Source organism: Alteromonas marina (genome assembly GCF_000808575.1).
GTDB lineage: Bacteria > Pseudomonadota > Gammaproteobacteria > Enterobacterales > Alteromonadaceae > Alteromonas > Alteromonas marina_A.
On record NZ_JWLW01000015.1, the window covers coordinates 57,672 to 115,342 of the forward strand.

Genomic DNA, 57,671 nt, shown 5'->3' on the forward strand with positions numbered 1-57,671 from the left:
AGTGTGTTTGCCTTTGATTGCTTGATAATACCAAGCCCTATCATGTTAACGCCATCGCCACGAAACTCGGTTTCGTCATCTTCGGCGGTTAACTCAACATTAGCAATTTCACCAAGTCGCACAAGATAACCGTTGTCTCCTACGGCAACCGTTAGCGCCGCGAAGTCGTCAGGTGTTAGAAAGGTGCGTGCTACGCGAACTTCGAAGTTGCGGTCCGTACTTTCTACTTCACCTGCTGGTAATTCTACATTTTCAGCACGTATAACTTGCTCTACATCACTTACGGTTATGCCTCTAGCCGCCATAGCATTGCGGTCTAAGAACACTTTCATGGCATACCGTCTTCCACCGCCAATTTGTATACGGGCCACGCCATCTACAATCGAAAGCCTATCCACTAATACCCGCTCAGCGTAATCTGTCAGCTCCATGGTATTAAGGTTCGTGCTTCTAAGGTTGTACCACACCACGGCACTTTCATCTGAGTTCGCTTTCGATACTTCTGGTGGGTCGGCTTGGTCTGGCAGGTTATTGAGTGCGCGACTTACTCGCTCGCGCACGTCATTCGCGGCAGCATCAATATCACGAGAGAGCTTAAATTCAATGGTAATGTCTGAACGACCATTACGAGACGTAGATGTAACGTTTTTAATCCCCTCAATACCTGAAATTCTGTCTTCTAATAGCTGGGTAATTCGGGTTTCCACTATGTTCGCGGAGGCGCCCGTGTAGGTTGTACTTACCGATACAATAGGCGGGTCAATGTCTGGGTATTCGCGCAAACTCAGCATGGAAAAAGCGACAATACCAAAAATAATCAGCAGTAGATTGATTACGGTTGCAAAAACCGGGCGCTTCACAGAAACGTCTGACAATAACATGACTGCGTGCCTCCTAGCGGTTTAACACATTAACTGGAGACTGATCGCGCACGCGAAGTGTACCTTCGGTTATCACTTCGTCTCCTTCGTTCAACCCGTTAACAATTTGTACTAGCCCTGGGCGGCGTTCGCCTATTTTCACTTCTGTTTGATGGGCAACATCATCTTTAACCACATAAACGTATTGCTTATCTTGTACTGGAACTAATGCTTTTTCCGGTAGGACTAAGGCGTTAAGCACACGTTTTTCTACCACCACTGTAAGCAACATTCCCGGGCGAAGGCGCCCGTCTTGATTGTCAATGGTTGCGCGCACGCGAATGGAGCGACTAATGGGATCAAGGCGTGTATCGATATTGGTGATTTTCCCCGTAAATGCTTCCCCAGGATAAGCCACTGAGGATGCACTAACCGACTGTCCTTTCGCCACGCTTGCAAGGTGATTTTCAGCAATACTGAAGTCAACTTTAATGAGACTAATGTCATCTAAACTAGTAATGGTGTCTCCGGGCTGTACTAGTGAACCAATGCTGATTTCACGGTTGCCTAAAAACCCACTAAATGGCGCGCGAACTTGAAGGTCATTAAGCTGAGCCAAGGCAATGTCTAACTGGGCTTGTAGCGCTTTCACTCGGGCTTGTTGTTCATCGAGAAGTTGTTCAGACGTTGCATTTGACTGACGCAGGTCAGCGATACGGGTAAACTGACGTTTAGCTTCATCAATATTTGCTTTTAGCTCTTCTACTCTAGCCCGCTCTTCGGTGTTATTAAGCTGCACCAGAAGCTCGCCTTCTACTACTTTATCGCCATCATTAAAGTTTATTGCCTTTACCGTATCGGTAACTTGTGCAGTGACATTTACTGACTCGTTTGCGGTAGCCGTACCCAGTGACTCTATGGTGATAGGAAAGGCTTGAGACGAAACAACGCCCGTTTTAACTGGCGTAGCTCTTGCGCCGGCGTTTTGTTTACTTTCTTCCTGAGGCATATTCAAATACACCACAACGCCAGCAAGTAGCACCACGCCTAGTAACAAGGGTGATAACGATAATCGTAAAGACATAACCTTTCCTATTGGTAAAATAGTATTCCTTTGAGCAAGAATTTTTTAAGCGCTCAACGGACACTCAAGTACACAAATTCGCTTAACGTTAAACGTGAGCGTTCCCAAACATTGTTTCGTGTACCGCGTTATTATTGTTTGTTGTGTTATTTTTATTTTTGCGTAGAGTCTGTGTGGTAAAAATGATTACTTTTAAAACAATTACAAACAGACACTAGAGTATTTTACCCAAATCAATGGTCATCTTATTTCGCTTATCAGCTATATTTGCTGTTTTAACGCTTTTCGCATGTTCAAAATCTTCACCTAGCTCTCCAATGTGCCGCGTTTCAGAAGCGCTTTTATCTGAAAGTGTGCACATTGGTAGTAGTATGGCCGAATCTCCTGTTGGCGCTGCCTGTTTAATAAAAACCGGGAACAAGGTACTGATGGTAGAACATCGGCTGTCTGGTAAATTAGACTTTCCAGGCGGAACTTCGGATAAGAATGAATCGCTTGCCTGTACCGCTCACCGGGAAACATGGGAAGAAACTGGCTTCAATGTAGAAGTTAGCGCGTATCTCTTTACGACCTCTAACGGCTTAGTCATATTTGGTTGTGATGTAGACGCCGGCATTGAACGCCTTCCTGACACCTTCGATGCTCCATCATGGGCAAAACTAGAGGTAGTAAGATTGGTTAAAGTAGACCCGTTTATGCTAGACCACGATGCATTGAGATTTGCTGACGATCTTATTCCCTTGCGCGATGGCTACACCCAATTCGATATAACGCAGCACTGACAAAGCATTGTTCATTGTTGCGGGTATTGGTAAATTGTCGCTATAAAACAAACAGGAGAAGTGGCTTGTTTTCACTCCCAACCTTAAGCCTAAAAGGCAAAGTCTCTGATCAAGAATGGCAAACTCGTGTCGATTTAGCCGCGTGCTATCGATTGGTTGCAGATATGCGATGGGGCGACCTTATTTACACGCATATTTCAGCCAAGGTACCGGGCACTGATTACTACTTGGTTAACGCCTTTGGCCTGACATTTGACGAGGTTACTGCCTCTAACCTGGTTAAAGTCGATTTAGAAGGCAACATCCTTGACGATACGCCTTACGGTATTAACCCTGCTGGCTTTACCATTCACAGTGCTATCCACGAAGTGCGCCACGATGCCCAGTGTGTTATTCATCTGCATACACTAGCCACAATATCAGTCGCATCGATTAAAGGCGGACTTAAGCCGTGGAGCCAGTATTCAATGTTTTCACTACCGTCACTGTCTTATCACAGCTACGAAGGTTTAGCCGTTGATGATAGTGAAAAGAAACGTTTGCAGGACGACCTTGGCGACACTAACCATATGCTTTTGCCTAATCACGGCGGTCTAACCCTTGGCCCCACCGTTGGCGACGCCTTTATGCGCTTTTACGATTTGCAACGTGCGTGCGAAATTCAGCTTGCCCTGATGCAATCTAATGAAGAGGTTATCGAGATACCGCAAAGCATTATTGATGGCATATACGCACAGGCCAATGTGGTGCACAGCGGCGAAACAGGCGGCCAAAAAGCATGGCCTGCCATGCTTCGCAAAGCTTACAAACTAGACCCGGGCTTTTGCGAATAATTTAGCTTAGCCAGCTAAACGCCAACTTATTTCAAACAGGAATTGTTTATACATTATGAAAGTCACCAAAGTAGAAATTTTTGATATCGAATGCCCTAAGCGCCCTCAGTGGAACCCGGTTTTCGTACGCGTTTACACCGACGAAGGTATTACCGGTGTGGGCGAAGCAGGACTGGCTTATGATTGGGGTCACAGCGCCGCTGCACACATGATTAAAGAAATTGCCGAAGCCATGCTGATTGGCTTTAATCCTTTTCACACTGAACTGCTGTGGTCGAGAATGCTGCGCGAAGGCTTTTGGGGATTAGGCGGCGGCCCGGTTATTTATGCTGCGATGAGCGCTATTGATACTGCACTTTGGGACATTAAAGGCAAAGCGCTTGGCTTACCGGTTTACGAATTACTGGGTGGCAAAACTAATGGCAAGCTTCGTAGCTACGCCAGCCAGCTTCAGTTTGATTGGGACAAAGAAGTGGCCAAGCTTAACGACCCTGCTGACTATGCTCGCGCCACTGAAAAAGCACTTAAAGATGGTTACGATGCGGTTAAAGTTGACCCCATCGTTTACGATAAAGACGGCAACACCCACTTCGACAGAACCAAGCTTTTCACTAAGCCCGAGCTTAAACTTTTCAAATCCCGCCTTCAGGCGATTAGAGACACAATGGGCGAAGATGGCGACATCATCTTTGAATGTCACAGCTTATTAGGTGCATCAACGGCTATCCAGCTGGGTGACATCGTTGAAGAAATTGGCTGTCTATATTACGAAGAGCCAGTGAATTACCTTAACTCAAAGCTTCACGACAAAGTAGCGAAGAACGTGAACGTGCCTATTGCGGGCGGTGAGCGCCTGTACCATCGCTGGGATGTACGCCCTTACCTTGAAGACCAATCTATTGATGTACTTCAACCTGACGTTGGCCTTTGTGGCGGTTTCACCGAAGCGAAAAAGGTGTGTGACTATGCCGACATTTACGATGTACGTATTCAGGCTCACGTTTGCGGTGGCCCTGTTGCAACAGCGGCAAGCCTACATCTAGAAACGGCCATTCCAAACTTCTTAATTCACGAGCACCATACCTACGCTATCAAAGACTGGAACCGTGAACTTTGCATTCAAGATCCTCAGCCAGTAAACGGCTTTATTGAAGCGCCTGACACACCGGGAATTGGTATCGATCTAAACGATGAGGTGGTTTATCGCTCGCCGCACATGACGGTGACTGCGCTTAAATAAAGCTGAAACCCAACGGGTTTATTGAAGGCAATAAACCCTAGGCTAGTTCAGCAGCTTAAGTAAGCTAGCTTTATGCGATGTCGTACCATCGCTTCGCATTTTCGTACAGCAGCGCCGCTTTTTGAGTTACAGAAAGCGGCGTTGTCATATCAATGAATCCATGCCAAAGCGCGGCATACGGCATTCGCCACTGACACAGCGGGAAGTTGCTGGCAAACATCATGTGATCTGTGCCAACGGTGTCCAGCAAGGTTTCAAAAATATAAGACGCACGTTGCCACAACCAACGGCGCTCTTGCATTTCTAATCCTGAGAACTTAAACACAACTTGCTGCGTTTCATTCAAGTCGCGAATATTCTGCCCCCATGTTTTAAACGCAAAGCTATTTACCTCAATCGGCGCTATTGCAGCATGGTTTATAGCTACGTTTAATGCAGGCGTTTGCTCTATAACCTTAAGCAATGCGCGCACAGTATTGCTATCTGCAAGGTTTAACTGCGCTTCAAAAGACAAGCCTTGCGACGCCATATGATGAAGCCCCCATTTAACTTTAGGGGTGCGTAAAAGTACTTCAGCATCGTCATCTAATATATGACGAAGCCCACGTATTGAGCGGTACTGCTTTAGCTTATCGATATGACTGCCGACATTATTTCCTGTTAAATCGATACACCCAACTGAGCGGAATGGCAGCGTACAATGACGCTCCAAGAACGCAATTTCACGCCAGGGTCTTTCGTTATCGTAACCCGCTTCAATGTGAACAAAACCGCCTAACAGCCCTAACGACGCGCGATAGAGCATGTGCTCTGTAGTATGTTTTGCAATCGCTTTTTTATCTGGCCAAAAAGGGGCATTGGCTGGTTTCAGCCAATCATAGTGCCCTTCGTTTAAGGCAAAGAAGTGAATATGAGGGTCTATCCAAGTGATTGAAGGCTTGCTCATCGTTGTTCATAAAACCTTGGTTTATGCTATTGCTGATAAGGCATTTCGCGTTGCTTTTCTGTTCAGCTCTTTCTATTGTGCTGTGTAGCCCCCATCCACCGCATACAAGCTACCCGTGATGAACGACGCTTTGCTACTGCATAGGAAATAAGTCAATTCAGCTACGTCTTCGGGCTGGCCCAAACGTCCAATAGGTTGTGCAGCGGCTTCTTCAGCTACCACTTCATTTTTATCTGCCCCAGAACGTGCCACATAATTATCAATGGCGTTATGAAATAGCGGTGTTTCGATGGTACCCGGGCATACCGCGTTAACGCGGATATTATAGGGTGCGTAGTCAAGCGCGGTGGTTTTCGCCATAGACGCCAACGCACCTTTGCTGACACCGTAGGCGAACGAATTGCGCTTTCCGATAAAGGACTGATCTGAGCCCATCACCACAATCGCGCCGCTGCCCTGCTCTTTCATGGTTGGCAGGCAAGACTTAATCGCGCCATACGCCCCTTTTACGTTCAAGTTTAGTACCTTATCAAGCAGCGCTTCATCAGTGTCTTCAATAGTTGCTGAAACATGTATACCGGCATTACAAACCAATGCGTCTATGCGTTGATAAGAACTAATAACCTCATTCACCGCGGCTTCAATATTACGCACAACACTTACATCACACGGCTTCCAGATAGCATTAGGTAACGCTTGCTCAAAGTCTCTGATATCTAAATTAATGACTTGATAACCGTTTTGACTAAACAGCTTGCATACCGCAAAACCGATACCCAAGCTTCCCCCCGTTACAATGCAAACCGGGATCTGCGCATCATCACTGCTATGTTTAAGGTTTTTCTTCGCGCTTTCTGGATTCATGTTTTTATGTACCGTGTTGCTTGTGCGTATGTGAACGGGTTATTTCAATGTAGGCTAAGCATGCCAGTGAGAATTTGAATTGCAAGCGAGCTTACCACTTGAGTTCACTTTTCTATATTAACATCAATGCGTCAGTCATCATCATCAGAGCCTGTGTGACCTTTGCTGCACATTTAAAGTCCACGAGTCTTGGAAAACCTATGTGTTTCTCTCATATCAGTCCGCATAGATCATTACCCACATCATCCAAATTTATTATTAACTTTCCTTTAACGGACTATTCGGACTACGCTTTTTGTGACTATAATAGACAAAATTAAAACACTTGTTTGAAAAAGGAGTCATCCATGCCTCTGTACCACGCCCCTACGACTGATTTTCAGTTCTTGTTAAAAGACTGGCTTGGACTTGATGCTCACTACGAAAAGCTCGGTATCAGCGACTTTGATAGCGAACTTGCCAACGAAATTATTGCACAGGGTGCAAAGTTTGCTTTGGATGTGGTTGCCCCTCTTAACCGTGAAGGCGATGAAGAAGGCTGTACGCTAAAAGACGGCAGCATTACCACGCCTAAAGGCTTCGCTGATGCCTATCAGGAATATATTGCTAACGGCTGGAATGCAATGCTAGGTACTGCCGAGTACGACGGGCAAGACTTACCGTACACCATGGCTGTGCCTGTTCACGAAATGCTAAACGCGGCGAACTTAAGCTGGCGTTTAACCACCATGCTTACTGAAAGCGCAACACTTGCGGTTACTAAGCACGCCAGTAAAGAATTAAAAGATATCTACCTTGCTAAGCTAATCAGCGGTGAGTGGACAGGTACCATGAACCTGACCGAACCTCACGCAGGAACAGATTTGAGCTTGCTTAGTACCAAAGCTGAGCCACAAGGCGACGGCAGCTATAAAGTCACCGGTAATAAGATCTTCATTACTGCAGGTGATCACGATTGGAGTTCGAACGTTATTCACCTTGTTCTGGCTCGTCTACCCGACGCCCCTAAAGGCGTTAAGGGTATCAGCTTATTCTTAGTGCCCAAGTTCCTTCCAGATGCCAGCAATGAGCCTGGCGAGGCGAACAGCTTGTCAGTGGGAAGCATCGAACACAAAATGGGGATCAAAGCGAGCCCGACTTGTGTGATGAATTTTGACGGTGCAACGGGTTACCTTGTTGGTGAAGAAAACCAAGGCCTAGCATGTATGTTCACCATGATGAACGATGCACGCTTCCAAGTAGGTCTGCAAGGTTTAGGGGCGGCAGAAGCCTCTTACCAAGGCGCGCTGACCTATGCCCGCGAACGCGTTCAGTCTCGCGCACCTCAGGGAATTCAAAATCCAGAAGGCAAAGCAGACCCAATCGTCTTTCAACCTGACGTAGCGCGTATGTTACTAACGCAGAAATCACTGATTGAAGGTTGCCGTGCACTTTCACTTTTCTACGCAAAATTCATGGACGTAGAGAAGCTTGGTGAAGGCCAAGAAAAAGAAGATGCCGATAAGATACTTCAGTTTCTAACTCCAATCTGTAAAGCCTTTATGACGGATATGGGTCTTGAAACCACTAGTCTAGGTGTACAGGTATTTGGTGGTCACGGCTTTATTCGTGAATGGGGTATGGAACAACTTATGCGCGACGTGCGCATTGCTATGTTATATGAAGGTACCAACGGTATTCAGGCGTTAGACCTTATTGGCCGTAAGCTTACCCGAGATGGCGGCCAGATGATGGAAGCGACCTATAATGCGTTTAACGCTTTGGTTAGCGACATTCAAGACAGTGAGGCGAAGGGTCTGGCTCAAGGTATTCTTGATGACTGGCGTGCATCTTCAGCCGATTGCTTAGGTATGGATGCCACCACTGCTGCTGCAGCTGCTTGTGATTACCTAGCATACAGCGCCTATTCATTAATTGGTGTACTGTGGTACAGCATGGCCGACAAAGCGCAAGCTTCAGGTAACGCGGTACTTGCAGCGTCTAAGGTGAAGACACGTGACTTCTATATGGAACGTATCTTTGTGCGTCGCGATGCGCACAAAGCCGCTTATAAAGCTGGTCCTGAAAGTACCCTTGCAATATCAGGTAATGAGTTTGATTATCTGTAAGCAGCTTGTATTTCTATAGCCCATGAAATATGGGTTCTGAACACAAAAAAGGTCACTATATGTGACCTTTTTTACTATGATTTGAACGACTCTATTAGTCGTTCGCTGCTACTTGTGTTGAAAACGTATCTGAAAACCAATCGTTAAGCATCGCTTTTTCATAAGAAAGCGATTCAGTGCGATTGCGGCGAATATTCGATTCCATAAAATCCATATCTTTAAGTTTCACATCTTCACCACTTAAGATGACCTGACCGTCAGCATTAGCCAACGAGTAGCTAAACGTCATTCTAGGAATATCAACGCGCTTGATTATTCGCACGTCGCTGCCAGCGCCGTTACCAAATCCCACAAATTGACTCGGCCACACTTGCCCGGCTAAATCAAGGTTCGTTACCGTCATAGACAATACCTGCGATTCGGGTAAATCGCTGGCCAAATCTACAATGTGTTCTTCAAGCTCTTGTAGCGTTCGTTCGCGGAACCGTTTACGAGATTCATTGGTTGGTCTTACATCGCTATAAGACTCAGGTTCTTCCCACGTTATTTTCACCTCAGCGGCTTGAGTGGGAGCAAAAACGGTAAGGAGTCCCACCGCTGTGGCGCAGCTTAAACAAGAAAAAGTACGTAATTTATTCACTTTTATGCTCCTAAATTCAGTCGTTTAAACTATGAGTTAGCAAGACATTTAGAGAAAGCTTAGCATGCAGCAATTGTCGGCTTTTATATCAGCTTTATATTTAACCAACCTTGTTAAAATTGGCTAGTCTCGCTTTGCTACTTGCATAACTGACGACTGTTTAATGATTAGGCATAGTTGAACGCGTTTAGTTCCCGTAAAGTTTGGGTTTATATCGTCATTTTCACAATAGGTGTGGTGGAAACGTTTCACGCTAGCGCTATCAGCTGTGATTTGTTTGACATAATTCTGCTGATAAGGCTTTAAAGGGCTTAGCTGTATATTTATTCTATCTTGTAAACTCTGCAGTTCTTTTCGCTCTGGAAGAGTAGCAACAGACACCAGCCATTCTGAAAGAGAGTTTTGAATATCTTCAAAGAGATACTGAACAAAAGGAGATCGCAGCACAATTACTAAAACAATAATTTCAGCAGCGATAATAAAGAACCTAAACATGACTTCTCAGCTAACTTCGACGGATGTTCACAACAAATAGCCCCCAAATGGGGCGGATTGAGACACAATAAGCGCCACAACTTTTTGTCAATTTACATTATAACAACGTCCACTGTACATGATTTGGGCGCTAATTAACCATACTATTGGCAATAATAGTTCGATAACTGATTATGAATAAATACAGTAATCTATACGCAGGTATATGTAGGGAGTGCTGAGCTTTGATTTACAAACTTTAATCGCTTTCAATACATGTTGAACGACCGATTACCTGCAACCTAAATTGCCGCGAATTTGAAATTTATAGCTAACATTTTGTATGTGAGCTCGTATAAGCTGCTTGTAAAAGTTTACATCAAAGCTCTATATCACCTCATTAAGCAAAATGAGTAGAAAACTTTCTGAAGTTTCAGTATTGACTGAAACTTTAAAAAGATAGACCATACGTCGCATTATTGATCTATATTAAATATGACGTGTTAAACGCAGTTATACTGCACAGGCAGTTTGTTACGTCACATAAGGTTAAGTTATGAATGAACAAATACCGGTAAAGACCGTCACGCCGGTAAAAGTACATAAACCCAAAGGGGGTCCTGAAGGTAAACGCCACGACTCTCGTAGCCGTATTTATGTGCGTGCTGTACAAGGCCCTTTAGAGACCTTTAGACGCATGTTTGGCCTTTTCTTTTTGGGCCTTTTTGCCATCATTCCATGGATTCAGTACAACGGCCATCAAGCCGTGCTGCTTGATATTGGCGAGCAGCGATTTACTATTTTCTCACTAACCTTATGGCCTCAAGACCTCACTTTACTGGCCTATATATTTATAGTTTCCGCCTTTGCGTTGTTCTTTGTCACCACTTTCGCTGGCCGCGTGTGGTGTGGATTTATGTGTCCTCAAACAACATGGGTATACATTTACACGTGGTTTGAAGAGAAGTTCGAAGGCCCGCGTAACAAGCGTATAGCGCTAGATGCTCGCAAAATGGATGCAGATAAATTTTTGCGAAAGACGGCAAAGCATACCGCATGGGTTCTGGTAGCACTATTAACTGCGCTAACCTTCGTCGGCTACTTCACCCCTATTGATGCCCTGTTTGTTGACTTCGTCACATTTAACACCAGCTTCTGGGCAGGTTTATCGGTTATTTTCTTTGCCGTATGTACGTACGGAAACGCTGGCTACATGCGCGAAATCATGTGCACGCACATCTGCCCGTATGCGCGTTTTCAGTCTGCCATGTTCGACAAAGATACCTTTACTGTATCGTACGATGCAAAGCGTGGAGAGCAACGCGGCCCGCGACCACGCAAACTTAGTCACGAGCAAGTAAAGGAAAAAGGTTTAGGCGACTGTATAGACTGCAACCTGTGTGTTCAGGTATGCCCAACCGGTATCGATATTCGAAATGGCTTACAATACGAATGCATCAACTGCGGTGCCTGCGTTGATGCCTGTAACGGTGTTATGGACAAGATGGGCTATCCTAAAGGCCTGATAAGCTTTACCTCGGAAGAAGAACTTGCAGGCGGTAATACTCATATATTGCGCCCTAAACTAATTGGGTATTTTGTCGTACTTGTTGTTATGACCGGTTTACTATTCGCTAATATTTGGATGCGTAGCCCCACCGAAGTCGACATTATCCGCGATAGAAACTCGCTATATCGCGAAACGAATGAAGGGCTAATTGAGAACGTTTATACAATAAAAGTACTTAACAAAACTCAGCAAACCCAAACCTACTCTATTACTGTAAAAGGTTTGCCTGACTACAAGTACATTGGTGAGCAAACTGTAACAGTTGAAGGCGGTGCGGTGTATAGCACGCCAATTTCGGTTGCAACTGACGCCTATAATCTGGAAGATACGGTTACCGATATTTTTATCAGTGTAACCACCACTATTGATGGGGAAACGGTTACTGTTGATGAGCCAACCAAGTTCCTTTATCGATGACAGATTTTTCATTCTCTGGGCTTAGCCCAGACACCATATTAGATGCCCTGGAAAGTCAGGGCATTTTTCTTCAAAGCGGTTTGCTAGCACTAAATAGTTATGAAAACCGCGTCTATCAGTTTTTGGCTGAAGACGGTCAGCGCTATGTAGCAAAATTCTATCGCCCAGGTCGATGGACAGACGCTCAAATTCTTGAAGAACACGCGTTTGCTGCAGAGCTAATCGATAACGAAATTCCATTGGCTGCGCCCATTTCTCTCAATGGCAGCACGCTGCATCATCACACCGTGGCCGAAACTGACTATCGATTTGCGTTATTTCCTTCGGTAGGCGGCAGGCAATTCGAGAATGACAATCTTGATCAACTCGAATGGATGGGGCGTTTCATTGGCCGTATTCACCGCGTGGCCCATGCTAAAGGGTTTGCACATCGCCCCTCCATTGATATTGAAAGTTACCTCGATGAACCGAAGCAGGTGCTTACGCAAAGCACACTGCTGCCAGAGCATCTAAAGACAGCATTTTTTGCCATACTTAACCCCGTTATTGACGCCACGAAAAATGCGTATAAGCCAACATCTAGTATTCGGCTCCACGGTGACTGCCACCCAGGCAATATACTATGGCGCGATGGCCCTACTTTTGTTGATCTTGATGATTGCCGCATGGGCCCTGCTATCCAAGATTTGTGGATGATGCTAAGCGGCGACCGCCAACAACAGCTTTTACAGCTTGATACTTTGGTGGAAGCATACGAGGAGTTTCACCCGTTTGACACTGCACAGTTGCCACTTATTGAGCCCCTTCGCGCTATGCGAATGGTGCATTACATGGCATGGCTTTCACGACGCTGGGAAGACCCTGCTTTTCCGCGGGCATTTCCTTGGTTTGCTGAAGATAAATACTGGGAAGGTCAAATACTTGCTTTGAAAGAACAGCTATCGGCCCTTCAAGAGCCTCCACTGAAATTAGGATACTGAGCCAGCCCCTTTTTTGCTGAAAAAACGCTTTTTCGATGACCGTTGTCGTTAATCTTATGGTGGTTACGAAAAAGCGTAAGGTATAAGAAACCGTATTCGCTATCACTTTTTAACTTCGATATAATCGATGGAGTGTAGGTGCTCTTGTCTAACGCCATATTAACTACGGTGACAAGGGTTAAACGGGAAATCAGTGAAAAACTGATGCTGCCCCCGCAACGGTAAACTCAACGCGTTGTCGTTTTCTTTTCATACGCCACTGTCTTTTATGCGTTACATATTAAACGCCATTAGATGGGAAGGCAAAAGAGCTATTACATTTTTAGTAATGGTGAGTAAGCCCGGATACCGGCCTGTACTTCATGGTGTCGTTTGCTTGCTCACATCAGTAATTAAGCAAAAACGTGCACTTTCCCTAATCATGTGCTCGGGTGGAGCGCATCAAAGACAACATAAGAACCATGCGTACACATTTTACTAAAGCAGCCCTTAGCGCTGCAGTTATTTCGTGCTTAAGCACACCTGCCTTTGCTCAAACTTCTGACCAAGATATTGAAACCTTAACAGTAACAGGCACGCGTTTGCCTATTTCGTTAACCAAGCTTCCTGGTTCAGTATCGGTGCTAACTGAAAGCGACATTAAAGCTTCGGGCGCACTTCAACTTACCGATCTAATTCGCGGCCTACCTGGCGTTAGCTTGTCTCAGTCAGGCAGTCCTGGTGGCTTAACAGAGCTGCGCGTGCGCGGCGGTGAAACTAACCATCTACTTGTTTTAATTGATGGCGTTGTTGCCAACGACGTAGGCCAAGGAAGCCTAGTTGACCTTGCTCACTTAACTAGCGCAAACGTGGTGCGCATAGAACTTCTTCGAGGCCCGCAGAGCGCAAGATGGGGCAGCGGGGCTATCGGTGGTGTATTGAGCATTACTACGAAATCAGGCCAGTTTGCCGATAATGCGTCACACGTAGACTTCTCTGCTGGCGTTGGCACACAAGGTACGTTGCAGGGCAGCATGAACGCGCGTTCGCAAAGCGATAACGTAGGTATTTCTGCATACGCCAGCTACATACGTACCGACGGTGACAACGTATCTCGTGTTGGTAACGAAGATGATGGCTACGACAACCTGACCGCTGGCATTAATATTAATTATGCCGCAACGTCGGAGCATACGTTAATTGCTAACCTTCGCACGGTTCAGTACGAGAACGATTACGACGGCACTGATTTTGTGACGACAGGCCTTCCTGCTGACTCAGATAACGTGACGGATGGTTCACAAATTAGCGCGAAATTAAGATGGGAATTTGCTCCGGAAAATACAGGTTATCGCTCAGCGCTAAGTGCGCATTATCGCAAAGACGATAACGATAACACTGAGTCAGGTGCAGACACTGGCGGTACCACTGGTGAGCGCATAGAGTTAAACTGGACAGGCTTCTATACCATGGATAACTGGGAGTTTGCTGGCGGCGTTGAATACCTACAGCGCCTTTTTACCCAGCGCGGCCCAATTGCATTTGGCGATCCGAACCAGAAGCAGCACGACAATACTTATAGCGTATTTGCCGAGACAAATGGCCAGCTAACCGAGTCGCTAACCGCAACACTAAGCGCACGATTCGACAACAACAGTGAGTTCGACAATGCCGTAAGTTATCGCGGTGGACTTACATGGCAGCTTAACGATTACTATGCTGTTTTTACCAGCTATGGTAGAGCTGTTAAAACTCCTACTTTTACCGAGCGTTTTGGTTACTTCCCAGCGAGTTTTATAGGTAACCCTAACCTTGAGCCCGAAACCAGTGAAGAATGGGAAGTGGGTGTTAAAGCGAGCTGGACATCATTGTCTGCGCAAATCAGCGCATACACTACCGATCTTGAAGATGAAATAAACGGTTTTGTGTTTGTATCTGACTTGGGGGCGTTCAGCGCAGATAATATTGACGGTGACAGTTCACGAGAAGGAATTGATGTAGAGCTTAACTGGGGCAGTGGCTATGGTGACCTTACTGCCGCCTATAGCTATCTAGATGCTGAACAAACTGACGGTGGTATCTCAAGCACTGAGCTGCGTCGTGCGCGTCATCAAGGCTCGTTAACTTACACCACTAACTTTGGGACAGAAAAGTTCAGCTTTTACACTAAGCTGGCCTACACAGGAAGTCGTTACGATACTTTCTTCCCACCATTCCCTGAACCTTCTCAAACGTTAGCGCTTTCAGCTTATACCCTTGCTACAGTTAACTTGAGCTACCAGATAGACAAACAGTGGCAGGTATCTCTGAAAGTAGATAATGCGTTTGATACCGACTATGAGGATATTGTGGGTTATGCGGGTCAGGAGCGACGAGCGCTGTTTTCTGTTAACTACGCTATGTAGTTAATTTAGGCTTAGCCTAGCAATTTAATCGGCTACATCTTGGTGTAGCCGTTTTTCGTTCAATAATTTGACGTCTATTGTATTACTGTAGCTTTTACTTCTAATTATTGTCATCTCTTTTACCGCCAACTTAGGCTTCAGATCGTTCCCTTTCTCACGTTTTATGGTCTACCCTTCGCAATTAATGTTATTCATATTCTATTCATAGTGAGAGGTTTATCCTGCGACAATCGCTTATCCTATCGCAGACAATGTTAACCTTGTCGCGTACTAAGACCTTGTTGCGAAACAGGTCCTAGTTAAGCGAATAAGGCTGTGATAATCTCAACTTTGATAATCGTTTTTTAATACAGGATCATAATCCATGAAAAAGTTTGCAGTAATGTTTGTCATGGCAATGCTTTTGCCATTAACAGCTTGCGCTCAAGAGCCGGCATCTAAATGGAAAGAAGGTACGCACTATAAAGTGCTTGATAAAGAAGCCACAGATAAACCAGTCATTACTGAGTACTTCTCATTTTGGTGCCCACACTGCTTCCAATTTGAGCCAATCGTTGCACAAATTAAAGAAAAGAAAAGCGACGGTACTAAGTTCAACAAAGTACACGTAAACTTTATGCGCTTTACCGGCCCAGAAGTTCAGGACGATGCTACCAAAGCCATGCTTATTGCACGTGCAATGAAACAAGAAGACGCAATGAACGGTGCTATTTTTAACTATATCCACAAGCAACGTGCATCTATTACAGGCTTGAAAGACCTTCGCAATATCTTTGTTGTGAACGGCGTAGACGGTGAAGAGTTTGATAAAATGGCCAAAAGCTTTGGCGTGAACAGCATGGTGCGCAAGAATCAACAGCAAATTGATGAGTATCGTGAGCACCTAACTGGTGTGCCAAGCTTTATTATCAATGGTAAATATCAGCCTACGTTCACTGCTGACATGACCTTCGACGACATCGCTGACCTAATCGTGTGGCTATCTGAGCAAAAATAATTTGGTTAATATCCAATTTACTCATTAGACCTTGAATAATTAAATGGGCGCTCTGGCGCCCATTTTTTCGCCTTGGAGCATCCCAATGTATGCAGTAAGTGACTTTGCTGACTTTATCTGTGAGCTTGACCAACTAAAAGCAGTTAAGCGCCAGATCACCCTCCCCTGTGACAACTATCGACGGGAAAACTCCGCAGAGCACAGCTGGCATGTTGCATTAATGGCAAATATGCTAAGCGAATATGCGGCTAAACCTATAGATGTGACCCGCGTTATTCGCATGATCCTTATTCACGATATTGTGGAAATTGATGCTGGCGACATGTTTGCTTTCAATCATCAAACAGATCACGACGCACAAGCCGAGAAAGAGCTTGCTGCAGCCAAGCGCATTTTTGGGTTGTTACCAAGTCCACTTGATAATGAAATGCTTGAGTTATGGCTTGAGTTTGAAGCAGCCGAAACCGCAGATGCAGAATTTGCTAAAGCAATGGACCGAGTGCTACCTGTTTTCCAAAACATGAAAGACAACGGAGGAAGCTGGAAGCGTCACGGTATTGCAAGAGAGAAAATTGAGAAGCGTAATGCTCACCTTAAATCATGCGCACCGGCTTTATGGGACTACGTTATGCAGCAGCTTGATGTGGCCGTAGAAAAAGGCTGGCTAAGTCAGTAACGACTCAGCCAGATCTGTAGTATTAATTACAACATAACGTTGTAATAGTGTATTGCAATTAGAAGCGTGTACCAATCCACATCCAGAAGCGATTGGTATCCACCTTTATATCTCCCGCATCGTAAGTACCATACTTAATGCCAAAATTGTACTTACCTGCAAACTTCTTCGTATACTGCACATTAATTTCGCTGCCTAAGTCGTCAGCACCGTTACTGCTGTCGTCAGCGCTGAAATCGTGGTAAGCCAAAAGCCATTTACCACCGGCTAGCCCACCCGATAGAGATAACTTAAGATCTTTTAAGCCCTGTGCTGGCGTGCCCAAGAACTGATCAGTCCAACCGTTGAATTTGTGCAGCGTAGCTAGCGGCGTTGCAAACCCGTACAACCCATCGTCAGAACCTAGTATTTCGTAATCGACCTTAGCCGTCACGCCAGAAAACGTGGCTGCGACATACGCATTTAAATAAGAGGCGTCAAAGTCGGTGGCCGTTTCGCCCGCGCCAGCTTCGCTTGATTGCGTGGCAAACTCACCACCGTAAGCCCAACTCACGCTCTCACCTTTCATCTTTCCATCGTAGCTCACGCCATACGTGTCCAACGCGTTATCCGTGTCGTTGTCCACTTCTAAAAGGTAAGCGTAGGCCACAAACTTGCCAATTTTAGATTTATAAGTAGCATGAAGAATATGATCTTTAGAATCTAAATCTGCCGCCTCAGCAAAAATGCGGTTGCGTTTGTAAAGATAGCTATAGAATAGTTCTAGATTGTCTGTTGCCGCATATTTAGCGCTTACGGCATCAAAGGTCTGGCGGTCTTGTCGCCACCCAACGTGGCCAACAAATCGATGGTCATCCAACGTAATCACTTGTCGCCCTACTCTGGCGGTAAAGTTATCCGCCTTATACTGAATAAAAGCTTGATCAACTTCGGTGGTTTCAGGGTCGGCAATGACCGAATACTCACCTACGTTAAAGCCAGTAGGCCCCACAGTAAACTCATCTTGCCCAAGTACAATACGACTGTCTTCAACCTCAGCGGTAAATGAGAAACCATTAACGCTACCCGAACTAAACCCTAAACGCGTACGCAAAGTCAGTGCACTTGCGTCTTCTAACGCATTGTCTTGATCAACAGCTTCGTAGCGTAAATTCAGATCAGCCCATGCCTTTGAATCGCTTAATGCGCTGTGAATGTCAGCGGCCATTACGCTTCCACCCAATACTGTCATAACAGATGCTGTTAGCATCTTAATGCCAAAGTTTTTTAACGTGTTCATGTGTATTCCCTATCGGTATCAATTTTTATTAGTCAACACTTACCCAGCCAGCATTAGAATGCCGGTTGAAAAGTACTGGTTTTGGTTAGTTGGCGGAAAAGGCTTCCGCCCTAGTCAGGTGCCGATAAAGCTAGGCGGCATCTGACTTCTTAGCGTCTTTTTTTCCAGATGACACCCCGCTGGGTTTTGCTAGCTGTTGTGAATGTTTGTTAGTTGTAGGCGCTTGGTTGGCGCGTGACGAAACGGTTTCAACCTTCTTTTGTTTGTCGTAAAGGAAAGTTAAGACTTCATGTCTGTAGTGGTTGTACTGCTTGTTATCTGCAAGTGCTAATCTATCTCGCGGACGCGGCAACTCAATATCTAGAATTTCGCCAATGGTGGCTGCAGGGCCGTTATTCATCATAACAATACGGTCTGATAGCAATACCGCTTCATCCACATCATGAGTAATCATGATAACCGTGTTACCCAAATCAGCATGAATTTCCATTAGCGAGTCTTGAAGATGAGCGCGAGTTAGGGCGTCTAGCGCACCGAACGGTTCATCCATTAGCAGCACTTTTGGCTCCATTGCCAACGCTCGTGCAATGCCCACTCGCTGTTTCATACCACCTGATATTTCACTGGGTAATTTATCAAGGGCGTGGGTCATGTGCACAAGCTCTAGGTTGTGCATGATCCAGTCACGCATCTCGTTTTTACTCTTGCCTCGCATGGTCGATTTTACGGCCAGCTCAACATTCTTGTATACCGTAAGCCAAGGTAATAAAGAATGGTTTTGAAAGACTACTGCGCGTTCAGGTCCAGGCTGCTTCACTTCTGCGCCATCTAAAATTACGCCGCCGGTAGTAGCTTGGTGCAAACCTGCGACGATATTCAACACCGTTGATTTACCGCAGCCCGAATGGCCAATTAATGAAACAAATTCACCTTTGCTGATTTTAAGATTTACATCTTGAAGCGCAGTAAATGGCCCCTTCGGTGTGGGGAAGTCGATACCCACCTGCTCTAACTCTAAGTGTTTAGTGTGCATAAAATTCTCCTCAAAATTAGCGTAGTACGCTCGACTTGTCCCAGCTTACAGCGCGCTGAATCGATAACATTAGGCGGTCTAGTACAAAGCCAATAGCGCCAATGGTGAGCACTGCTACCATGATTCTCGCTAGCGACTCCGAACTTCCGTTTTGGAATTCATCCCACACAAACTTTCCTAGACCTGGGTTTTGGGCAAGCATTTCTGCCGCAATCAGTACCATCCAGCCAATACCAAGCGACAATCTAAGTCCTGTAAAAATCATGGGTATAGAAGATGGAAGTACTATTTTGGTGAGATGAGAAAACGGCGTAAGGCGCAATACCTTGCTTACGTTGATTAGGTCCTTATCAATATTTGATACACCTACTGCGGTGTTAATAAGGGTTGGCCATAAACAACAAAGCGAAACCGTAAAGGCAGAGGTCACGAATGATTTAGAAAAGGCCGGATCATCGCTGACATAAAGGGCACTTACCACCATAGTCACCAGCGGCAGCCATGCCAATGGAGACACTGGCTTAAATAACTGGATAAGTGGATTTATTGCGGTGTAAGCAGATTTACTTAGACCACATAGTATACCCACGGGAACCGCCACGACTGATGCAATTAAGAATCCAACCATGACGGTGTAAAGGCTTGTCCATATCTGATCAAAGAAGGTTGGCGCACCGGTGAATTCTCTAATTTTTGGCTGATAAGTAGGGTCCTGCGCTACACGCGCTGCATTTCTTGCTTCTTGACGTTGATAGAAAGCGTCTGCTTTTTCGCGCTGTGCAATATGCTCGTCAATTAACGCACCGGCTTGCTCAAAAACTTGTGCAGGCCCTGGGAACTGCCCCAGCGACGTGTCAATACTTTTTGCTACACCATTCCAAATGGCCAAAAACATCAGCAAGCCAATAACAGGCAGCAGCAACGCAGGCGTGGATTGATATAAACGGCTCAACAAAGAGTTGGCGTTTGACGGCGACGATGGAAGGCGAAGAATGGTTGTCATCTTGCTCATTGCTTGCTCCTGACACTTGATGTGCGCTTTTGCGCTGTTTATGCCCCGCCCTAGTTAGAACTGAAGGCAGGGCCATTAAATCAGACACTTACAGTACAGTGTCGCCCTTCAGACCAATCTTAAATTGCTCTAAGTAAGCGTTAGGCTTGCTTCCGTCAAACGTCACGCCATCAATGAATTCGCTCTGAGGCGGCTTGTAGCCCGTTTCCGTCCCAAACTCTGGAAAGTCAGACGCCTTAGCTTTACCTTCGGCAATCAGTGCTTTAGCAGCCTGAGCATAAACTTCTGGTTTATAAACTTTTTTGGCTGTCTCTTTATACCAATCGTCAGACTTAGCCTCTGAAATTTGACCCCAGCGGCGCATTTGTGTGAGGTACCAAATAGCATCACTGTAGTATGGGTAAGTGGCGTTGTAGCGGAAGAACACATTAAAATCAGGCACGTCGCGCTTGTCACCTTTCTCGTATTCGAAAGTGCCCGTCATGCTGTTAGCCAGTACGTCTTCATCTGCACCTACGTAGTTACTTTTAGCAAGAATCTTTACCGCTTCAGGACGGTTAGCATTGTCGTTTTCATCCAGCCACATTGCCGCTCGAATTAGGGCTTTAACCACGCGAATGTGCGTATTTGGGTATTTGTCAGCCCAGCCTTGGCTTACGCCGAACACTTTTTCAGGGTTATTTTTCCAAATTTCGTAGTCGGTGATCACAGGTACACCAATACCTTTAAACACAGCCTGTTGATTCCATGGCTCGCCTACGCAGTAGCCATAGATGGTGCCGGCTTCCATCGTCGCTGGCATTTGCGGTGGGGGGGTGACTGACAGCAGTGCCTGAGCGTCTATTTGGCCCGCAGTATCACCTTTATGCGGCGCATAATATCCAGGGTGAATTCCACCTGCTGCAAGCCAATAGCGTAACTCGTAGTTGTGTGTAGAAACTGGAAATACCATTCCCATGTTGAACGGCTTTCCAGCATTGCGGTATTCATCAACCACTGGCTTTAAATAATCAGCTTTAATAGGATGAACTGGCTTGCCATTTTCCTGTGGAATATGGGCCTTCATTTTGTCCCAAATTTCATTAGAAACGGTAATTCCATTACCATTGAGATCCATACTGAACGCTGTTACCACATGCGATTCCGTGCCGAAGCCAATGGTTGCACCAAGGGGCTGGCCAGCCAGCATATGAGCGCCATCTAATTGGCCGTCGATTACGCGATCAAGCAGCACTTTCCAGTTAGCTTGCGCTTCCAATGTAACGTAGAGGCCCTCATCTTCAAAAAAGCCTTTTTCGTACGCCACAGCAAGCGGTGCCATATCAGTGAGCTTGATAAAACCAAACTTAAGTTCTTCCTTCTCAGGCCAGCCTACCGCTGGCGCTTGTGCTGCCACACTCGCAGAAAAACTTGCTACAGAGACGGCAAGTGCTGCACATACTCCAGCACTCGCCGTTCGAAAGCGTTTTAGCAGTGATGTTGTCTTTAACCCAGTCATACGTGTTCCTCGTAGCCAAAAAAAAACCCACCAGCGTACGACGTTTAACCGTCGAGCATGGTGGGCTTCGTTGCCGTGTTTGTAATATCGGAGTTCTTACAAACGCATCAAGTTGTTAATGGTAAGTCAGGAATTCCCGCTCACACACCTCATCTTTAAGGGAGGTTTATTAAAAGCTTTAGCTTATAAAACCATCTTTATTTTTTATTATTATGCACTTGCCATAAATGCCGGAGATGATGATGCTTCCTTACCGTTCTCCGCTGAATCCTATTTTTTTACCCTATGGTAAGTGTTGTGCACTCCACTCTGCCATCGCATTTGTGTTTGCACCCGTTGCTTTGTACAGCAACGTTGCTGTTGCACGGATTAATTAGCACCCATCGTGCCAGAAATGTAAGCCATTAAAATTTATGAACATTTACACTATTGAGGTAAGAGAAAAGTGAGAATGAATTCGTTTTGGTGCACCACAACAGGGGGGGTGTTCAACCTTGGTGCGCGAAAGCAGATACCAAGGATGAACAAATATGGCCAATGACTAAAGCCGTCTGATTGTGTCGCTAATTTTCTAGAGGCGTTTAGTAAATTGCCCGATAGCGTTTACCACTTCATTGGCACCGCTTTGTATTTCGCTCATTGCTTTGCCTGACTGCGTTGAATACTCTAAGGCTTCGCGCGCTTTTTCCTGACCCGCTTCAATTAACTGAACTGCATTTTCTGTTAACTTTCTGTTTTCTACGACGACGTTTACGATTTCTTCAGTTGCGCTACTGGTTCGCGACGCTAGCTGCCTGACTTCATCGGCAACCACCGCGAAACCACGCCCTTGATCGCCTGCACGTGCAGCTTCAATAGCAGCGTTAAGCGCCAATAAATTAGTTTGATCGGCAATTCCGCTAATACTTTTAACCAAGTCCGCAACTTTTTGGGATTGCTCATCTAGGTCCTTAATACCTTCACTCGCATTGCCCATCTGTTTCGTTAATTCGTTCATCGCCTTAACCGTAGAATCGAGCACTTGATTTCCCTTACGAGCTTGCTCTCCAGTTTCTTGCGAAATGTTGAATGCAACGTTGGCGGCTTCGGAAATGGCGAACTCCCGCTTCATTTGCTCTGTAATTACCGTTGCGAATTTTACTACTTTATAAAGCTGACCATCTTCGTTTCTGATGGGGTTATATGACGCTTCTAGCCACACTTCATTCCCTCGGCTATCAATGCGTTTGAAGCGTCCAGATTCTAACTGTCCTTGCGCTAGCCCACGCCAAAACTGTTTGTATTCTTCCGAGTTCGTCTCTTGCTCTGTGCAAAAGATCCTATGATGCTTTCCAACTATTTGCTCCAACTTGTAGCCCATTGCTTTCAAAAAGTTTTCATTGGCTTTAATTATGCTCCCATCTAGATTGAACTCTATGACTGCGGAAGAGCGATTAAGTCCGGCAAGCATGTCTCTAAGTTCGTTGCTATAGGAAATATTGCGGGTTTGCTCAGCCATATAGAAAGCAATGCATTTTACGTTTCCATAAGCGTCGTCGATGGGCTGTACGATGCCTCTTACCCAAATCTCATGGCCTTTTGCATTATTGAAGCTAACTGCGCCATGCCAATGACGATGATTTTTAACAGCGCCTAGCATATCTTGAACGTCCGATTTCTTAAGCGATTTCGGGTCCATTAGGCTTTCAAGGGACTTCCCTTCTAGCTCTGAAATCTTAAATCCTGTTGCTTGAGTACATAGATCATTAATTGCATGTATACGTCCGTCTGCATTCAACTCAATGTACAACATTTCTTCACGAAGCTCTTCCTTAACCGTTTGATATGCCGCCAGTTCCTTTTCCAAACGTTGGTTTTCGGCTATCAACTCTTTATTTTTGAAAAACATCCTGCGCTCCTAATTAACTTCGTTTCACGCATTATTTATCAGCCGACTTAGCTCATAACGAAGCCCCCCTGACAAAATAGGCACTGGCGTATCACACTGAAATACGGTTAGTTGTCTGAAACGATAAGCTAGTTTTTATTGGTTTTGATTAAAGATAGCAGAGGAAATGAAGTTTATTGATGTTTCACACAAATAAAACTGAAGTTTTTTTGTTCAATAAAGATTAAAGATAGCCCAGTTTGGGGATTGGCATAAACGCGCTTCTTTTTGCTATACAAAAATACTCAAGGCAGCGATGAAAACACGCAGCGATTCCGGCCGCCCGTTTTGGCGCCGTACAAAGCTTTATCAGCGGTATTCAGGATCGAAGTTAACGTCCAGTTGTGGTGATTAACGAAATTGATCGTTGCAACGCCCAAACTTGCGGTAATTACGGGTGAAACTGTGCTCTTGCTGTGCTCTATCCCTAATGATTCTATCGCATCTCGAATCTCTTCAGCTTTCACCTTCGCGCCTTTCTCATCGGTATTGGGCAAAATCGCTACGAACTCCTCACCACCGTATCGAGCACAGAAATCAGTGTTACGGGTAATGACTTCATTAAGCCCAATAGCGACGGTTTTCAGGCATTCATCCCCTTTAGGGTGACCATAGTTGTCATTGTAAAGTTTGAAACTATCGACATCCAAGATAACTACCGTCAACGGCCAGTCATACCGTTTTGACATGGCTATCGCTTTTTCCATTTCCATTTTGAACGCCCGTCGATTTGGAATATTAGTAAGGGGATCGCTAAGTGACAAACGAATCAATTCGGTTTCTTGGCTCTTTACTCTCTCAAAATACAGTGCGAAGGTTTTAGCCAGGCGAGATATCTCGTCACTGCCTTCAAAGCTTGCTACTTCTTCACTATTTTTTTCAACCAAGTTGGTTAAAGCAATTAAACGCAGAATTATACGTTTGTTCAGCATGGTATTAATAAAAGGGAACGGGTAGGAATAGTGCAGCAAAATAATATCTGCGCCTTGCTGTCGCAATCTTTTAGACTCCTCCATGATGGCCTTTTGAGGAGGCGTTATAACAGTATCAGATAATTGGTACTCTTCTATCACTCTCTCATGTAGAACTGATATAACACCAAGAGTTAATTCTTCTTTTTTCTACACTCACAGAAGTGTGCAGGCCGTCAGGGGAGCGCCCCATCCGGTTATCTATCACGTTGCTGGCGACCAATGGAAAGGCAGCCTCATAAGAACGAAGAGACAGTTCATCTTCATAGAAACTAAATTCTCTTTTTGTGACCCCCATCACATCTGGCTCAAGGGAATTGAGAATATCAATAATGTGGGAGCGACGGTCAAACGAGGATAGCGCGCTCGGTCCAATTGAACCGCCGCCGAAAATGAAAAAGACGGTATCACTATTTTGCCGCTGCTGTTTTACGAGGGTCTGTAGATTTGCTTAACGCCCTGTGCGGGAATCGCTTATATTAGGCATATCTGCGGTTAGAACGAAAGTTACCCTAGAGGTTATAACCTGTTCTCGATTTTCAGATACAGCATAACCTGCTCGAAATAAGAGCGACAGGCTAACTAAAAAGACGAGCCATTGCGTGATTCGCATAACACCACTTAAGGTAACTTTGCTAATACTATTAACAAGTATAGCAACGATTAAGTCAATGCGACGATTGACTATTTTTCCTCTATGAAGAGGGTTTAACCCCCCCCCCGCAGTTAAACTTCTATTTATTAGACAGGTAACACGGGCTATCTGACCAATACAAAAGACGTGTGATCTTTGACGGAGTTAAACGGTTATTGCACCAAACGATTAAAACGGCGTTGCGCTTTTATCGCGCTGTGCCCAAAGCTGCCTTGCCTGGGACAGGGCATCTGCAACATCACACTTTTGTAGCAGTACCAAATAGCTGGCAAGTGTGCTTAAGATGGCTTGTTCACCGTAAAGGCTATTCGCGTTACCCGCCCACACATCAAGCATGTCGTTGACGTTCATGTCTTTATCTTTAAGCGCCCATTTGTCAGCAACCACCGGCATTATTACTTCTTCGGTCTCACCATTTCGGGTAATAAATAGCTCAGTTTCCCGCTCACCATTAACTTCAGGATCTCCGCCATCACCACGAAAGCAAAGCGCATCTATAGATGGATAATTCTCATTAACGCGGCAGTGTTTGTGGTCAAGGTGCATATGGTAAACGCCCTGTACGCAAAATTGTGCAGCGGTGGGATTCAACAACCTTGCGAGGGTGTTAGCGCATGAACGCAGGCCAAATACCTCACGAAGCTTAATAATTGTGTCGAGCGCAGGCAGCAAAGAAGACAAATCAAGGTAAGTCACCCCTTTATCCATTAGCTGCTGTTTGGCGTCTGCAATACTGCTAACTTCAGGCAGGCCCAATTGGGGTAACGCTATACTTGCATAAAGGCGCCCCGAACCCGGTTCATGAGCACCGTGAAGCATGACCGAGTAACCATTGTTGGCTAGAACCGCTACGGCCAATAAGTACCACGGTAACTGGCGACGCTTTCCCGCGTAGCAGCCAATATCTAACGTGGGGGTGAGGGTTTTAACTTCTGGCTCTATCAGCTCTCTGCATGCATCGACAAAGCCAATAACTTCTTCTGGTGTTTCTTCACGGGTACGCAGCAACATAAGAAATGCACCGCGTTGATCGCCTGTCACTTCATTGGCCAATACCATTTTCATGGCATGATAAGCCTCATCACGGGTAAGGCTACGCCCCCCTTTTTGACCTTTTCCAATAATTTTTATGTATTCACTAAATGGTTGCAGCATGCTTGGATGAATGTAATAGAAGAGTATTTACCTGTTGACGAGACTCTACCACCTTTCCAAATATAAGTAACGTAGGCCCCGTTAAATTTGCTGCTTCTACCTTGCTATGAATATCGGCAAGCACGCCAGTAATCACGCGCTGTTCGGGCGAAGTGGCATTTTCAATTGCCGCTACTGGCCATGTGGTTGGCACGTTGTGATGAATCAAGCCTTTGCATAGCCCTTCAAGTCGGCTTAGCCCCATATAAACCACCATGGTTTGCTTCAATACATTTTGCGCCATGGGTGCCATCTCTGGCCATTGATCCACGTCCTTAAAATGTGCGGTCATAAAACTCACCGACTGAGCACAACGCCTGTCGGTTAAAGGGATCCCCGTATAGGCTGACACACCCGATGCTGCCGTAATACCAGGAACAATAGCAAAAGGAATGTTGGCTTTTGTGAGTGCATCGGTTTCTTCGCAGGTTCTTGCAAATAGGGCTGGGTCACCGCCTTTTAACCGTACGACAGTGTGACCGTTGCTTGCCAATTCAACCACTCGCTTGCATATAGCGTCTTGGGTAAAGCTATGCTTTTTGCAGCGTTTTCCTACATATTCTTTCACCACTTTAGAGGGAATTAGCGCGAGAATATCTTCGCTGACTAAAGCATCGAACAGTACGACATCGGCTTGTTGCAGAAGACGAAACGCTTTTAACGTAAGTAACTCGGCATCACCAGGGCCAGCGCCGACGATGAACACCTGCCCTTGTTTAAGACCTTCAGTTTGCCTGTTTGCTAACTTCAACCACTTGCCAAAGTATGAATGCTTAGCTGGAGCTTTTGGATTATCGGAGCGCTGGCGCGTCGTCACGGTCGTGGCCGAGGTAGAAATAGCATCGCGATAAAAGAGGTTTAACAAAGGTTTCTGCGGTTTAAATAAGGTGCGCAAAAACGGTAACGACCAACTAGATGCAATTGACATGATTTAACGCTCCTAAACAGATTGAATTTCAATGACTAAATGCTTGTCTATCAGTTGAGACAAGGCGGGTTTGCACGAGCCACAATTCGTACCACATTTTAATGCTTCACCAAGCTCTGCCACCGAACTACAGCCTTCCTTGATGGCATGTGTAATGGTTTTTTCGCGCACTTCAAAACAGCTACAAACTACATCACCGTTTAAAAATGCGTCGTCTACTTGGCCACGTATTAAATTGCGCTGTATGTCTGTAGAAATAGATGTGTTGAGAAGGCTGGCGAGCCATTCGTTAGGTACTGACCATGTATTTTTTAAATGTGGCGCTGCCTGCGCTGTTGTATGTGCAGCTGCTGGTGCCCTTTCACCCTTTTCTGGCTCATCGCCTAAAAACGCCGCGAAACAAAGAGTATCATCGACAAGCGCAAGGCATACTGAGTATGTATGATGATGAAATTGCAATAGCACCGCGTTTTGCGGCAGCAGGGGTATCAACGCTTGGGTAAAATCTCGACGACCTTTGTTCGAAGCAACATTCAATACTGATAATGCTGCATCCGAGTTATTTAAAGGTGAAGACGCCTCTGTGCTTTCAAGCGGTGCCGTATTCCAGTAATCACACGCATGCTTTAGTGCGTCTTCATAACTGGGGCTAAATTCTGAATTAAGTGTTGATTGGTTTACTGATGAAACAAAGAGCTTGCCGTAGGTAACGAAATGAGCAGGCGCGATAGCAACCGCCGCGTGTTTTAACTCTGGTTGCCCTGAAATAGGGTCTACCGCGCTGGCATAAAGTGCGCCTAGTTTACTGTGCGAACCCCATTGCGCCGACCAGTGAATGGGAATAAATACTTCCCCTTTGCGCATATCCGTATCCGCTTTAACCGGATAGATAACGGAGGCGTCTTTACACACTGCACTTGAAAGAGAAACGAGGCTTCCGTCTTCAACGCCCAATTCAGCAGCGTCTTTAGGGTTGATATGCACGCAAGCACTTGGCATATGAGCCAGTAACTTTGCCGCTTTACCTGTGCGCGTCATGGTATGCCACTGATCTCGCGCCCGGCCGCTGTTCACAACAAAAGGATAAGCGTCTGATGTCACCTGCAATGGCGCTCTGTAAGTTACGGGAATAAGCCTAGCCTTGGCGTTGGGTGTTGAAAACTGCTTGTCTTTAAAAGGGCGTTTACTGGTAAGGCTAGGTTGAGAATTAGAACTGGCCGTATTCTCAGCTTTTGTAACTGCTTGAAAGGGCCACTGCAAAGGCGATAGCCCGTTGTATTGAGCTTCACTTAACGCTTGTAAAGGTGACAGGTCTAATTGTCGCTTACCGTTATTTTGATAGCCGGTTAGCCCAGCGTATTCGCAGAATATTTGTGACGGATGGGTAAAATTAAATGCCTCGCCAAAGCCCATTTTACCCGCCACTTCACACAGTATTTGCCAGTCGTGTTTTGCACTACCTGGTGGAGGCAATATACCGCGCTGACGTGATATACGGCGCTCTGAGTTTGTTACCGTGCCGTCTTTTTCCGACCACCCCGTGGCAGGAAGGGCAATGTGCGCGTAGTTAAGCGTATCGTTAGACTCAACAATATCAGACACCACCACCATGTCACATTTAGAAAGTGCGCGTTCAACTTGACCGCGATTTGGCATACTGACAACGGGGTTAGTCCCCATTATCCAAACGAATTTTACCTTTCCACTCTCAATTGCATTAAACAAATCAACAGCTTTAAGCCCCTGCCCTTTAGGCATAACAGGGGCGTTCCAATAGGTTTTAACAGTGCTGATATGCTCAGGGTTTTCAAGGTCCATATGAGCAGCCAGCATATTAGCTAAACCGCCCACTTCGCGGCCCCCCATTGCATTGGGTTGGCCAGTAATAGAAAACGGACCACAACCGTCTTTAGCAATTAAATCCATTGCTAAATGACAGTTGATAATGGCTTGGGCTTTATCCACACCAGCAGAAGACTGGTTTACGCCCATAGAATAAAAAGTAATTGCGCTAGAGGCTTTGCAGAAGGCATCAAAAAAGGCCTTAATACTGTTAACGTCCAGGTCGCATACTTTAGCAACGTCATCTAACGTTAAGGCATTTGCACTTTTAAGCGTTTCATCAAGCCCCTCGGCATAGCTCTCAACAACGGATTTGTTTATACGACCTTGTGCGTTTGCATAGCTGAGTAAACCGTTAAATAGCGCTACGTCGCTACCTGGCTTTAATGGAAGGTGTAAATCGGCAATGGTACAGGTTTCGGTTTTGCGTGGGTCAACAACGATGACCTTCATATTCGGATTTTTCAGCTTTGCTCGCTGAATGCGTTGAAAAAGCACTGGGTGCGCCCAGGCCGCATTACTTCCGGTGATCACCAGTAAATCTGTACATTCCAAATCGGTGTAATCGCAAGGCACCACATCTTCACCGAAGGCTCGCTTGTACGCGGCAACGGCTGATGACATACATAGGCGTGAATTCGTATCGATATTGGCACTGCCGATGAAACCTTTCATAAGCTTATTGGCAATGTAATAGTCTTCGGTGAGAAGCTGACCTGATACATAAAAAGCAACGGCATCCGCGCCATACTGCGCAATGGTAGAGGTGATCTTATCCGCAATCACATCGGTGGCCGTGTCCCAATCCACCGATTGACCTGCCATGGTTGGGTGAAGCAAACGTCCGTTTACGTCGTTTGTTTCAAGCAGGTTTGTTCCTTTAACACACAATCTTCCATAATTGGCGGGATGCTCTGGCGTGCCTTTAACAGTGTCCAGGGTTATGGCACGCGGGCTTACGTTGCAACTGATATCTACACCACACCCTACGCCGCAGTATGGGCATGTTGTTTGTCTTAATTGTTCAGACATCATGTCGGGTTGTCGTGTAGGCATATTCATTTCATTACCTTTTTCGGTTTCACAGCTTTTGAATGCATTTTGCTAACAGGCTTTATTCATGTGGGCGTATAAAAAAGACAGTTTGCTTAAACGCCCACAAAAACCTTTTCGCCCTCTACCTTCACAGCGTAAGCCGTGACGGAAACATCGTCGTGTTCTTTACACAGCCCGGTTTCTAAAAAGTAATGCTCTTTGTATAAAGGCGAAGCAACAACAGGTGCACCGCCTATCGACCCTAGAAGCCCGCGATAGAGTACGTTTGCTTTACCAATAGGGTCGTAGTTACTAATGGCGAAAACCTGAGTTTCGCCGTTTATCTTCAAACTGAAAATTGCCACTTGCTGTGAGTCGACAAGGGCGCAAACCCCACTGTTTGTCACTAAGTCGTTCGTCTCACAAACGTAGTGCCATTGCACTTGCTGTGGTTCTGACGCCATTACATTTTGCGCTGCTGACATAATTTGATTCTCCTAACAGGGTTGATAAGCCAGTGGCTATACCATAGAGACAGGAATGAACTGATCTTTACCTGCTACTTTTTCAGCTTCAGTAGCTGGGCGAACCTGGCCTCGCTCTGAAACAAACTGAATATTGGTGTCGCTAGCATTGCTGTTTACGAATTGACGGAAACGCTTGCGCGACTCTGGGTTTTCGATGGTGGTTTTCCATTCGCACTGATAAGCATCAACCACAGCATCCATCTGTGCTTCAAGCTCACCATTAATGCCAAGAGCATCGTTTATCACAACGTCTTGCAGGTAAGCTAACCCACCTTCTAAGTTGTCCATCCACACCGATGTACGCTGTAGGCGATCAGCCGTTTTCACGTAAAACATCAGCACGCGGTCGATGTACTTAATAAGGGTTTCGGTATCTAGGTCGGTGGCAAACAGGTCTGCATGTCGAGGCTTCATGCCGCCATTCCCGCAAACATACAGGTTCCAGCCTTGCTCGGTAGCAATAACGCCAATGTCTTTGCTTTGGGCTTCTGCGCACTCACGGGTACACCCCGAAACGGCAAATTTAATTTTGTGCGGTGCACGTAAGCCTTTGTAACGATTCTCTAAATCAATGGCAGTGCCAACAGAATCCTGAACACCGTAACGGCACCAGGTGCTGCCCACACACGATTTCACAGTACGCAGTGCCTTCGCGTAGGCGTGGCCGGTTTCAAAACCACCAGCGACCAGTTTTTCCCAGATATCAGGTAAGTGCTCTACGCGCGCTCCAAATAAATCAATGCGCTGACCACCTGTGATCTTGGTGTACAGGTTGTATTCTTTTGCCACTTCACCTAGCAGAATCAACTTCTCAGGCGTTATTTCGCCACCAGGTACACGCGGTACAACGGAATACGTGCCATCTTTTTGCATGTTGCCAAGGTAGATATCGTTGGTGTCTTGCAGAGGAAGATGTGAAGCCTTAAGAATGTAGTCGTTATACACCGAGGCTAAAATTGAGCCGACAGCAGGCTTACAAATTTCACACCCTAGACCTTCACCATGCTGCTCTAGTAGCTCGTCGAAGGTGCGAATGCCGTTTACCTTAACGATGTGAAAGAGTTCTTGTCGGGTGTAATTGAAGTGCTCACAAATGGCTTTCGATACTTCCACACCGCGCTTTTCAAGCTCGCTGTCTACCACATTTTTAAGTAGAGCGGCACAGCCTCCACAACCTGTACTGGCCTTAGTTTCACCTTTTACATCGCCAACGCTACAACAGCCGCCTTCAATGGCTGAAACAATGTCGCCCTTTGTCACGTTTAGACACGAACAAATAGACGCGGTGTCTGGGAGTGCATCGGCACCTAACGCCGGTGCGGCATCGGATGACGGCAGAATTAGGCTTTCTGGGTGTTCAGGTAATTCAATATTATTAAGTGCATACTGCAGGAGCGTGTCGTAGTCGCTGGTATCGCCAACGAGTACAGCACCAAGCACGTACTTTTGCTCGCTATCTACCACCAGCTTTTTATACACGCCCTCGGGCTGATTTAAGTACGTGTAGCTAAGCGCTCCGTCTGTGCGTTCATGGGCATCGCCAATTGAGCCCACTTCTACGCCCATTAGCTTGAGTTTAGTGCTCATATCTGCGCCAGCGAACTCGGCATCGCCACCTGTAATATGACTTACGGCCGTGCGTGCCATGGTGTAGCCAGGTGCAACAAGACCAAAGATTTTGTTATCCCACAGCGCACATTCACCCACAGCGTAAATGTTCGGGTCAGACGTCACGCAGTGGTTATCAATAACAATACCGCCGCGCTCACCCAGTGTTAGCGCTGACTTTCTGCCGAGCTGGTCGGAAGGTCGAATACCAGCAGAAAATAAAATCATGTCAGTTTCTAGTGCAGTGCCGTCAGCAAACACCATTTTATAGCGGCAGGTATCACCGGCCTCGATAGTTTGGGTGGCCTTTTGGGTGTGAACCGTAACACCCAATGCTTCAATTTTGTCCTTAAGAACGTTACCACCTGCTTGGTCTAGCTGTACCGCCATAAGCTGCGGGGCAAACTCAACCACGTGGGTGTCGAGACCGGCTTGTTTTAATGCGTTAGCGGCTTCTAAACCCAACAGCCCACCACCAACAACAACCCCTACTTTGCTCACCGTTGCTGATGCTTCAATAGCGAGTAGATCGTCTATAGTACGGTACACCAAGCAATGCTCTTGATCGTTGCCAGGAATGGGTGGCACAAATGGGTATGAGCCCGTAGCTAGCACAAGCTTATCGTAGCTAAACACCTGCCCTTCAGAAGTCGTCACTTTATTATTGTCACGGTCTATATCGGTAACCAAGGCATTGGTAACTACGTTTACGCCCCACTCGGCGTACTGAGCGGGTGTAGTAAGCGCTAAGTCATCAGCACTCGCGCCGCTAAAAAAAGACGACAGATAAACGCGGTCGTACGCAAGGCGTGACTCGCCGCATAAAACGGTTATTTCTACATTGGCATCGCTTTGGTGAAGCTGCTCAACAAAATGATGCCCCACCATGCCGTTGCCTACGACGACAATTTGCGTTTTTGAGTCCAATGAAGTCATGGTATTCCCCTTTTTTCGGGACAAAAAAAAGCCCGCTTCAACTTTCGTTGATGCGGGCTTCGTTGCCTATTTTGCCAACGGTTTAGGTCGGCTAACACATTTTACGGAGTGTTATAAATCACACAATTTTCAGCGATTGACACAAATCACCAAAACACACTTTACGTTTATAGTTATCCAATTTCAGTGCCAAAACCGTAAACGATTGTTTTTATTTGATTTACTAAAAAATTAGCATTATTCAGACTTCACAACTGCACCAAACAAACGCAAAACTGTGTTTACTTGGTGCATTAAGGCTTTCAAACAACTTAGGCCAGTTTATCTGTCGCTACGCGGTAGCGAGGATCTTCAACTACGTTAATTTCAACAAACTTATCGGCCTTGCGAAGCAATGAACGACATTCATCGCTGATATGACGAATGTGTAGCTTTTTACCCTGCTCTTCGTATTTGTCAGCAAGGGTATCTAGCGCATCGATACCTGATGAATCCCAAATGCGAGAGTCTTTAAAGTCAATAACTACATCGTTAGGGTCGTTGGCGATATCAAACAGGTCTTTGAAATGCGATACCGAGCCAAAGAACAGCGGGCCGTCTAGCTCATAGACTTTCCAACCGTCGTTATCGATATGGGATCTCGCTTCAATATGACGAGCGTGTTTCCATGCAAACACCAGTGCTGAAACGATAACACCCACCACAACCGCAATAGCCAGGTCAGCGATAACGGTAACGCCTGTTACTAGGAAAAGTACGAACGCATCTTCTTTGTTTACGCCGCGAATAATTCTGAATGACGCCCACTCAAATGTAGCAATAACCACCACGAACATAACGCCAACAAGGGCAGCAAGAGGAATCATTTCAATTAGCGGAGCAGCAAATAGAATAAAGCCTAATAATACAACCGCCGCGGTGATACCAGACAAGCGGCCACGGCCACCAGAGTTAATGTTAATCATACTTTGACCAATCATGGCACAACCGCCCATACCGCCAAAGAAACCGTTAACGGTATTTGCAACGCCTTGGCCAACGCACTCTTTGTTACCACGTCCGCGGGTGTCCGTCATTTCATCAATTAATGAAAGGGTAAGAAGCGATTCAATAAGACCGACCAAGCAAAGAATGACTGAGGTTGGCAGAATGATCATGAAGGTTTCCCAGGTGAACGGCACCATAGGAATAGCGAAGCTAGGAAGTTCCCCCGCTAGCGTCGCGGTATCGCGCTGGTCAGCTGGCAGCAAGTCACGAACAAAGTCGATTACAGTGCGCGCTTCAAGATCAAGACCATGTACTAACAAAGTCACCGTTACAATTGCTACAAGAGACGCCGGTACAGCTTTGGTTAGCTTAGGTAACAAATAGATAATGGCCATAGTTAACGCCACAAGCCCTAACATCCAATATAGCAGCGTACCTTCCATCCACTGCAACTCACCGGCTGCGTTAGTGACTTTGAACTGGCCTAACTGCGCCAGGAAAATAACAATCGCCAAACCATTTACGAAGCCTAGCATTACCGGATATGGCACCAGTCGAATAAACTTCCCGAGCTTGAAAATACCGCACATTATTTGCAGTAATCCAGCCAAAATAACCGCGGCAAATAAATACTGCACGCCGTGTTGGGCAACCAGTGCCACCATTACAACGGCCATGGCGCCAGTAGCACCAGAAATCATTCCTGGGCGGCCACCAATAGCGGAAGTGATCAAGCCCATCATGAAAGCCGCATAAAGACCAATCATTGGTTCTACGCCGGCTACAAATGCGAATGCTACGGCTTCAGGGACCAAGGCTAGCGCCACGGTAATACCTGATAGCACGTCGTTTTTAACGTTGCTGTCTTTACTGGTAATTAAATCGAACATGTTCTCTCAGAAGCTAGGATGTTAAACACAACAACCCACCGTGGCGTAAGCTGCGCAAAAGCAGAACACCAAGTAGGTAGGAGAATTTTTCGGCGATTCTATCACCATTGTAGCTTAAAATCTTTTAATAGATTGTTACGAACGCGAACCGTTACGTGCAGTCGTGAAGAGACAATCCTCCGTATCCACTCCTCTCATCTTTGCCTGCCAACTTTTTAAGGCCAGCTTGAGGCTTAATTAAATCGCTGATGCTGACAAATTGCCTCATACATGGCATCGTATAAGGGTTTTGGTTAACCGCGTCGTTCACTACGCTCAATTTCTAATTCGAGTCGTGACAAGACGTCGCAATAGGGCATAAGCCTTATTCAACGAGGAGTTAAAGTGGTACCTTATATTCTTACAATTTTGTGCGTGCTAGTGGCGGGCGCTATTCACTGGATGTCGCCAAAGGCTTATTGGAAAGCCACTATTATGTCGACCGCCGTTATCTTATTGTTTTCTGTAGCTGCACTATTTATTTTTAAAGCATCAGGGATGTTAGTAAGCGAACATACGGGTGAAAATGCTGATTTTTCAGGACAAATGCTAACCATCACCACAATGATTGCCTTCTTCGGTTTCTTAATATCGCTGTTTGTAGGCTGGTTTCTTCGCGTAGTCAGAAACTAATTTGGAAAGCAAAACCACATAGTTTGCGAGGCTGCACCATTTTGGCGCAGCCTCTTGCCTCTCAACTTCCCTCTTAACGCCGCTAACCTTCCCGTCCCCCCTTATAAAGTCACCTTAAGTAAAAATTCCAGTCACACCACATGCCGCGAAATGTCAGCACTCCGAGCGTTTTTGTTCACGCTAACGCTTATCTTCATCAATTCTAATAAACAGGGCATAAGTGTTGCTTGGTAGACGTATTGCTCTGCTGAGTGCAGGGGGCTAAGAGCAAAGAGTTTCAAAAAACGTTTCGCCAATAGATGCACTCATCAAGAAAAAATTCGAAACGTGTGCACCAAAGATTAGCAGGCCTTAACATGCTTCATGAACCAGAACAGACCATTGCGCTGTGTAGCGACGCTACTAAGCGCTTTTTGCTAGCGGCAAAGCACGCCGAAATAACTGTGCTTGAGCAATTATCTAGTAATTGTCGAATTGTAATTGCGGTTCGTGAGCTTATTCATGAACTGCAAAAAGAACGTGGGGCCAGCAACATCTTTCTTGCTTCAAAGGGCGAACGTTATAGTGTTGAGCGAATGCAGTATATCGGTGCTAGCGAACAAGCGGAGTCTTTGTTAAAAAGCCATTTAAAGTCCCTATACCTGACAGATGAAATCACTACGGGTAACCCGCGGTTGTTGAGCAGCATTACACTTGCTATGCAGGCGACGGACTACCTGCCCAGACTGAGAGAACAAGTAAGCAAGCAGCTGCTGACACCACTGGAATCCACCCGAGCATATAGTCGCTTAGTGGCCAGTTTACTTACTGTTATCTTTGAAGCAGCAGATATTGCAAGCGACCCAACAATAACCCGCTTACTGGTTGCTCTGTTCAATTTTATGCAGGCAAAAGAATACGCGGGGCAAGAGCGGGCGTGGGGCGCTATTGGTTTCGCAGAAACTCATTTCGATGTTCGCCTTTGTGAAAAGCTAGCCGCACTTCAGCACGCACAAGAACATCACTTCAGTATATTCTGTGAGTTTAGCTGTAAACCGCATAAAGAAGCACTAGAAGCGTTAAACAAAAGCCCTGCCGCAATCGACATAACGCAGCTTAGAAATATGATTGCACAGCTTGGTGACGGCAGTGCGATTTCAAGCGAGATCTCAGAGGTATGGTTTGATGTCGCAACACGACGCATAGATGCAATGCTGGCCATTGAAGTAGCGCTAACTGAAGCCTTAACACAGCAAGCTAACAGTAAAGTTGCTGATGCAAAAAATGAAATGGCCAACCATCAACAACTACTAACGCGCTTTAATGATGAGCACGCCAATGACGGTTCCCCCCTCACCTTATTGTTCGACCCCAGTATGCCAGGCCTTGCGGAAGACACTAAAGAAGACGAGATTAAAACGCTATCACTCAATCAGCAAACTAAAACCTTATCTGCCCATCGCTCTTTTTACGATTTATTGCGTTCACAAGCCCAGCACATAGAAGATATGGGGCGTGAACTTGAGGAAGCTAAGCGGGCAATTCAAGACCAGAAGCTGATAAGCCGGGCAAAGCTGGTTGTCATGGAACAATTTGGATTAAGCGAAAATACCGCGTATCGCCGACTGCAAAAACAAGCGATGAGCGAAAATACGACCATAGCATCTATTGCCGCTAAGGTTGTTAATATTGCAACTAAAAACTCAGCAGGAAGGTAAATGCAAGCTCAACACAAATTCAGACTTTTCGTGTAGCGCCATTTAGTAAGTTTCCACTACAGTATATTTCCATTGTATCGCTATCGCTTTATTTAAGTTCAAACACCTGCTCTACTGGAATAGCAAAATAAGCTGCTATTTTAAGAGCAATAACCACCGAAGGTGTGAAGCGCCCGGTTTCCACGGTACTTATAGTTTTTCTGGAAACACCAATCGCATCAGCTAATTCTTGCTGAGAGATTTTATGTTGCAAGCGGAGCTTATGAATATGGTTATCCAAATCTTCATTCATCTAACTCTTCCTCGCGCAATTTCCATAAAATGGATGTTCCATGGGCAGCCGCGGCTACACCAAGCAAGACTTGAAGCGCATGGGTAACGCCAAAGGGAGCCATGAGATCAGCAAACCATTTGCTATCGCCCCAAAAAGCAAGAATCATTGTGCCGAAAATTAGGATATGACAAGTAATACGCAAGCTAAATGAGCTCACATAGTCCACGTATTCATCGTCAAATGTCAGCGTCCAAAAACCCAAACGAGATATATTTTGGGCGAACTTCATTGATTTAATTCCTAATACTACGCAGTAAACAGCGCTAGCTAATGACGCCAACCCTAGTAACCAGTAAATAACTGAGTCTGTATTGTTAATCGTAGCTAATGCGGCTTTAACTAAAACAAAGAATGCTAAGGCGAGACTGACTTTACCCGTTATTGTCAAATACTCTTGTTCCGTCTCAGGTGGTACTAAAATTGATGTTGCCATTTTTAAATTCCCTATTATTAACGGCGCATTGATGCCGATTAAAGCTCACTGCGTTCTAATGTCACATATGATACCTAAACGGATCATATGTAACCCTTAGGTATCAATGATACCCAAAGGTTACATGTTTGCAAGTTTTTTATGGATTTGATTAATCAAAGCATAGTCTGAAACATTGCGTGCCAATTCGTACAAATATGTATTGCTTTCCAGTTATTTATGAACTTTCAACAAAGGCCAAACAGTAAGCCAATTCTTAGAAGCAAGTCGCTGTTTGAAAACTTCGGGTCTTGGATATTTTGGGTTAATACTTATGGTGCCTGCGAAGTTTGCTTCCAAGCCAAATGGCGCGAGTATGTCTAAATCATCATTGGCTAAAAGGCGAACTGCTACACAGGTTTCTCGTTCTATCCAATAAGAAATAGCGTCGTGGCAATTTTGATAGGGAGCGTGCTCGTGGGCTAGGTGCATCCGCGCTTGATTTTTAACTTGCCAACTAGCTTGGGGTACCATACGCGCTAGCTCGCGTTCAATGGCTTGTTCTTGTGCTTTTAGTCCTAGTTTGGCAGCTACAGAACTTGGTGAGTAAGCTTGCGGTTGAGGTGCTAATTTCAATGCATTATCGGCACCCGCAACACGTTGCGGTGGATTAACGCCACCACTAAAGTAAATCACATCAATATCATTGAGCGGAGTCGGTATAGTTCTTTCGTGTAACTCATCCCATAAGGCATTTCGAACAAAACCAGCACCAATGTACCCTTGCGGTAAATCGAGCGCTCTCAGAGCGCGAAGGCAACGCATTCTGAAAGGGTCCCGCTTGATAACGCCTTCAAGCCGTCTGCGCTTGTCCACGTTTAACCTTCGTCTTTTATACGCAGTTTGCGTTTCCACTTGATGATATAGAAGCAAAAGGCAGCCATGCTGCCACCAGCAAACCACCCTGCAATTATGTCGCTAGGCCAATGCACGCCCAATAAAATGCGGCTTAAGCCAATACAAAAGACAAGAAAGGTGGCTGCCATGTAGATCCACACTTTTACTGAAGCGTTTTGCGTGAAGTACGTCAACAAATAGGCGATATAGAAATAAACAAGCGTAGATAAGGTAGCATGTGCAGAGGGGAAGCTTTGTGTATACACACTCACATCCTGCATGGGCAGCGGAGGACGAGGCCTGTCGATGCCAGCTTTGAGTAAGAAGGTCGTTGCGATCCCCGCAGCGACAGCAATTAGAAAAGTCAGTGCCTTTTTCTTTTCACCGGCCATCGCCAAGGCTCCGGCAACTGAAATCGTGACAAAGACAAGTGCCGTATTACTGCCTAACGCGGTGATATCGCGTAGCGCGTCTTCTTTCCAAGCCGATACATTGCCTGCTTCGCTAATTACATTGAATAACGCATTGTCAAACGTAGTCAGCACGCCCATGTAGACAAACAACATCATAAGCAAAAAACCGGTGCCAAGTAGTAACACCTGAATAGAGGGTGTTTTAATGATGTCTAAGTAAGAGGCTAGCGCGCCGCTGTTTTTCGTTTCACTGCTTGTCATAAATCTACTTCCATTTAGTACAAAAAGAGCGTTATTGGTCGTGCTTGCTACCACCTAGGCAGTTTGGCGATACCATAGATTGCCCACCTCGAGCTTCCCACTCTGCAGGCGTATACGTGTGAAGTGCCAACGCATGAACAGGCCCCTGCAGTGCTTCAGCCGCAAGACCGTTAATTTCTCTGTGTCTCGCTATTAAGCGCTTGCCCTCAAAAGCATCGCTCACTACCGTTACTTTGAAATGACTCTGAGCCCCCTCTGGAACATTGTGCATAAAACTCTCATCTACAACCTCCAGAAAACTCGGGTTAAGTGCAGCTTCAATCGTAGTTTCCAGAAACGCTTTTACTTGCATTTGGCTTACCTTGTTCTGTGAATAAGATGTCGGAATGTTAGATTAATTCTACCACCGATAGGCTTAGCCGTCTTCGCAATACCATGCACATAATGACTTTGTGTTGTTCCTGCCATAATTAATACACTGCCGTGCTCAAGCACCTGTGTATACTTTTCCTTTGTTTCTTTGTGCTTAAAAACAAAGGGCCTTGCTTCACCTAAGGTGACGGATGCAATAACCGGGTTTATACCCAACTCAGGCTCATCATCTGAATGAAAGCTCATGCTATCTTGTCCGTCACGATACCAATTCGCTAACACACTGTTGAACTTTGTATTTTGGGTTGCAGCACATAACGCTTCACAACAATCCTTAATGCTTAAAAGGCTGTTCGTCCACGGATTTGGCGACATGGTTAAATTCGAATAGGTATAGGTACAATCGTCATCGCCGTGCCAGCTCTGAAGGCGGGGAATTTTTACCGGCTTGCCAAACAATCTGATCGAGTCCTGACGCCAGGGTAACTCGGCCTTCAGTAACTCAAAAAAAGTATCTGCATCATTTTTTGATAGCGCCTGTGGAAAATAAGTGACATCGCCCTCTGACAGCGGCAGCTTATGAGATGAGCTATTGTTTTCTGACGTCTCGAAAAGAGAAAACTGCATGCGTAACTATGATATTTCCGGTGATTTTAAATTTTGGCTATGGGCACTTGATCTCAAAAGTGCTTAAACACACCTTTGAAGTTCCCCCAATTACACCTTAATTACGCATGCATTGCTAATGTGGATTTTTCTGCGAGATTTAAAAGTGATTCTGCAACCAGTACATTGTTACCAACAAAAGTGCACTGCATAAGAATAACACGTTAATGGCTAGAGCCGCGTAGCTGATATGATAAGATAGGCAACGCGAACACAAACCAACTAGGCATTCCCAACAGTATGTGAATGCTTTGAGCCTTCTCAGAAAACAGACTCCAATGAATACAGAATTTATTTTTGCCGACCGACAATTCTCGCTTATTCGCTACCCTGAAAAGCACCAACACATAAGCCTTCAAGCATGGGATAGCGCTGATGAACTCGTTATTGAGCACATTGAGAGCTTATTAAGTGAAGCGTCGCTTTCAATTGGCAGCGGTGAAAATGATGGCTCAATGATCATTTTTAACGACGATTTCGGCGCGTTAGGTTGTTGGTTTTCGCATTTATCGCCTTACTGGGTATCTGATTCCTACATATCTTTGCGATCACTGTCTGAGAATTTAAAAGCCAATCATTTACTGAGTAATGCAGAAACGAGCAGTAAAAACGGTCTGCTAACCGCGCCGCTGAAAACCTTGACTAGCGTGCAAAGCTTAACGTTTAAGCCAGAAAAGGCGCCGAGTCTTGTTGTGCTGAAGGTCCCCCGCGCCCTTGCACTTCTTGAACAGCAGCTTATTGATTTACAAAAATATATAACACCTGACACGCGTGTTATCGCAACCGGTAAAGTAAAGACCATCACAAAATCCGTACTCAACCTTTTTGAACAATACATTGGCCCCACCACCACGTCCCTTGCCAAGAAGAAATCGCGGCTTGTGTTCGCTTCGCCTCGTGAGTCAATAAAACTATCTGACTCGCCCTATCCGACGCGCTGGCAGTGTAAAAGTACGATGGGAACGGCGTTAACTATAGACAATCTGGCGAATACATTTTCCCGACAGTCGTTAGATATAGGCGCACGCATTATGCTTGAACATATGACGGTGAGCGCCAATGATGTGGTGGTCGATTTAGGCTGCGGCAACGGAGTACTGGGGGTTAATGCCCTTTCTCTTGCCCCTGATGCCAAAGTAATATTTGTGGATGAGTCATATATGGCATTAGAAAGTGCCAGACTCAATGTGCTCAACAACTTCCCGGATAAAATTGATCAATGTGAGTTTGTTGCAAGTAATTGCCTTGAAACATTAATCAATAGAGAGAATAAACCTGCCGTTACCAAAATTTTGTGTAACCCACCGTTTCATCAACAAAACGCAATTACCGACCATATCGCATGGCAAATGTTTACAGATTCTCGTGAACTGCTTATCAAAAGCGGTCACTTGGTGGTAGTTGGTAATCGACACCTCGACTATCACATTAAACTTAAAAAGTTGTTTGGTGGCGCTAAGGTACTTGCGAGTGATAAAAAGTTCGTTATCTTAGGCACTGCAAAACGCTAAGCGATTAAAAAACGTGCGCGAATTAAGGAATACAATCAAAGGCATTTTTATGAAGAAAATACTTTTATCACTGCTAACCGCCATCATGCTAATTGGCAGCAGTTCACCCGTTATGGCCAAGAAAGACGATGGGTCTCAGGTTCAGCCTGATAACTATTACCCTCGGGTGAAAATAGAAACCACCATGGGCGATATTGTGGTTGAACTGGACAGAAGACGTGCGCCTATTACCGTAAATAACTTTCTTCGTTATGTTGATAAGCGCGCCTACGAAGACACCATTTTTCACCGCATCGTGCCTGGTTTTGTTGTGCAAGGTGGCGGTTATACCGCAGACTTCAACGGCAAGTCGAACTTTCCAGATATCTTCAATGAGTCTGGTAACGGTTTGACCAACGACCTGCACACCATTGCAATGGCAAGACAAAGCGACCCGCATACCGCAAACCGACAATTTTTCTTCAACGTGAATGACAACAGCAGCTTAAACCCAGGAAGAGATTGGGGCTACGCGGTTTTTGGCGTGATTGTAGAAGGCGAAGATATTGTTGATGCCATGTCGGAAGTAGAAACTGAATATTCGATTCGCCTTAACGCGAATAACGTACCCATTGAGCCCATCATTATTAAAAAGATGACCGTGTTACCGCCCTTATAGCGATTAACAGATACAAGCAGCCATAAAGAGCAATGCTTTATGGCTGTAATTCCAACCTGAACAAATGCTGTTTTGGGAAGGTTTTGTCGAAGTAAAAGCCCTGCTTGTTAAATCCTAAGCGCTGTAAAAGCTTCTGCGACGCCATATTTTCTGGGTGCGTCATGGCTGTTAAAAAACGATAGCCCTTAGACGCAGACCACGCAATAACACACTGACATGCCTCGTAACATATACCCTTACCTCTTGCTTCAGGCAGCATGGCAAAGCCTAAATCTGGACATTCAAATGCAAAGCGATTGAAGAGACCACAAACCCCTAACGGTTGTTTGGTTTCGGTTAATTCAACAGCAAGCAGGCCATACCCCCACTCTTCGCGCTGCGCATTCGTTTTGCCAATGTAATCACACGCATCGTCCACTGTATTAACGTTCTTACTTCCAATGAATTTTAGCCATAGCGGGTCCTGCTGCAGAGCGAGCACCCAATGTTTATCATTATAAGTCAGTGGCCGTAGCGTTATTTTATCGTTTGTAAAAATAGCGGTGTTTGTGTTCACACTAGTCCTTTTGGCAAAGTTTTTATGACGCGCATGTAGTGCTAGTTTTCTACCTCTGCAGGCTAATATATAGCTAGAAGTAAGACTTAAGGCAAACAATATTCCTTTGATAGAAGCCTGTCTATGTGCTCAAGGTGATCTGGGTTCACCGCTGCCGCGCGAGGGTATTTTGGGTCCGCTCTGTCATTTACTCTTGGGTGCTCCCACAACGATGTATGGACGATAAACCGCTCGGCTTCCTCTGCACCACCGTGCTCTAAGCATCCACTCAAGCATGTATCTACGTACGTTTGATGTACAGGATAGGCGTCATTTGCCTGTGCACAATCGAGTGTTTCGCAAATCCAAAAGGTAAATTGTGCAAGCACATCGTCTAGAGACTCAGACCCCTTGTGTTGATGAAAATTGAGTGCTTTAGCGCTTACTTCGACAAACCGATAGTCTTTTTCTCTCTCCTGTAAGGCAGGGTTAATTTGTGTTGGGATAAGTTGGGCGTTTAATTTGCTATGCGCATTGACCACGGCGCCAACGTAGGTCTGTTTTTCATGAAGACTACGCGTCACCCATGCCCTTTCGAAGCCAAAAACCGTCACAGGGAGCCCTTGTGTAAAAATGTTGGAGTAGCGCTCTCGGCTGTTTTTGCTTAGTAAGCTTCCATAACCTAACACCATGTGTTTTTCGGTTTGCGCGCTTAACCAATTCGCTAATTCATTCATTTTCACCTCTACTTCATAACTACTCGACATATATCATCTTAAGCATGTTTATCTTTGCAGTTTATTTGACTGGAAAAAAATCGTACTGACCACTTTCCCCTAGTATAAAAAAAGGCGATGTACTGAGAGCCCCAATACATCGCCTTGTATACCGCAGTGGAGTTGTTTAATTAAAACAACGCTCTCACACCCATAGTAAAGTTTCTACCTGGGAGCGGTGCTTGGTCTTTTAAGAAAGATGTATGAACACGAGCTTCCTCATCAGTAAGGTTTTCACCACGGGCAAACACTACCCAATCAATGCCCTGTGTGCCAAACTCATACTGCACGCTTGCGTTAACCAAGGTGTAGCCGTCGGTTGCAGTCTCAAATGACGCAACGTCGTTTTGGTCGTCATACCATGTAAAGCCTACGTCAGCACTTAAACCGTTGTTCACGTAGCTTAATTCACTACCAAAGCGCATAGGCGGCGTACGCGGAAGATTATCATCTTCTATCTCTGCACGAATATAGTCACCAAATACGGTTAAGCGTAGCGTGTCTGTTAAATCAACGTAAGTTTCTGCTTCGAAGCCCCAAATGTCGGCGTCAGCTTGTTGGAAGTAATAGATAGGCAAGCCGTCTTCATCGCCGTGCTCGTCGTGTTCGTGTTCTTCGTGCTCGCCTTCTAGCTCTTCTTCCTCATGCTCGCCGTGCTCTTCATGCTCACTAAGTGCAATTAAACCCGTGCTTGTTTGGAAGATATAGTCATCTGCCTGATTGTAGAAGAAGGACGCACTGTAGCCCCAGCTTCCGGTAAACTTACGGAAAGTAATATCCAAGTTGGTGCTAACTTCCTCGTTAACACTTCTTAAGTCTTCTTCAATATGGCCTTCCTCGTCCATATCAAATACTAGACCTACTTCGTAGCTTTGGGTTGCTAAGTGCTGGCCTGCAGAAAAGAGTTCTTGCTGGCTAGGCGCGCGTTCGCTGCGTGATAAAGTCACTGCAATAGAGTGGCCTTCCTGGTATTCCCAGTTAGCGCCCGCTGAAAGCGACAGGCTGGTGAAGTCATAATCAGGGAAGTTGAAAGCAACAGCGTGCTCTTCATGTTCTTCACCCTCATGCTCTTCATCGTGCTCTTCGCCTTCGTGTTCTTCGCCTTCATGATCTTCATGTAAAACGTTAAGTTCCACTTCGCTGGCATCAGCGTCTAATGTCGTTCGCTCTAGTCGGCCGCCAAGCTCAAAGGTTACATCCCCTACCTTCTTTTGTTCTATAAGATAAAGTGCGTAGCTTGATGTGGTATTAGCGGGGGTAAAGGCTTCTTCGCCTACGGCATTGTAATCGCTATGATTAAACTGTAGCCCGAATACGCCGTGCCAGCCGTTCACTTCTTCGTGATAAGCAGACAGGCGAATGTCGCTCGATTCATTTGTGAATACAGTGCCTGGCTCACCGTCTTCAATCTCAGCATGCTCGTAATCAGTGTAAGCTGCCGCAAATTTAAGGTTAGTTAGCCCTTCAAACGGTGAATGCCATTCACCGGCTGCTTGATAGCGAGTCATATCTACATCAAGTAGCACACCCTCTTCGCCATGGTCGTGTTCTTCGTGCTCTTCATCCTCATGCTCTTCGTCATGTTCATCATGCTCTTCTTCACCGTGAGCATGGCTGTGGCCTGGCACCCCATATTCGTTGTCTAACTTCTCAACCGCGAAACCGAAGTAGCCTTCTTCGGCTACGTAAGATAAACCTGCGACGACGTTGCGGGTCTCCATGGCACTGCTTTCTAATTCACCGTTTGGCTCATCTTCATCGGGGTCGATAGATGCGAAGCCTGGGATGTCAGCATTGTCTGTGTCGCGATAAAAGCCATCTACATGCCATACGATATTACCGCTTCCGCCAGTTACATCAGCACGGGTATAAGAACCATCATTTACTGTGCTGTAGCTGGTCTCGGCTTCGCCTTCTACGCCGTCTATCTGATACTGAGGAATACGTTTGTCAACCACGTTCACCACGCCACCAATAGCGCCACTGCCGTATTGAAGCGTCGCAGGACCGCGAAGCACTTCCACCTGGGTTGCGCTAGAAAGCGTAGCCGCTACGTTGTGGTCTGGGCCAACGCGAGATACGTCAGAAACATCCAAACCGTTTTGAACAATCTTGACACGCGGGCCATCGTTACCGCGAATAACTGGGCTGCTTGAAACCGGGCCAAAATAAGTGCTGTGCACACCAGGCGCGTTTTTTAGGGTTTCCCCTAAGGTTGGTGCTTCTATTTTACGTAATTTTTCAGCACCAATTACGGTCACTGGCGTAACAGATTCCAGTACTGATGATTGAAGCGCATTGGCGGTAACCACGATATTTTCGACGGATGCAGGCTTTAAAACGAAGTCTACATTTTGATCCGTATTTACGTCGCCTAAGTCGTTATCACCATGGATGTAGTTTGAAGAATAAACATGTAAATGAATATGTGGCTGCTTAACATCGTCAAAACGGTAAACACCATTTACATCGGTGTATGCTACACGGCGGCTGCCTTCAATTTTTACTTCAGCCCCTGCGACAGGTTGCCCTGCCGTGTCGGTGACTTTTCCCGTTACTGTGGTGGCATACACAGGCGCACTTAACAGCCCTGCTATGGACAAACTTAGCAGCGAACGCATTTTCATGGTATTCCTCTGAGGATGTTATAACATTATTTAGTGATGTTATAACATTCTTCAGCATTGACCTGCTCATGTCAACAGCAGGTCAACGTAACTTACCCGTTATCTAACGTTATTTAATGCTTTGTGACTATTTAAGTGCAAAGTCAGCACTTTTCTAACCCATAAGTAATAAAAAGGCTTTAAGCTCTGCTTACCGTGAAGTTGATCACCTCTTGTATGTGCGACGCATTGGTTTTTAGCATAAGCAATCGGTCGATACCCAGCGCCACACCTGAACACGGTGGCAATCCGGCATCAAGCGCGCTTAGAAAGTTTTCATCAATGGGCTTTGCAGGTAAACCCGTTTCTTTGCGTTTCTCGTTATCAGTTTCAAAGCGCTCACGCTGCTCTTTTGCCGCACTTAACTCATGGAAACCGTTAGCAAGTTCAGCGCCTTGGTAATACACCTCAAAGCGTTCGGCAACCCGTTCATCAGCGGAGCTTAGCTTGGCAAGCGCCGCTTGAGAAGCAGGGAAATCGTAGATGAAGCACGGTTTTTCGTTACCGATTTTAGGTTCGATTACATAGCTGAATAACAATTGTAACTTGCTGTCATAGCTTAGATTTTGCGGCGCATGAATATCTATGTTCTGCTCTTCCATTGCCTTTAGCAAAACGTCGTTATCAGCACTTAATGGGTCAATTTTTAAATAGGTTTGAAAAGCTTGCTGATAGGTCATTTTATCGGCAGAGGCAGTGTTTAACGTTTCTTGCAGTAAGGCGTCAACCTCGTCCATTAACGCGAAATGATCAAAGCCTAGGCGATACCACTCTAGCATAGTGAACTCTGGGTTATGCCAACGCCCTTCTCCTTCGTGGCGAAACGCTTTACATACTTGATAAATACTCCCGCTGTCAGCACATAATAAACGCTTCATGGCATATTCAGGGGAAGTTTGAAGATACAGCGTCGTAGGCTTACCCGATGAGGCACAGTTGAATTGCGTGTCGAACGCATCTAAATGTTCGTCGGTGACCGTGCCGTTTGAAAGTAAAGGCGTATCAACCTCTAACACGTTTCTTGCGTAAAAAAACTCACGGATTGTTCTGAGTAATTCTGCTCGCGCAACACGGGCTTCATAAGTGGTAGTAGGCTGCCAAGATTGCATGTATTCAAACCTAAGAAGAATAGCTAAAACAAAAAACCGGCACACAAAGGCACCGGCTTTACACGTAAACAGAATGCGCTTAATACCAATCCGCATAGATCATTGCCCACTCAGAAGGCGCTGGCAAGCTTCATAGCGAAGCGTGGGAATGCAGGAATGGTTGTTCCCTTTCAAATTCCCAGAATGAAGCTAGGAAGCTTGCCAGACCTTCCCGAAGGGCGAGTTTAAAATGTCCGTACTCTTTGTTGTGTCACCTTGATGTAGAACCACTATACCTGCGGCAACACGCCGCGATTACGAACATTTTAACTCTCGCTGAGTGGGTAATTATCTATGCGGACTGGTATAAGATATTATTTTTGTGCGCGAGACACGTATTCGCCAGAGCGCGTATCTACACGGATAACTTCGCCTGTTTGAACGAATAGAGGAACGCGAACAACTGCACCAGTGCTAAGCGTTGCTGGCTTACCGCCTGTACCCGCTGTATCACCTTTAAGACCAGGATCAGTTTCAGTGATCTCTAGCTCAACAAAGTTTGGTGGCGTAACCGTGATAGGTGAACCGTTCCACAATGTAATGGTACAAACGTCGTTTTCTACCAACCACTTTTTATTCTCACCCACTGCTTTTTCGTCTGCAGCGATTTGTTCGAATGTATCGTTGTTCATAAAGTGGTAGAATTCGCCGTCGGTGTACAAGTAGGCAAGCTCCGTATCCATTACGTCAGCGCCTTCTACTGATTCACCTGAGCGGAAAGTTTTCTCTAAAACTTTACCTGAAATAAGCTTGCGGATTTTTACGCGGTTAAACGCTTGGCCCTTACCCGGCTTTACGTATTCGTTTTCTAGAATGTTGCAAGGTTCGCCGTCCAGCATGATTTTCAGGCCGCCTTTGAACTCGTTAGTGCTGTAATTAGCCATAATTCCTCTGTCTAAACATAAGGTACAAAAAGTTTCGTGGAACAAATAATACCTAAAAAACCGATTTCTGTAGAGCATAACTGGCAAAAAGAATTAGCAAGTAGCTTTACCGATCCTGCAAAGCTGTTGCAACACTTAGGTTTAGACCAAGAAAAATACGCCCAACACATTAAAGCGCGTCGACTTTTTCCTATGCGTGTTCCACGACATTTTGTGGATCTGATGGAGAAAGGCAATCCACACGACCCGCTTTTTTTACAAGTCATGCCGCTCAGCGATGAATTCCTAACATCACCCGGTTATAGCGAAGACCCGTTAGACGAGCACGACACCGCAGGCAAAGGCATACTGCACAAATACGATTCTCGCGTGTTGTTAATGGTTCGCACCGGCTGTGCAGTAAACTGCCGGTACTGTTTTCGCCGCCATTTTCCTTACGCCGACAATGCGGTAAGTAAGCACCAATGGCTTGATGTGCTTGAATACCTTCGCAGTAATAACAAAATTAATGAAGTGATTTTTTCAGGTGGCGACCCACTGATGGCGAAAGACGATCATCTGTCGTGGCTAGCCAACGAAATTGCCGCTATTGCCCATATAAAGCGCCTGCGTATTCATAGCCGCCTCCCCGTGGTACTGCCAGAACGAATTAGCCATGACTTTGTTGAATGGTTTACCGCATTGCCGCTTCAAAAAGTATTGGTGCTGCATGCAAACCACGCGAATGAGATGTCAGAAACGCTAAAATCCCGATTAAACACATTACGAGAGAGAGGTGTGACCCTGCTCAATCAGTCGGTATTGCTAAAAGGCGTAAACGATTCCGGTGATGCCATAAGTGACTTAAGTGAAACGCTGTTTGAAGCTGGAGTACTGCCCTATTACTTGCACGTGTTAGATAAAGTGCAGGGTGCGAGTCATTTTTATGTGAGTGATGATGAAGGTCGTCGAATCATGAAAGAAGCGATAAAGCGCCTGCCGGGCTTCTTGGTGCCAAAACTGGTGAGAGAAATTGGCGGTCAACCCGGCAAAACGCCTATCGACTTACATTTGCATCCGTAACCTACGCGTAGGTATCAATGTTGGCGCCTAACGCGGGGTTTGAAGATGACGTTTTTGGTACGTCAGCGGCTGATTCCAGCAGCTGAAGCGACGCTTTTCCCTCTTGCTCTTGCTGGCTTTTTGCCAACTTAAGAGAGGCCAACTCAAGTGACGCACCGGACGTTCCAGAGGCACTAGCACCTTGTAGATCCATACCATTTTCCTTTGTTGCTTGTAGCAAAGTAAAAAAATGGGCAGAATTGCCCACCCTTACGGCGTGTTGTCCATTACATAAAAAGCAAGCGGCTTAATTGCCCGCAGACTTCGTAATATACAACTGACTTCAGGTTATCGGCCTTGAAAGGCGAAACTTTAATCATTATTTACCGTGATACATACGGCGTAGCATAAATGATAGCTGCGCAATATATATCAACATTAAGTGTGCGACTAACACGTGCACCGGATTACATTAGAAACAAAAGGCGTGACCATGCAACAGAGCCAAGAGATGCAAGCTGTCCATCAACAACTTCAAGAAACACTTCAAACGCTGCACCGCAAAGCTGTTGATGCCGACCAAATACTAGATAGTTTACAGCGCGATCAAAAAGGGAAGTTTGCAGCCGTTTTCGCAGATGACAGTGGGTTTAGCACATCAGCAAAACGCTTTGGTCCATATGTTCAAGAGATTGCAAATGACTGGCAATCGCTAAAGGAACTGGATGATGATGCGGCCAAACAAGCCCTAGCGCCATTAGTTAAAAAGATAGAACTGGCGCTGGTGACCATTGCGCAATTTCAGCAATCACTGTCTAAAAACTAGTACGCGCAGATAGAGATATATAAAGGAAAGCCCGCTTTATTCGCGGGCTTTATTGTATTTTCTGCTTTCTGACAGCGCACTCTTCCACGCCTTACTGATTATTTTTGATAAAGCGGCAACAAACCAATTCTCCGCTTAATTTCCTGCACTTCTTTTAAGTACGCTTTACTGTCCACCCGCTGATACTGCTCGGTAAACGCTTGCTTACTTAAGCCTTCGGGAAGGCCTTCAATAGGCGGGATGATTTCAAGTTCACTTTGAATGCGCGCAATCGCGTTTTGCACTTCCATCGCAGTATTTGGATGGGTAGCAACCTTTGCAAACTCAGTACCCGACATATCTGCCGCTAAGTCTACAAAACTATAGCCCGAACCACCGTTGCCCCGGTCCATTAGTTCTTTAAACTCGCCAATTGCTAAGGACATACCTTGTTCAGCCATTAACTCTAATGCAGCAGAAATAATGAAGTGACGAGCCAAATCGTTGCGTTTGTGCAGCACAGCACCTCTGCGAGGCTTTAACGCCTTTTCGGAATCTGGCTGTATGTCGCCCACCAGAGCCCCAACACGATGATGCCCAACGTAAACCGCTAAAGCGAGGATTACCGCATTATTATGCAGTACTGCATCATCAGGGGATTGGCTTTGCTCTCTCGCTCGTGCCATCCCTTCGCGCAAGTATTCAATAAGGGATACAGGTTTACTTGATAAGGCTATTTCTCTGCCAGACAAATAACGTAAATAGTACGCAGATAACTGCTGAAGCTCGGTCTGTTCGCTTACCGACATATTCGACGCCACCACGTTTAACTCGCTTAGCAGCTCATCTAATCGCCCGACATCTAAAGTAAGCTCACCGCTTCGCATGGTTACACGTTCCACCCTCGATAACGCAATGGTGGCTATTTTTGATTGCGTATAAGAGTTCACCGTACGCTCTAAAAACCCAAGTAAAAAACGACCCGGAATGGTTAAGTCACCAACTTGGACTTGCTCTATACGCAAGCTATCTCCAGGCAGCACTAGCGCTGACGCATTTACGTAATACCCCGTATTGTTGATAGCGTAAGTGACATTAATGGTTCCCGCCACCGGCGTAATATTCACTACGCCCTTAAAATCAGGTAAAGCACGCTGTAACACACCCACTAAGCTTTCGACTTGGGTTTCGGTGAGCGTAACTTGATGCCCCTCTTCTCGGCGGGAAAACGCCTGTTGCAGCTGACCGAGGAGTTCATTAACGCTATCAGCACCATCTAGCTGCGTGGGCGCTGTCGATGCGACTAATGGCGCTTTTTGCACAGCCATAACCGTAATCGTAGCAACGCTTACTACAAGCAGAACAACAATGATGGCAAGAGTAATCAAAAGCCATTTTACGCTACGCAAAATCATGAGAAATCAGCTGTACCTGTCATTACAATGAATAAGAAATAAGTTAGCGCCCCTGGCGTTCTTTGCTGTAAAACAAAGAAAGTTACGCCCTAACGTGCTGGTTATACTACGTTATCTATTTTCGCGCCACCAGTGACAAGTGGCACGACAAGTCGGCAATTAACCTCCACCGCATTCGCTAAAAAACGAGTTCGCAGTCCACCCAGTCTTTCAAGCTTTTATACCCCACTGTGGCACCAGACAAGTCATGATGTTTCGACAAATCCGTGGGTATCACAACGCAGGCTAGGTTTGCAGCAAGTGCTGCTGTCATGCCGGTTTGCGTGTCTTCAATTGCCACACATTCACCTGGTATTTTTCCTAGCTTGTCCATTGCAAGCGCGTAACAATCAGGTGCTGGTTTGCTGTTTTCGACATCTTCCACGGCAACCACGCAAGAAATATAAGCACTTAAACCATACTGAGATAAGGTTTTTTCCACCGAATTTTTACTTCCCCCTGTCACAATCCCAATGGTGTAACCTTTGTTTGCACAATGTTCAATGGTTTCTTTAGCAAACGGCATTAAGGGAAAAGCTTGCTTATCTAAGTAGTCGCTAATGCTTTTGTGTTTTTGCTGTGCTAGCTGCTGCGGCGCTATACTAATATTAAAATGTTCGACGAGATCGACAGCATTTTGCTTTACAGGAATACCCGCCATCACTTCACAATAAAAATCCTCGCTCAGTTCAACATCGTACTTCAGCAAAATGTCTTTCCACAGGTCAAAATGTACGGATTCTGAGTCAATAAGGGTACCGTCGTGATCAAATAACAGCGTTGTGGTTTTATCGCTTACCGCTAACTGGCGGGCTGATGAAGAAACTGGGTTCAATGTCAAAATAAACCTCCTTGCTAGTTCAATACCGGTTTTGAAAATATATTAGATGTCATCGATACCGAAAAAACGATAACACCTTTAGCCCCTGGTGCAGTGCTTTGTTAATGGTGATTGTTTTCATGCCATATGTCAGAACATGCCAGAACAGTACCAGTGCTGTGATACACTGTGGCTTTCACGAGCAAGAACATTTTCAACGTGGAGTGAATTGGGTGCTTTACCACATACTAGGCTTTGCCAGTGCCGCGCTGTTTTTACTAACATGGTTAGGATTATGGTCACAAATTAAGGCCATGACGCGCTTTCAAGTGCCCGTTTCTAGCGAAAGTGACGATGCTAACCACAGTCTGTCACTTAACCAGTTTGGCTCTAGCTATTTCGCGTTCTTCTCTATCTTCCTTTTCGGTATTTCAGTCGAGCCATTCAACCATTATTTGGTGTGGACACGATTTGGTGCACTCATACTTACGCTCATTATCATTTGGAAGATATGGCAGCACAGGCGCACTTCAATCTCTGGTTACGTTGCCGCAGTTGCCCTGCTAGCTCTCATCGGCGGCACTTTTTCCATTGCTTTTCGGCCATTCCCAACGCTTGCACAGCTTGGCGCAAATACCTTAATGCTGGTAGTCACCGTTATACTGTTTCAAGGTTCACTGCACCAGTGGTTTGTATTGCAGCGCAGACAAAAAGTGGGATCGCTGTCATTTGCACTGTTTCGCAATATATTGATAAAAGACGTTAGCACTTTATTATTTGGCCTAACAATGCCATTAAGCCAAAGCTGGCCGCTACTTATCCTAAACGGCACCAGCGTAATTATGCGTGGCAGTATTTTGTTGCAGATGCACAAACTAAAACGCCGAGAAATTTCCGTATCAGGGTAGTATCTCGGCGTTTTCTACTTGTTTTGTGTGGCAAAGAGATCGCTTGCCTGGCGGTCATTTGTTTAAACTGCGTTACCAATACAAGCTTCTGTTAATAAGTACAAAAGCGGCGCGTTTCTGCAATCTACAACGCCACTTCAGCCATATTACCTTTGCTTTCAAGCCATGTTTTACGGTCGCCAGAACGCTTCTTAGCAAGCAACATGTCCATCAACTCCATCATTTCTTCCGCGTCTTCAATGGTCAGCTGAACAAGGCGACGGGTGTTCGGGTCCATGGTTGTTTCGCGAAGCTGTAGCGGGTTCATTTCGCCCAAGCCTTTAAAGCGCTGTACGTTAACTTTGCCACGTTTCTTCTCCGCTTCAATTCGGTCAAGAATGCCCTGCTTCTCGCTTTCATCTAGCGCGTAGTACACCTCTTTGCCCACATCTATTCTAAATAGCGGCGGCATAGCGACATACACATGGCCTTGCTCTACCAAGGTTCTGAAGTGCCGCACAAAGAGCGCACATAGTAACGTTGCAATGTGTAGCCCATCGGAGTCAGCATCGGCAAGAATACAGATTTTACCGTAGCGCAAACCAGATAGGTCCGTCGAATCTGGGTCAATACCTAGCGCAACTGAAATATCGTGAATTTCCTGTGATGCCAATACCTGAGAAGAGTCAACTTCCCAGCTATTTAAGATTTTACCGCGCAGCGGCATAATTGCCTGAAACTCTCGGTCTCGCGCTTGCTTGGCCGAGCCACCCGCCGAGTCACCCTCTACTAAAAACAGTTCAGAGTAAGAAATATCTTGTGATGAGCAGTCGGTCAGTTTGCCTGGAAGTGCAGGCCCTTGGGTAACCTTTTTACGGGCAACTTTTTTGGTTTGACGAAGGCGACGCTGTGCATTGTTGATACACATTTCAGCAAGGGCCTCGGCAATTTCCGTATGCTGGTTTAACCAAAGGCTGAATGCGTCTTTCACCACTCCTGACACAAACGCGCTGGCCTGACGTGAAGACAGGCGTTCTTTAGTCTGCCCGGCAAACTGCGGATCCTGCATTTTTGTCGACAGGATATAGGCACACCGGTCCCAAATGTCATCTGGCGATAACTTAACGCCACGAGGCATTAAGTTTCTAAATTCGCAAAATTCGCGCATGGACTCTAATAAGCCTTGGCGCAGCCCGTTAACGTGTGTACCGCCTTGCGCTGTAGGAATAAGGTTAACGTAGCTTTCAGTTACTAAATCACCGCCTTCAGGCAACCACATTACCGCCCAATCGGCGGCTTCTGTATTGCCACTGAATGTACCTACAAATGGCGTGTCAGACGGCAAGGTTTCAAACTCTTCTACCGCTTGGTATAGGTAGTCTTTAAGACCGTCTTCGTAATACCACTCTTGACTTTCTTTGGTGATCTTGTTGTCGAAACGAATGCGCAGACCCGGGCTTAATACCGCTTTAGCGCGCAAGTTGTGCACAAGTCGACTGGCTGAGAATTTAGCCGAATCGAAATACTGCGGGTCAGGCCAGAAGTGAACACGGGTTCCTGTATTGCGCTTACCGCAGGTATCAATAACTTGTAAGTCTTCGACTTTGTCGCCGTTTTCAAAGGCAATTTGGTATACGTTACTGTCTCGTCGAATAGTTACTTCTACGCGAGTTGAAAGCGCGTTAACTACCGAGATCCCCACCCCGTGAAGACCACCAGAGAAGGCATAGTTTTTATTTGAAAATTTACCACCCGCGTGAAGCTTACATAGAATAAGCTCTACGCCTGATATCCCTTCTTCAGGGTGGATATCTACCGGCATACCACGACCATCGTCGATAACTTCTAACGATTGGTCTTCATGCAAAATTACTTTGATGTTAGAGGCGTGCCCAGCAAGCGCTTCATCCACACTGTTATCGATGACTTCCTGACCCAAGTGATTTGGGCGGGTAGTGTCGGTATACATACCAGGGCGGCGTTTTACGGGGTCAAGGCCGTTTAAAACCTCGATAGCATCTGAATTGTATTGATTTGACATAGTTATGGTTGTTATTTAAGCCAGCGACAAAGAAAGAGGTACGCGGCGCATAAGCATAGCGCCGCTCAGCATAGGATTGATGTTAGCAGGGCGAGTACAGACTGGCAATGCGCTTATTTCAGCAAAAACTCGGCAATAGCAGGCAAGTGATTTTCGTAACCTACAAAGCTGTGATCGCCGCCTTCTTCAATAACCAGATGACTTTGTGCGTACTTTTCAGCCGCTAAGCGGTAATCCAGTGTTTCATCCTCGGTCTGAAGCAGCACTTTGTAATTGCCTGGCGTTTTAATTGAGGCAGCTTCTAATGCTTGGATTACCCCCATATCGCTTTCTACTATTTCAAACTTTTCTTTGCTGTAAGGGTTTTCGTGGGCACCGATAAACCCTTGCAATAGCTCGTAAGGGCGAACAGCGGGATTGATTAACACGGCTTTGCCACCAAACTTTTCAAGCAAAAACGTAGAGAGATACCCCCCCATTGAACTGCCAATAAGTTTCAGCCCGTTTTCAAGCAGTGCCGGTGTGTTCTCAATAAGTGAAATTAGCTGGTCTTCCACTTTGCTAGGAAAATTAGACAGCTCAGGAATGTGCAAGGTAACGTTCGAGTGATGCTGCTCAAAATACGCTTTGGTGGCTTGCGCCTTAATGGATTTCGGCGAACTTAAAAAGCCGTGGAGATATAAAATGTGCTGCATATTTTTCTCTACCCTGTGTTCTCTGTTCTTTTTTGTTTCTTTGTGTACTTTCTTGCTTCTTTGTTTGCTCTAAACTCGATGCGAGTATGAAACGGGTTTTAACGCCAAACGCGCCTAGCGCATCCTTTAAAGCCAAGCTCGACTAAGCTAAACCCTAACAACGGTAACGTTTACCGTGCCGTCACCCATTAATTTCATCACCTGATACCCCGGCGCTTCATTGCTAACACCAAACTCGGGCCGCATTTCCCACTGCCAACATGTAGAAGGGCTGCTGTAAGAAGGCGTATTGTGCTTTCCTATCAGCTGGCGCAACGGCGAATGTACGTGTCCGTGTAGTAAGGCTTTTATCTGCGGATATTCATCTGTAAGCGATACTAACCGCTGAGCATCAACCAAAGAGTGCTTATCCATCCAACTGTTTGAAGGCAATATGTGATGATGAAGCGCAATAAGATGATTTGTCTGCGGCGACGTAGTTAACGATTGCTCTAGCGCCTGTATGTCGCTTTCTTTTACTTCCCCCGCTGCCATATACATATTACTTGTAGCGCGGGTATCCATGCCGTGTATTTGCCAATTGCACAAGCTTAACGAGTCATTGCTTTGTAGGTGCCGACTGCCAACGTACTTTTCGAAGTACGGATTATTGTCATGGTTTCCCGCCAGCACAAACCATTCTATATTTGCTGGCTCAATATGTTGCTCCATCAATGCAATAAAATGCTGATAGCTCTCAGGGGAACTATCGCCGCTAATATCCCCAGTAACCAGCACGACTACTTGGTGCTTTGCTCTCTGTTCTGGCTCACTTGCAACTTCTTGAACAATGTAATTTTGGATATCAGA

50 protein-coding genes, 1 pseudogene and 1 riboswitch (2 of these 52 cut by a window edge) are annotated in these 57,671 nt (G+C 45.7%); of the genes and pseudogenes, 16 read left to right on the forward strand and 35 right to left on the reverse strand.

The window, feature by feature from the left end:
* Both RJ41_RS09645 and RJ41_RS09650 read right to left on the reverse strand, forming a co-directional pair.
* Positions 1-881 carry the beginning of an efflux RND transporter permease subunit gene (locus RJ41_RS09645; protein WP_039219863.1) on the reverse strand. The gene continues 2,227 nt to the left of window position 1, outside the view, so 881 of the gene's 3,108 nt are visible here — the first part of the coding sequence; the start codon lies at positions 879-881; the stop codon falls past the left edge of the window.
* A gap of 13 nt (positions 882-894) precedes the next feature.
* Complete coding sequence (locus RJ41_RS09650; protein ID WP_039219866.1) at positions 895-1,944, reverse strand: efflux RND transporter periplasmic adaptor subunit; 1,050 nt, start codon at positions 1,942-1,944, stop codon at positions 895-897.
* Positions 1,945-2,315: 371 nt separating this feature from the next.
* On the opposite strand from RJ41_RS09650, the gene RJ41_RS09655 reads away from it, so the two are divergent.
* The 3 genes from RJ41_RS09655 (at position 2,316) to RJ41_RS09665 (ending at position 4,799) form a co-directional block, all read left to right on the forward strand.
* Positions 2,316-2,726, forward strand: coding sequence for an NUDIX hydrolase (locus tag RJ41_RS09655; RefSeq protein WP_240485770.1), 411 nt, complete (start codon positions 2,316-2,318; stop codon positions 2,724-2,726).
* Between the two features lie 65 nt (positions 2,727-2,791).
* Positions 2,792-3,559 carry a class II aldolase/adducin family protein gene (locus tag RJ41_RS09660; protein WP_039219870.1) on the forward strand — a complete coding sequence of 256 codons (768 nt, stop codon included), beginning with the start codon at positions 2,792-2,794 and terminating at the stop codon, positions 3,557-3,559.
* A 55-nt stretch (positions 3,560-3,614) separates the two neighbouring features.
* The gene (locus RJ41_RS09665; protein WP_039219872.1) at positions 3,615-4,799 is read left to right on the forward strand and encodes a mandelate racemase/muconate lactonizing enzyme family protein; all 1,185 of its coding nucleotides are present in this window, start codon (positions 3,615-3,617) and stop codon (positions 4,797-4,799) included.
* 70 nt (positions 4,800-4,869) lie between these two features.
* Here the strand turns inward: RJ41_RS09665 and RJ41_RS09670 are convergent, their stop codons facing one another.
* Together RJ41_RS09670 and RJ41_RS09675 are read right to left on the reverse strand one after the other, a co-directional pair.
* Positions 4,870-5,745, reverse strand: a complete 876-nt coding sequence (locus RJ41_RS09670; RefSeq protein WP_039219875.1) for an amidohydrolase family protein — start codon at positions 5,743-5,745, stop codon at positions 4,870-4,872.
* 72 nt (positions 5,746-5,817) lie between these two features.
* Positions 5,818-6,609: an SDR family NAD(P)-dependent oxidoreductase gene (locus RJ41_RS09675; protein WP_039219878.1), complete on the reverse strand. Its 792-nt coding sequence runs from the start codon at positions 6,607-6,609 to the stop codon at positions 5,818-5,820.
* Between the two features lie 347 nt (positions 6,610-6,956).
* Here RJ41_RS09675 and RJ41_RS09680 point away from each other — a divergent pair, with 347 nt between their 5' ends.
* The gene (locus tag RJ41_RS09680; RefSeq protein ID WP_039219881.1) at positions 6,957-8,717 is read left to right on the forward strand and encodes an acyl-CoA dehydrogenase family protein; all 1,761 of its coding nucleotides are present in this window, start codon (positions 6,957-6,959) and stop codon (positions 8,715-8,717) included.
* A 94-nt stretch (positions 8,718-8,811) separates the two neighbouring features.
* Here the strand turns inward: RJ41_RS09680 and RJ41_RS09685 are convergent, their stop codons facing one another.
* Together RJ41_RS09685 and RJ41_RS09690 are read right to left on the reverse strand one after the other, a co-directional pair.
* Complete coding sequence (locus RJ41_RS09685; protein WP_039219883.1) at positions 8,812-9,357, reverse strand: DUF3016 domain-containing protein; 546 nt, start codon at positions 9,355-9,357, stop codon at positions 8,812-8,814.
* A 123-nt stretch (positions 9,358-9,480) separates the two neighbouring features.
* Positions 9,481-9,852: a hypothetical protein gene (locus RJ41_RS09690; RefSeq protein ID WP_039219886.1), complete on the reverse strand. Its 372-nt coding sequence runs from the start codon at positions 9,850-9,852 to the stop codon at positions 9,481-9,483.
* 535 nt (positions 9,853-10,387) lie between these two features.
* On the opposite strand from RJ41_RS09690, the gene ccoG reads away from it, so the two are divergent.
* The 5 genes from ccoG to RJ41_RS09715 all read left to right on the forward strand — a co-directional run bounded on the left by ccoG (position 10,388) and on the right by RJ41_RS09715 (position 16,855).
* Positions 10,388-11,818, forward strand: a complete 1,431-nt coding sequence (ccoG, locus tag RJ41_RS09695) for a cytochrome c oxidase accessory protein CcoG (RefSeq protein ID WP_039219889.1) — start codon at positions 10,388-10,390, stop codon at positions 11,816-11,818.
* On the forward strand, positions 11,815-12,798 hold the full coding sequence (locus RJ41_RS09700) for a serine/threonine protein kinase (RefSeq protein WP_039219891.1): 984 nt from the start codon (positions 11,815-11,817) through the stop codon (positions 12,796-12,798). Before ccoG ends, RJ41_RS09700 begins: the two co-directional genes overlap by 4 nt.
* A gap of 119 nt (positions 12,799-12,917) precedes the next feature.
* A riboswitch (cobalamin riboswitch) is annotated at positions 12,918-13,169 on the forward strand.
* Positions 13,170-13,259: 90 nt separating this feature from the next.
* On the forward strand, positions 13,260-15,182 hold the full coding sequence (locus tag RJ41_RS09705) for a TonB-dependent receptor plug domain-containing protein (protein WP_240485771.1): 1,923 nt from the start codon (positions 13,260-13,262) through the stop codon (positions 15,180-15,182).
* Positions 15,183-15,546: 364 nt separating this feature from the next.
* A complete protein-coding gene (locus RJ41_RS09710; RefSeq protein WP_039219897.1) occupies positions 15,547-16,179 on the forward strand; it encodes a thiol:disulfide interchange protein DsbA/DsbL in 633 nt (210 codons plus the stop codon).
* Positions 16,180-16,264: 85 nt separating this feature from the next.
* A complete protein-coding gene (locus tag RJ41_RS09715; protein WP_039219899.1) occupies positions 16,265-16,855 on the forward strand; it encodes an HD domain-containing protein in 591 nt (196 codons plus the stop codon).
* Positions 16,856-16,913: 58 nt separating this feature from the next.
* Here RJ41_RS09715 and RJ41_RS09720 read toward each other — a convergent pair whose 3' ends face one another.
* From RJ41_RS09720 to RJ41_RS09780, 12 genes and pseudogenes are all read right to left on the reverse strand, one after another.
* A complete protein-coding gene (locus RJ41_RS09720; RefSeq protein WP_039219902.1) occupies positions 16,914-18,134 on the reverse strand; it encodes an alginate export family protein in 1,221 nt (406 codons plus the stop codon).
* A gap of 130 nt (positions 18,135-18,264) precedes the next feature.
* A complete protein-coding gene (locus RJ41_RS09725) occupies positions 18,265-19,167 on the reverse strand; it encodes an ABC transporter ATP-binding protein (protein ID WP_039219906.1) in 903 nt (300 codons plus the stop codon).
* Positions 19,168-19,183: 16 nt separating this feature from the next.
* Positions 19,184-20,179: an ABC transporter permease gene (locus RJ41_RS09730; RefSeq protein WP_039219910.1), complete on the reverse strand. Its 996-nt coding sequence runs from the start codon at positions 20,177-20,179 to the stop codon at positions 19,184-19,186.
* Between the two features lie 88 nt (positions 20,180-20,267).
* Positions 20,268-21,677, reverse strand: a complete 1,410-nt coding sequence (locus tag RJ41_RS09735; protein ID WP_014948243.1) for a CmpA/NrtA family ABC transporter substrate-binding protein — start codon at positions 21,675-21,677, stop codon at positions 20,268-20,270.
* Positions 21,678-22,248: 571 nt separating this feature from the next.
* The gene (locus RJ41_RS09740) at positions 22,249-23,565 is read right to left on the reverse strand and encodes a methyl-accepting chemotaxis protein (protein ID WP_039219929.1); all 1,317 of its coding nucleotides are present in this window, start codon (positions 23,563-23,565) and stop codon (positions 22,249-22,251) included.
* Positions 23,566-23,849: 284 nt separating this feature from the next.
* Positions 23,850-25,188 (reverse strand): annotated as a pseudogene (locus RJ41_RS19555) (diguanylate cyclase).
* Positions 25,189-25,398: 210 nt separating this feature from the next.
* Positions 25,399-26,385 carry a glycosyl transferase family protein gene (locus RJ41_RS09755; protein ID WP_039219933.1) on the reverse strand — a complete coding sequence of 329 codons (987 nt, stop codon included), beginning with the start codon at positions 26,383-26,385 and terminating at the stop codon, positions 25,399-25,401.
* Positions 26,369-27,352 (reverse strand): uroporphyrinogen-III C-methyltransferase, encoded by a 984-nt coding sequence (gene cobA / locus RJ41_RS09760; protein WP_039219935.1) that lies wholly within the window; start codon positions 27,350-27,352, stop codon positions 26,369-26,371. The genes RJ41_RS09755 and cobA overlap by 17 nt, the downstream gene beginning before the upstream one ends.
* A 12-nt stretch (positions 27,353-27,364) precedes the next feature.
* Positions 27,365-30,256: a nitrate reductase gene (locus tag RJ41_RS09765; protein ID WP_039219936.1), complete on the reverse strand. Its 2,892-nt coding sequence runs from the start codon at positions 30,254-30,256 to the stop codon at positions 27,365-27,367.
* An 86-nt stretch (positions 30,257-30,342) separates the two neighbouring features.
* Entirely contained in the window at positions 30,343-30,714 is a 372-nt protein-coding gene (gene nirD / locus RJ41_RS09770) for a nitrite reductase small subunit NirD (RefSeq protein ID WP_014975661.1), read from the reverse strand.
* A gap of 36 nt (positions 30,715-30,750) precedes the next feature.
* On the reverse strand, positions 30,751-33,300 hold the full coding sequence (nirB, locus tag RJ41_RS09775; RefSeq protein WP_039219937.1) for a nitrite reductase large subunit NirB: 2,550 nt from the start codon (positions 33,298-33,300) through the stop codon (positions 30,751-30,753).
* Between the two features lie 311 nt (positions 33,301-33,611).
* A complete protein-coding gene (locus tag RJ41_RS09780; RefSeq protein ID WP_014978293.1) occupies positions 33,612-35,177 on the reverse strand; it encodes a SulP family inorganic anion transporter in 1,566 nt (521 codons plus the stop codon).
* A 384-nt stretch (positions 35,178-35,561) separates the two neighbouring features.
* On the opposite strand from RJ41_RS09780, the gene RJ41_RS09785 reads away from it, so the two are divergent.
* Together RJ41_RS09785 and RJ41_RS09790 are read left to right on the forward strand one after the other, a co-directional pair.
* Positions 35,562-35,849 (forward strand): hypothetical protein, encoded by a 288-nt coding sequence (locus RJ41_RS09785; protein ID WP_014948232.1) that lies wholly within the window; start codon positions 35,562-35,564, stop codon positions 35,847-35,849.
* A gap of 356 nt (positions 35,850-36,205) precedes the next feature.
* Positions 36,206-37,546, forward strand: coding sequence for a nitrate regulatory protein (locus tag RJ41_RS09790; protein ID WP_039220008.1), 1,341 nt, complete (start codon positions 36,206-36,208; stop codon positions 37,544-37,546).
* Positions 37,547-37,634: 88 nt separating this feature from the next.
* Here the strand turns inward: RJ41_RS09790 and RJ41_RS09795 are convergent, their stop codons facing one another.
* The 6 genes from RJ41_RS09795 to RJ41_RS09820 form a co-directional block, all read right to left on the reverse strand.
* Positions 37,635-37,838: a helix-turn-helix transcriptional regulator gene (locus RJ41_RS09795; RefSeq protein ID WP_039219941.1), complete on the reverse strand. Its 204-nt coding sequence runs from the start codon at positions 37,836-37,838 to the stop codon at positions 37,635-37,637.
* A complete protein-coding gene (locus tag RJ41_RS09800) occupies positions 37,831-38,313 on the reverse strand; it encodes a hypothetical protein (protein ID WP_039219943.1) in 483 nt (160 codons plus the stop codon). The genes RJ41_RS09795 and RJ41_RS09800 overlap by 8 nt, the downstream gene beginning before the upstream one ends.
* A gap of 213 nt (positions 38,314-38,526) precedes the next feature.
* On the reverse strand, positions 38,527-39,117 hold the full coding sequence (locus RJ41_RS09805; protein WP_052235446.1) for a nucleotidyltransferase family protein: 591 nt from the start codon (positions 39,115-39,117) through the stop codon (positions 38,527-38,529).
* Between the two features lie 53 nt (positions 39,118-39,170).
* Complete coding sequence (locus RJ41_RS09810) at positions 39,171-39,863, reverse strand: phosphatase PAP2 family protein (RefSeq protein WP_039219949.1); 693 nt, start codon at positions 39,861-39,863, stop codon at positions 39,171-39,173.
* 31 nt (positions 39,864-39,894) lie between these two features.
* On the reverse strand, positions 39,895-40,215 hold the full coding sequence (locus RJ41_RS09815) for a BolA family protein (RefSeq protein WP_014975655.1): 321 nt from the start codon (positions 40,213-40,215) through the stop codon (positions 39,895-39,897).
* 5 nt (positions 40,216-40,220) lie between these two features.
* On the reverse strand, positions 40,221-40,862 hold the full coding sequence (locus RJ41_RS09820; RefSeq protein ID WP_039219952.1) for an alpha-ketoglutarate-dependent dioxygenase AlkB family protein: 642 nt from the start codon (positions 40,860-40,862) through the stop codon (positions 40,221-40,223).
* A gap of 317 nt (positions 40,863-41,179) precedes the next feature.
* Here RJ41_RS09820 and RJ41_RS09825 point away from each other — a divergent pair, with 317 nt between their 5' ends.
* Positions 41,180-42,412, forward strand: coding sequence for a methyltransferase (locus RJ41_RS09825; protein ID WP_039219955.1), 1,233 nt, complete (start codon positions 41,180-41,182; stop codon positions 42,410-42,412).
* A gap of 49 nt (positions 42,413-42,461) precedes the next feature.
* The gene (locus RJ41_RS09830) at positions 42,462-43,070 is read left to right on the forward strand and encodes a peptidylprolyl isomerase (protein WP_084081835.1); all 609 of its coding nucleotides are present in this window, start codon (positions 42,462-42,464) and stop codon (positions 43,068-43,070) included.
* A gap of 37 nt (positions 43,071-43,107) precedes the next feature.
* Here the strand turns inward: RJ41_RS09830 and RJ41_RS09835 are convergent, their stop codons facing one another.
* The 5 genes from RJ41_RS09835 to efp all read right to left on the reverse strand — a co-directional run bounded on the left by RJ41_RS09835 (position 43,108) and on the right by efp (position 49,079).
* Positions 43,108-43,626: a GNAT family N-acetyltransferase gene (locus RJ41_RS09835; RefSeq protein ID WP_039219958.1), complete on the reverse strand. Its 519-nt coding sequence runs from the start codon at positions 43,624-43,626 to the stop codon at positions 43,108-43,110.
* Between the two features lie 86 nt (positions 43,627-43,712).
* Positions 43,713-44,342: a hypothetical protein gene (locus RJ41_RS09840; RefSeq protein WP_039220013.1), complete on the reverse strand. Its 630-nt coding sequence runs from the start codon at positions 44,340-44,342 to the stop codon at positions 43,713-43,715.
* A gap of 170 nt (positions 44,343-44,512) precedes the next feature.
* The gene (locus RJ41_RS09845; RefSeq protein WP_039219961.1) at positions 44,513-47,008 is read right to left on the reverse strand and encodes a TonB-dependent receptor; all 2,496 of its coding nucleotides are present in this window, start codon (positions 47,006-47,008) and stop codon (positions 44,513-44,515) included.
* A gap of 179 nt (positions 47,009-47,187) precedes the next feature.
* Positions 47,188-48,177 (reverse strand): elongation factor P--(R)-beta-lysine ligase, encoded by a 990-nt coding sequence (epmA, locus tag RJ41_RS09850; protein WP_420805497.1) that lies wholly within the window; start codon positions 48,175-48,177, stop codon positions 47,188-47,190.
* A gap of 332 nt (positions 48,178-48,509) precedes the next feature.
* Entirely contained in the window at positions 48,510-49,079 is a 570-nt protein-coding gene (gene efp, locus RJ41_RS09855; RefSeq protein ID WP_014975647.1) for an elongation factor P, read from the reverse strand.
* A gap of 36 nt (positions 49,080-49,115) precedes the next feature.
* Here efp and epmB point away from each other — a divergent pair, with 36 nt between their 5' ends.
* Positions 49,116-50,141, forward strand: a complete 1,026-nt coding sequence (gene epmB / locus RJ41_RS09860) for an EF-P beta-lysylation protein EpmB (RefSeq protein ID WP_039219964.1) — start codon at positions 49,116-49,118, stop codon at positions 50,139-50,141.
* A gap of 1 nt (position 50,142) precedes the next feature.
* Here epmB and RJ41_RS09865 read toward each other — a convergent pair whose 3' ends face one another.
* A complete protein-coding gene (locus RJ41_RS09865; RefSeq protein WP_014978283.1) occupies positions 50,143-50,334 on the reverse strand; it encodes a hypothetical protein in 192 nt (63 codons plus the stop codon).
* Between the two features lie 279 nt (positions 50,335-50,613).
* On the opposite strand from RJ41_RS09865, the gene priC reads away from it, so the two are divergent.
* The gene (gene priC / locus RJ41_RS09870) at positions 50,614-50,946 is read left to right on the forward strand and encodes a primosomal replication protein PriC (protein ID WP_052235442.1); all 333 of its coding nucleotides are present in this window, start codon (positions 50,614-50,616) and stop codon (positions 50,944-50,946) included.
* A 98-nt stretch (positions 50,947-51,044) separates the two neighbouring features.
* On the opposite strand, the gene RJ41_RS09875 is transcribed toward priC, so the two are convergent.
* Together RJ41_RS09875 and RJ41_RS09880 are read right to left on the reverse strand one after the other, a co-directional pair.
* Positions 51,045-52,340: a YfiM family lipoprotein gene (locus RJ41_RS09875; RefSeq protein ID WP_039219968.1), complete on the reverse strand. Its 1,296-nt coding sequence runs from the start codon at positions 52,338-52,340 to the stop codon at positions 51,045-51,047.
* 178 nt (positions 52,341-52,518) lie between these two features.
* Complete coding sequence (locus RJ41_RS09880) at positions 52,519-53,220, reverse strand: HAD family hydrolase (protein ID WP_039219970.1); 702 nt, start codon at positions 53,218-53,220, stop codon at positions 52,519-52,521.
* A 212-nt stretch (positions 53,221-53,432) separates the two neighbouring features.
* On the opposite strand from RJ41_RS09880, the gene RJ41_RS09885 reads away from it, so the two are divergent.
* A complete protein-coding gene (locus RJ41_RS09885; protein ID WP_039220021.1) occupies positions 53,433-54,107 on the forward strand; it encodes a hypothetical protein in 675 nt (224 codons plus the stop codon).
* A 124-nt stretch (positions 54,108-54,231) separates the two neighbouring features.
* On the opposite strand, the gene parE is transcribed toward RJ41_RS09885, so the two are convergent.
* The 3 genes from parE to RJ41_RS09900 form a co-directional block, all read right to left on the reverse strand.
* A complete protein-coding gene (parE, locus tag RJ41_RS09890; protein ID WP_039219973.1) occupies positions 54,232-56,127 on the reverse strand; it encodes a DNA topoisomerase IV subunit B in 1,896 nt (631 codons plus the stop codon).
* 113 nt (positions 56,128-56,240) lie between these two features.
* Entirely contained in the window at positions 56,241-56,822 is a 582-nt protein-coding gene (locus tag RJ41_RS09895; RefSeq protein ID WP_014948209.1) for a YqiA/YcfP family alpha/beta fold hydrolase, read from the reverse strand.
* A 147-nt stretch (positions 56,823-56,969) separates the two neighbouring features.
* Positions 56,970-57,671: the 3' portion of a metallophosphoesterase family protein gene (locus tag RJ41_RS09900; protein ID WP_039219976.1), read on the reverse strand. It continues 102 nt past the right edge of the window; 702 of the gene's 804 nt are visible here — the last part of the coding sequence; its start codon lies off the right edge, out of view; its stop codon occupies positions 56,970-56,972.

Bases quoted from the DNA above. Each gene is read 5' to 3' on its own strand.
- RJ41_RS09650 (WP_039219866.1), bottom strand. From the start codon at position 1,944: ATGTCTTTACGATTATCGTTATCACCCTTGTTACTAGGCGTGGTGCTA.
- RJ41_RS09655 (WP_240485770.1), top strand. From the start codon at position 2,316: ATGGCCGAATCTCCTGTTGGCGCTGCCTGTTTAATAAAAACCGGGAAC.
- RJ41_RS09665 (WP_039219872.1), top strand. From the start codon at position 3,615: ATGAAAGTCACCAAAGTAGAAATTTTTGATATCGAATGCCCTAAGCGC.
- RJ41_RS09670 (WP_039219875.1), bottom strand. From the start codon at position 5,745: ATGAGCAAGCCTTCAATCACTTGGATAGACCCTCATATTCACTTCTTT.
- RJ41_RS09675 (WP_039219878.1), bottom strand. From the start codon at position 6,609: ATGAATCCAGAAAGCGCGAAGAAAAACCTTAAACATAGCAGTGATGAT.
- RJ41_RS09680 (WP_039219881.1), top strand. From the start codon at position 6,957: ATGCCTCTGTACCACGCCCCTACGACTGATTTTCAGTTCTTGTTAAAA.
- RJ41_RS09690 (WP_039219886.1), bottom strand. From the start codon at position 9,852: ATGTTTAGGTTCTTTATTATCGCTGCTGAAATTATTGTTTTAGTAATT.
- ccoG (WP_039219889.1), top strand. From the start codon at position 10,388: ATGAATGAACAAATACCGGTAAAGACCGTCACGCCGGTAAAAGTACAT.
- RJ41_RS09700 (WP_039219891.1), top strand. From the start codon at position 11,815: ATGACAGATTTTTCATTCTCTGGGCTTAGCCCAGACACCATATTAGAT.
- RJ41_RS09705 (WP_240485771.1), top strand. From the start codon at position 13,260: ATGCGTACACATTTTACTAAAGCAGCCCTTAGCGCTGCAGTTATTTCG.
- RJ41_RS09710 (WP_039219897.1), top strand. From the start codon at position 15,547: ATGAAAAAGTTTGCAGTAATGTTTGTCATGGCAATGCTTTTGCCATTA.
- RJ41_RS09715 (WP_039219899.1), top strand. From the start codon at position 16,265: ATGTATGCAGTAAGTGACTTTGCTGACTTTATCTGTGAGCTTGACCAA.
- RJ41_RS09720 (WP_039219902.1), bottom strand. From the start codon at position 18,134: ATGAACACGTTAAAAAACTTTGGCATTAAGATGCTAACAGCATCTGTT.
- RJ41_RS09725 (WP_039219906.1), bottom strand. From the start codon at position 19,167: ATGCACACTAAACACTTAGAGTTAGAGCAGGTGGGTATCGACTTCCCC.
- RJ41_RS09730 (WP_039219910.1), bottom strand. From the start codon at position 20,179: ATGAGCAAGATGACAACCATTCTTCGCCTTCCATCGTCGCCGTCAAAC.
- RJ41_RS09735 (WP_014948243.1), bottom strand. From the start codon at position 21,677: ATGACTGGGTTAAAGACAACATCACTGCTAAAACGCTTTCGAACGGCG.
- RJ41_RS09740 (WP_039219929.1), bottom strand. From the start codon at position 23,565: ATGTTTTTCAAAAATAAAGAGTTGATAGCCGAAAACCAACGTTTGGAA.
- RJ41_RS09755 (WP_039219933.1), bottom strand. From the start codon at position 26,385: ATGCTGCAACCATTTAGTGAATACATAAAAATTATTGGAAAAGGTCAA.
- cobA (WP_039219935.1), bottom strand. From the start codon at position 27,352: ATGTCAATTGCATCTAGTTGGTCGTTACCGTTTTTGCGCACCTTATTT.
- RJ41_RS09765 (WP_039219936.1), bottom strand. From the start codon at position 30,256: ATGAATATGCCTACACGACAACCCGACATGATGTCTGAACAATTAAGA.
- nirD (WP_014975661.1), bottom strand. From the start codon at position 30,714: ATGTCAGCAGCGCAAAATGTAATGGCGTCAGAACCACAGCAAGTGCAA.
- nirB (WP_039219937.1), bottom strand. From the start codon at position 33,300: ATGACTTCATTGGACTCAAAAACGCAAATTGTCGTCGTAGGCAACGGC.
- RJ41_RS09780 (WP_014978293.1), bottom strand. From the start codon at position 35,177: ATGTTCGATTTAATTACCAGTAAAGACAGCAACGTTAAAAACGACGTG.
- RJ41_RS09790 (WP_039220008.1), top strand. From the start codon at position 36,206: ATGCTTCATGAACCAGAACAGACCATTGCGCTGTGTAGCGACGCTACT.
- RJ41_RS09795 (WP_039219941.1), bottom strand. From the start codon at position 37,838: ATGAATGAAGATTTGGATAACCATATTCATAAGCTCCGCTTGCAACAT.
- RJ41_RS09800 (WP_039219943.1), bottom strand. From the start codon at position 38,313: ATGGCAACATCAATTTTAGTACCACCTGAGACGGAACAAGAGTATTTG.
- RJ41_RS09805 (WP_052235446.1), bottom strand. From the start codon at position 39,117: ATGCGTTGCCTTCGCGCTCTGAGAGCGCTCGATTTACCGCAAGGGTAC.
- RJ41_RS09810 (WP_039219949.1), bottom strand. From the start codon at position 39,863: ATGACAAGCAGTGAAACGAAAAACAGCGGCGCGCTAGCCTCTTACTTA.
- RJ41_RS09815 (WP_014975655.1), bottom strand. From the start codon at position 40,215: ATGCAAGTAAAAGCGTTTCTGGAAACTACGATTGAAGCTGCACTTAAC.
- RJ41_RS09820 (WP_039219952.1), bottom strand. From the start codon at position 40,862: ATGCAGTTTTCTCTTTTCGAGACGTCAGAAAACAATAGCTCATCTCAT.
- RJ41_RS09825 (WP_039219955.1), top strand. From the start codon at position 41,180: ATGAATACAGAATTTATTTTTGCCGACCGACAATTCTCGCTTATTCGC.
- RJ41_RS09830 (WP_084081835.1), top strand. From the start codon at position 42,462: ATGAAGAAAATACTTTTATCACTGCTAACCGCCATCATGCTAATTGGC.
- RJ41_RS09840 (WP_039220013.1), bottom strand. From the start codon at position 44,342: ATGAATGAATTAGCGAATTGGTTAAGCGCGCAAACCGAAAAACACATG.
- RJ41_RS09845 (WP_039219961.1), bottom strand. From the start codon at position 47,008: ATGAAAATGCGTTCGCTGCTAAGTTTGTCCATAGCAGGGCTGTTAAGT.
- efp (WP_014975647.1), bottom strand. From the start codon at position 49,079: ATGGCTAATTACAGCACTAACGAGTTCAAAGGCGGCCTGAAAATCATG.
- RJ41_RS09865 (WP_014978283.1), bottom strand. From the start codon at position 50,334: ATGGATCTACAAGGTGCTAGTGCCTCTGGAACGTCCGGTGCGTCACTT.
- priC (WP_052235442.1), top strand. From the start codon at position 50,614: ATGCAACAGAGCCAAGAGATGCAAGCTGTCCATCAACAACTTCAAGAA.
- RJ41_RS09875 (WP_039219968.1), bottom strand. From the start codon at position 52,340: ATGATTTTGCGTAGCGTAAAATGGCTTTTGATTACTCTTGCCATCATT.
- parE (WP_039219973.1), bottom strand. From the start codon at position 56,127: ATGTCAAATCAATACAATTCAGATGCTATCGAGGTTTTAAACGGCCTT.
- RJ41_RS09895 (WP_014948209.1), bottom strand. From the start codon at position 56,822: ATGCAGCACATTTTATATCTCCACGGCTTTTTAAGTTCGCCGAAATCC.